This is a genomic window from Micromonospora sp. ZG13, from assembly GCF_059359355.1.
On sequence record NZ_JCADBQ010000001.1, the window covers coordinates 397752 to 452813 of the forward strand.

General features: G+C 71.4%; 62 protein-coding genes, 2 pseudogenes and 1 riboswitch. Of the genes and pseudogenes, 7 read left to right on the top strand and 57 right to left on the bottom strand.

Features of this window, described 5'->3' with window-relative positions:
* Positions 1-182 precede the first annotated feature (182 nt).
* From AC5L34_RS01830 to AC5L34_RS01845, 4 genes are all read left to right on the top strand, one after another.
* Positions 183-968 (top strand): ABC transporter ATP-binding protein, encoded by a 786-nt coding sequence (locus tag AC5L34_RS01830; protein ID WP_441175521.1) that lies wholly within the window; start codon positions 183-185, stop codon positions 966-968.
* 2 nt (positions 969-970) lie between these two features.
* A complete protein-coding gene (locus tag AC5L34_RS01835) occupies positions 971-1921 on the top strand; it encodes an LLM class F420-dependent oxidoreductase (RefSeq protein WP_441175775.1) in 951 nt (316 codons plus the stop codon).
* Entirely contained in the window at positions 1918-2220 is a 303-nt protein-coding gene (locus AC5L34_RS01840) for a cupin domain-containing protein (RefSeq protein WP_088998381.1), read from the top strand. The genes AC5L34_RS01835 and AC5L34_RS01840 overlap by 4 nt, the downstream gene beginning before the upstream one ends.
* A gap of 75 nt (positions 2221-2295) precedes the next feature.
* Entirely contained in the window at positions 2296-4764 is a 2469-nt protein-coding gene (locus AC5L34_RS01845; protein WP_494823677.1) for a hypothetical protein, read from the top strand.
* A gap of 96 nt (positions 4765-4860) precedes the next feature.
* On the opposite strand, the gene thiC is transcribed toward AC5L34_RS01845, so the two are convergent.
* The 7 genes and pseudogenes from thiC to thiE form a co-directional block, all read right to left on the bottom strand.
* Complete coding sequence (gene thiC, locus AC5L34_RS01850; protein ID WP_494823678.1) at positions 4861-6453, bottom strand: phosphomethylpyrimidine synthase ThiC; 1593 nt, start codon at positions 6451-6453, stop codon at positions 4861-4863.
* A 17-nt stretch (positions 6454-6470) separates the two neighbouring features.
* Positions 6471-7259 carry a bifunctional hydroxymethylpyrimidine kinase/phosphomethylpyrimidine kinase gene (gene thiD, locus AC5L34_RS01855; RefSeq protein WP_441175518.1) on the bottom strand — a complete coding sequence of 263 codons (789 nt, stop codon included), beginning with the start codon at positions 7257-7259 and terminating at the stop codon, positions 6471-6473.
* A 272-nt stretch (positions 7260-7531) separates the two neighbouring features.
* Positions 7532-8125, bottom strand: a pseudogene (locus AC5L34_RS01860) (thiamine phosphate synthase); the annotation flags it as partial.
* A gap of 71 nt (positions 8126-8196) precedes the next feature.
* Positions 8197-8967: a thiazole synthase gene (locus tag AC5L34_RS01865; RefSeq protein WP_088998377.1), complete on the bottom strand. Its 771-nt coding sequence runs from the start codon at positions 8965-8967 to the stop codon at positions 8197-8199.
* A 4-nt stretch (positions 8968-8971) separates the two neighbouring features.
* Positions 8972-9172 carry a sulfur carrier protein ThiS gene (thiS, locus tag AC5L34_RS01870; RefSeq protein WP_441175517.1) on the bottom strand — a complete coding sequence of 67 codons (201 nt, stop codon included), beginning with the start codon at positions 9170-9172 and terminating at the stop codon, positions 8972-8974.
* Positions 9163-10398, bottom strand: coding sequence for a glycine oxidase ThiO (gene thiO / locus AC5L34_RS01875; protein ID WP_441175516.1), 1236 nt, complete (start codon positions 10396-10398; stop codon positions 9163-9165). Before thiO ends, thiS begins: the two co-directional genes overlap by 10 nt.
* A complete protein-coding gene (gene thiE / locus AC5L34_RS01880; RefSeq protein WP_441175515.1) occupies positions 10392-11018 on the bottom strand; it encodes a thiamine phosphate synthase in 627 nt (208 codons plus the stop codon). The genes thiO and thiE overlap by 7 nt, the downstream gene beginning before the upstream one ends.
* Positions 11013-11121: riboswitch (TPP riboswitch) on the bottom strand. Its footprint overlaps the gene before it by 6 nt.
* Positions 11122-11243: 122 nt before the next feature.
* Between thiE and AC5L34_RS01885 the strand changes: the two genes are divergently transcribed.
* Complete coding sequence (locus AC5L34_RS01885) at positions 11244-11576, top strand: hypothetical protein (RefSeq protein ID WP_494823815.1); 333 nt, start codon at positions 11244-11246, stop codon at positions 11574-11576.
* Positions 11485-11856, top strand: coding sequence for an endonuclease domain-containing protein (locus AC5L34_RS01890; RefSeq protein ID WP_441175514.1), 372 nt, complete (start codon positions 11485-11487; stop codon positions 11854-11856). Before AC5L34_RS01885 ends, AC5L34_RS01890 begins: the two co-directional genes overlap by 92 nt.
* A gap of 273 nt (positions 11857-12129) precedes the next feature.
* Here AC5L34_RS01890 and AC5L34_RS01895 read toward each other — a convergent pair whose 3' ends face one another.
* The 3 genes from AC5L34_RS01895 to AC5L34_RS01905 form a co-directional block, all read right to left on the bottom strand.
* Positions 12130-13092: an aldo/keto reductase gene (locus tag AC5L34_RS01895; RefSeq protein WP_441175513.1), complete on the bottom strand. Its 963-nt coding sequence runs from the start codon at positions 13090-13092 to the stop codon at positions 12130-12132.
* Positions 13093-13231: 139 nt separating this feature from the next.
* The gene (locus tag AC5L34_RS01900) at positions 13232-14911 is read right to left on the bottom strand and encodes an ABC-F family ATP-binding cassette domain-containing protein (RefSeq protein ID WP_494823679.1); all 1680 of its coding nucleotides are present in this window, start codon (positions 14909-14911) and stop codon (positions 13232-13234) included.
* Positions 14912-14952: 41 nt separating this feature from the next.
* Complete coding sequence (locus AC5L34_RS01905) at positions 14953-15558, bottom strand: class I SAM-dependent methyltransferase (RefSeq protein WP_441175511.1); 606 nt, start codon at positions 15556-15558, stop codon at positions 14953-14955.
* 196 nt (positions 15559-15754) lie between these two features.
* On the opposite strand from AC5L34_RS01905, the gene AC5L34_RS01910 reads away from it, so the two are divergent.
* Entirely contained in the window at positions 15755-16807 is a 1053-nt protein-coding gene (locus tag AC5L34_RS01910; protein ID WP_494823680.1) for a hypothetical protein, read from the top strand.
* Between the two features lie 100 nt (positions 16808-16907).
* Here the strand turns inward: AC5L34_RS01910 and AC5L34_RS01915 are convergent, their stop codons facing one another.
* From AC5L34_RS01915 to rplA, 47 genes and pseudogenes are all read right to left on the bottom strand, one after another.
* Complete coding sequence (locus AC5L34_RS01915; RefSeq protein WP_494823681.1) at positions 16908-17960, bottom strand: P1 family peptidase; 1053 nt, start codon at positions 17958-17960, stop codon at positions 16908-16910.
* A gap of 114 nt (positions 17961-18074) precedes the next feature.
* A complete protein-coding gene (gene truA, locus AC5L34_RS01920) occupies positions 18075-18905 on the bottom strand; it encodes a tRNA pseudouridine(38-40) synthase TruA (RefSeq protein WP_441175508.1) in 831 nt (276 codons plus the stop codon).
* 70 nt (positions 18906-18975) lie between these two features.
* The gene (rplQ, locus tag AC5L34_RS01925) at positions 18976-19536 is read right to left on the bottom strand and encodes a 50S ribosomal protein L17 (RefSeq protein ID WP_441175507.1); all 561 of its coding nucleotides are present in this window, start codon (positions 19534-19536) and stop codon (positions 18976-18978) included.
* Between the two features lie 34 nt (positions 19537-19570).
* Complete coding sequence (locus AC5L34_RS01930; protein WP_013735931.1) at positions 19571-20593, bottom strand: DNA-directed RNA polymerase subunit alpha; 1023 nt, start codon at positions 20591-20593, stop codon at positions 19571-19573.
* A gap of 98 nt (positions 20594-20691) precedes the next feature.
* Positions 20692-21318: a 30S ribosomal protein S4 gene (rpsD, locus tag AC5L34_RS01935; RefSeq protein ID WP_088998366.1), complete on the bottom strand. Its 627-nt coding sequence runs from the start codon at positions 21316-21318 to the stop codon at positions 20692-20694.
* Between the two features lie 13 nt (positions 21319-21331).
* Positions 21332-21739 carry a 30S ribosomal protein S11 gene (gene rpsK / locus AC5L34_RS01940; protein WP_014440747.1) on the bottom strand — a complete coding sequence of 136 codons (408 nt, stop codon included), beginning with the start codon at positions 21737-21739 and terminating at the stop codon, positions 21332-21334.
* Positions 21740-21756: 17 nt separating this feature from the next.
* Positions 21757-22137, bottom strand: a complete 381-nt coding sequence (rpsM, locus tag AC5L34_RS01945) for a 30S ribosomal protein S13 (protein WP_088998365.1) — start codon at positions 22135-22137, stop codon at positions 21757-21759.
* 263 nt (positions 22138-22400) lie between these two features.
* Positions 22401-22514, bottom strand: a complete 114-nt coding sequence (rpmJ, locus tag AC5L34_RS01950; protein ID WP_012184307.1) for a 50S ribosomal protein L36 — start codon at positions 22512-22514, stop codon at positions 22401-22403.
* 93 nt (positions 22515-22607) lie between these two features.
* Positions 22608-22829 (bottom strand): translation initiation factor IF-1, encoded by a 222-nt coding sequence (infA, locus tag AC5L34_RS01955; protein ID WP_007073013.1) that lies wholly within the window; start codon positions 22827-22829, stop codon positions 22608-22610.
* 439 nt (positions 22830-23268) lie between these two features.
* Positions 23269-23838 (bottom strand): annotated as a pseudogene (locus AC5L34_RS01960) (DUF1707 SHOCT-like domain-containing protein); the annotation flags it as partial.
* A 114-nt stretch (positions 23839-23952) separates the two neighbouring features.
* Positions 23953-24804, bottom strand: coding sequence for a type I methionyl aminopeptidase (map, locus tag AC5L34_RS01965; RefSeq protein WP_101412797.1), 852 nt, complete (start codon positions 24802-24804; stop codon positions 23953-23955).
* A 93-nt stretch (positions 24805-24897) separates the two neighbouring features.
* Positions 24898-25551: an adenylate kinase gene (locus AC5L34_RS01970; RefSeq protein ID WP_441175506.1), complete on the bottom strand. Its 654-nt coding sequence runs from the start codon at positions 25549-25551 to the stop codon at positions 24898-24900.
* On the bottom strand, positions 25552-26880 hold the full coding sequence (gene secY, locus AC5L34_RS01975) for a preprotein translocase subunit SecY (protein WP_441175505.1): 1329 nt from the start codon (positions 26878-26880) through the stop codon (positions 25552-25554).
* A 234-nt stretch (positions 26881-27114) separates the two neighbouring features.
* Positions 27115-27558, bottom strand: a complete 444-nt coding sequence (gene rplO / locus AC5L34_RS01980; protein WP_101412798.1) for a 50S ribosomal protein L15 — start codon at positions 27556-27558, stop codon at positions 27115-27117.
* On the bottom strand, positions 27558-27740 hold the full coding sequence (gene rpmD, locus AC5L34_RS01985; protein WP_012015110.1) for a 50S ribosomal protein L30: 183 nt from the start codon (positions 27738-27740) through the stop codon (positions 27558-27560). The genes rplO and rpmD overlap by 1 nt, the downstream gene beginning before the upstream one ends.
* Positions 27740-28354, bottom strand: a complete 615-nt coding sequence (gene rpsE, locus AC5L34_RS01990; protein ID WP_007073019.1) for a 30S ribosomal protein S5 — start codon at positions 28352-28354, stop codon at positions 27740-27742. Before rpsE ends, rpmD begins: the two co-directional genes overlap by 1 nt.
* Before the next feature lie 33 nt (positions 28355-28387).
* A complete protein-coding gene (gene rplR, locus AC5L34_RS01995; protein ID WP_088998360.1) occupies positions 28388-28777 on the bottom strand; it encodes a 50S ribosomal protein L18 in 390 nt (129 codons plus the stop codon).
* Complete coding sequence (rplF, locus tag AC5L34_RS02000; RefSeq protein ID WP_101412799.1) at positions 28774-29316, bottom strand: 50S ribosomal protein L6; 543 nt, start codon at positions 29314-29316, stop codon at positions 28774-28776. Before rplF ends, rplR begins: the two co-directional genes overlap by 4 nt.
* Before the next feature lie 16 nt (positions 29317-29332).
* Positions 29333-29740, bottom strand: coding sequence for a 30S ribosomal protein S8 (rpsH, locus tag AC5L34_RS02005; RefSeq protein WP_013288624.1), 408 nt, complete (start codon positions 29738-29740; stop codon positions 29333-29335).
* A gap of 117 nt (positions 29741-29857) precedes the next feature.
* On the bottom strand, positions 29858-30043 hold the full coding sequence (locus AC5L34_RS02010) for a type Z 30S ribosomal protein S14 (RefSeq protein WP_007465272.1): 186 nt from the start codon (positions 30041-30043) through the stop codon (positions 29858-29860).
* Position 30044: 1 nt separating this feature from the next.
* Entirely contained in the window at positions 30045-30614 is a 570-nt protein-coding gene (rplE, locus tag AC5L34_RS02015; protein ID WP_132230905.1) for a 50S ribosomal protein L5, read from the bottom strand.
* Positions 30614-30934 (bottom strand): 50S ribosomal protein L24, encoded by a 321-nt coding sequence (gene rplX / locus AC5L34_RS02020; RefSeq protein WP_007465276.1) that lies wholly within the window; start codon positions 30932-30934, stop codon positions 30614-30616. Before rplX ends, rplE begins: the two co-directional genes overlap by 1 nt.
* Positions 30931-31299, bottom strand: a complete 369-nt coding sequence (gene rplN, locus AC5L34_RS02025; protein ID WP_007465279.1) for a 50S ribosomal protein L14 — start codon at positions 31297-31299, stop codon at positions 30931-30933. The genes rplX and rplN overlap by 4 nt, the downstream gene beginning before the upstream one ends.
* A gap of 97 nt (positions 31300-31396) precedes the next feature.
* Positions 31397-31675, bottom strand: a complete 279-nt coding sequence (rpsQ, locus tag AC5L34_RS02030; RefSeq protein ID WP_210832540.1) for a 30S ribosomal protein S17 — start codon at positions 31673-31675, stop codon at positions 31397-31399.
* A complete protein-coding gene (gene rpmC / locus AC5L34_RS02035; protein ID WP_007073028.1) occupies positions 31672-31908 on the bottom strand; it encodes a 50S ribosomal protein L29 in 237 nt (78 codons plus the stop codon). The genes rpsQ and rpmC overlap by 4 nt, the downstream gene beginning before the upstream one ends.
* Positions 31908-32333: a 50S ribosomal protein L16 gene (gene rplP / locus AC5L34_RS02040; RefSeq protein ID WP_007465292.1), complete on the bottom strand. Its 426-nt coding sequence runs from the start codon at positions 32331-32333 to the stop codon at positions 31908-31910. Before rplP ends, rpmC begins: the two co-directional genes overlap by 1 nt.
* 3 nt (positions 32334-32336) lie before the next feature.
* Entirely contained in the window at positions 32337-33194 is an 858-nt protein-coding gene (gene rpsC, locus AC5L34_RS02045; RefSeq protein WP_088998355.1) for a 30S ribosomal protein S3, read from the bottom strand.
* The gene (gene rplV, locus AC5L34_RS02050; RefSeq protein WP_088998354.1) at positions 33194-33661 is read right to left on the bottom strand and encodes a 50S ribosomal protein L22; all 468 of its coding nucleotides are present in this window, start codon (positions 33659-33661) and stop codon (positions 33194-33196) included. Before rplV ends, rpsC begins: the two co-directional genes overlap by 1 nt.
* A gap of 40 nt (positions 33662-33701) precedes the next feature.
* Positions 33702-33983 (bottom strand): 30S ribosomal protein S19, encoded by a 282-nt coding sequence (gene rpsS, locus AC5L34_RS02055; RefSeq protein ID WP_013735950.1) that lies wholly within the window; start codon positions 33981-33983, stop codon positions 33702-33704.
* Between the two features lie 12 nt (positions 33984-33995).
* Entirely contained in the window at positions 33996-34835 is an 840-nt protein-coding gene (gene rplB / locus AC5L34_RS02060) for a 50S ribosomal protein L2 (protein ID WP_088998353.1), read from the bottom strand.
* 12 nt (positions 34836-34847) lie between these two features.
* Complete coding sequence (gene rplW / locus AC5L34_RS02065) at positions 34848-35150, bottom strand: 50S ribosomal protein L23 (protein ID WP_357562406.1); 303 nt, start codon at positions 35148-35150, stop codon at positions 34848-34850.
* Complete coding sequence (gene rplD, locus AC5L34_RS02070) at positions 35147-35797, bottom strand: 50S ribosomal protein L4 (RefSeq protein WP_101412800.1); 651 nt, start codon at positions 35795-35797, stop codon at positions 35147-35149. Before rplD ends, rplW begins: the two co-directional genes overlap by 4 nt.
* Positions 35794-36459 carry a 50S ribosomal protein L3 gene (gene rplC / locus AC5L34_RS02075; protein ID WP_441175504.1) on the bottom strand — a complete coding sequence of 222 codons (666 nt, stop codon included), beginning with the start codon at positions 36457-36459 and terminating at the stop codon, positions 35794-35796. The genes rplD and rplC overlap by 4 nt, the downstream gene beginning before the upstream one ends.
* An 11-nt stretch (positions 36460-36470) precedes the next feature.
* Positions 36471-36779, bottom strand: coding sequence for a 30S ribosomal protein S10 (rpsJ, locus tag AC5L34_RS02080; RefSeq protein WP_007073037.1), 309 nt, complete (start codon positions 36777-36779; stop codon positions 36471-36473).
* Positions 36780-37129: 350 nt separating this feature from the next.
* Complete coding sequence (gene tuf / locus AC5L34_RS02085) at positions 37130-38323, bottom strand: elongation factor Tu (RefSeq protein WP_088998349.1); 1194 nt, start codon at positions 38321-38323, stop codon at positions 37130-37132.
* Positions 38324-38542: 219 nt separating this feature from the next.
* Entirely contained in the window at positions 38543-40639 is a 2097-nt protein-coding gene (gene fusA, locus AC5L34_RS02090) for an elongation factor G (RefSeq protein WP_088998348.1), read from the bottom strand.
* 74 nt (positions 40640-40713) lie between these two features.
* Complete coding sequence (gene rpsG, locus AC5L34_RS02095; RefSeq protein ID WP_077938296.1) at positions 40714-41184, bottom strand: 30S ribosomal protein S7; 471 nt, start codon at positions 41182-41184, stop codon at positions 40714-40716.
* 1 nt (position 41185) lies between these two features.
* Positions 41186-41374 (bottom strand): hypothetical protein, encoded by a 189-nt coding sequence (locus AC5L34_RS02100; protein ID WP_441175503.1) that lies wholly within the window; start codon positions 41372-41374, stop codon positions 41186-41188.
* Between the two features lie 492 nt (positions 41375-41866).
* Positions 41867-42214 carry a hypothetical protein gene (locus AC5L34_RS02105; protein WP_441175774.1) on the bottom strand — a complete coding sequence of 116 codons (348 nt, stop codon included), beginning with the start codon at positions 42212-42214 and terminating at the stop codon, positions 41867-41869.
* Between the two features lie 530 nt (positions 42215-42744).
* Positions 42745-43116 (bottom strand): hypothetical protein, encoded by a 372-nt coding sequence (locus AC5L34_RS02110; RefSeq protein ID WP_101412802.1) that lies wholly within the window; start codon positions 43114-43116, stop codon positions 42745-42747.
* Positions 43117-43225: 109 nt separating this feature from the next.
* Positions 43226-47113 (bottom strand): DNA-directed RNA polymerase subunit beta', encoded by a 3888-nt coding sequence (locus AC5L34_RS02115; RefSeq protein ID WP_151453324.1) that lies wholly within the window; start codon positions 47111-47113, stop codon positions 43226-43228.
* 80 nt (positions 47114-47193) lie between these two features.
* Positions 47194-50625, bottom strand: a complete 3432-nt coding sequence (gene rpoB / locus AC5L34_RS02120) for a DNA-directed RNA polymerase subunit beta (protein ID WP_088998345.1) — start codon at positions 50623-50625, stop codon at positions 47194-47196.
* A gap of 571 nt (positions 50626-51196) precedes the next feature.
* On the bottom strand, positions 51197-51580 hold the full coding sequence (gene rplL, locus AC5L34_RS02125; RefSeq protein ID WP_132230897.1) for a 50S ribosomal protein L7/L12: 384 nt from the start codon (positions 51578-51580) through the stop codon (positions 51197-51199).
* A gap of 54 nt (positions 51581-51634) precedes the next feature.
* Positions 51635-52180, bottom strand: a complete 546-nt coding sequence (rplJ, locus tag AC5L34_RS02130) for a 50S ribosomal protein L10 (protein WP_088998343.1) — start codon at positions 52178-52180, stop codon at positions 51635-51637.
* A gap of 509 nt (positions 52181-52689) precedes the next feature.
* Complete coding sequence (locus AC5L34_RS02135) at positions 52690-53379, bottom strand: hypothetical protein (protein WP_441175501.1); 690 nt, start codon at positions 53377-53379, stop codon at positions 52690-52692.
* Complete coding sequence (locus AC5L34_RS02140) at positions 53376-54197, bottom strand: ATP-binding cassette domain-containing protein (RefSeq protein WP_441175500.1); 822 nt, start codon at positions 54195-54197, stop codon at positions 53376-53378. The genes AC5L34_RS02135 and AC5L34_RS02140 overlap by 4 nt, the downstream gene beginning before the upstream one ends.
* Positions 54198-54274: 77 nt before the next feature.
* Complete coding sequence (gene rplA, locus AC5L34_RS02145) at positions 54275-54991, bottom strand: 50S ribosomal protein L1 (RefSeq protein WP_088998340.1); 717 nt, start codon at positions 54989-54991, stop codon at positions 54275-54277.
* Positions 54992-55062: the final 71 nt, after the last annotated feature.

Sequence of the window (55062 nt, forward strand, 5' to 3'; positions counted from 1 at the left end):
CCAACCGTCGTGAGGGGACTCTTAGCGGGGGACAGCGTACGAGAAACCGACCCCGACAATGCCAGGCGTATGGGTTTCGTTACGGAAAAATCCTCGCGTCCACCCCGGACGACGTGCAGTCCACACGGGCCGGTTACCCTGGGCCGCGACTGCTGATCGCCCACTCAGGGAGGCCGCCGGAGATGATCCAGCTTTCCGGGGTGTCCCGCACCTTCGACGGCCGCAGCGGCCGCGTCGAGGCGCTGCGCGGCATCGACCTCGACGTCGCCACTGGCGAGTTCGTCGCCGTACTCGGCCGCTCCGGTTGCGGCAAGTCCACGCTGCTGCGCCTGATCGCCGGCCTGCTCCCGGTCAGCGACGGCAGCATCACCGTGGCCGGTACGCCGATCACCAAGCCGCGTCCGGACATCGCGATGCTCTTCCAGCGGCCGGCCCTGCTCCCCTGGCGCACGGTCCTGGACAACGTCCTGCTCCCCGTGGAGATCTTCGGCTGGAAGCGGGCCAAGCACCGCGACCGGGCCCGGGAGCTGCTGGACCTCGCCGGGCTGGCCGGCTTCGAGAAGCGGCTGCCGCACGAACTCTCCGGTGGCATGCAGCAGCGGGTGTCGCTGTGCCGGTCGCTGATCGGCGAGCCCCGGGTGATGCTGATGGACGAGCCGTTCTCCGCGCTCGACGCGCTGACCCGCGAGGAGCTCTCCGGCGAGCTGCAGCGCGTACACATGACCTCCGGGGCCACCATCGTGTTCGTCACCCACTCGATCGACGAGGCGGTGCTGCTGGCCGACCGGGTGGTCGTCCTCAGCCCCCGCCCCGGCCGGATCCGCAAGGTGGTCGACGTGAACATCCCGCGACCGCGCACCCTGGGCCGCAACGCGCACCTGGCCGACGTCGCCCGAGTCAGCGCCGACCTGCACGAACTCCTCATGGAGCGGGACCTGCCGGCGACCGCCGGCGCGGAAGGACGATGAGCATGCGGGTCACCGTCTTCACCGAGCCGCACCGGGGCGCCAGCTACGACGACCAGCTCCGCTTCGCCCGGCTGGCCGAGGACGGCGGCTTCGAGGGCTTCCTCCGCGCCGACCACTACCAGGCGATGGGCGACGAACCGGCCCTGCCCGGCCCGACCGACGCCTGGCTCACGCTGGCCGCGCTCGCCCGCGAGACCAGCCGGATCCGGCTCGGCACCCTGGTCACCTCCGCCACCTTCCGGCCGCCCGGCCCGCTGGCCGTGATGGTGGCCCAGGTGGACCAGATGAGCGGCGGCCGCGTCGAACTCGGCATCGGCGCCGGCTGGTACGAGCGGGAGCACACCTCCTACGGCATCCCGTTCCCGGCCGTCGGCGAACGCTTCGACCGGCTGGCCGAGCAGCTGGAGATCGTCACCGGGCTGTGGCGGACGCCGCCGGGCGAGACGTACAGCTTCACCGGCGACCACTACCGGCTGGTCCAGGCCCCCGCCCTGCCGAAGCCGGTGCAGGTGCCCGGCCCGCCGATCATCGTCGGCGGTCGCGGCCCGAAGCGCACCCCCGAACTCGCCGCCCGGTACGCCGACGAGTTCAACATGCCGTTCAAGACCGTAACGGAGACCGCCGCCGCGTACGAGCGGGTGCGGGAGGCCTGCGACCGGACCGGCCGGGCCGAGTCGGGACGCGCCCCGCTCACCCTCTCCGCCGGGATCGTGGTGGCGATCGGCCGCACCGACGCCGAGGCACAGCGCCGCGCCGCCCCGCTGCACGTCAAGAGCGCGTTGCCGCCGGAGGACCCGGTGGTCGGCTCGCCCGCGCAGCTCGTCGACCGGATCGGCGAGTTCGCCGCGATCGGCGCCACCCGCGTGCACCTGCGGCTGATCGACCTCGCCGACCTCGACCACCTGGAGCTCATCGCCGCCGAGGTGCTCCCCCGACTGAACGGAAGCCGATGACCGACGCGCACCTCGAACTCGGGCCGGTGGGCCAGGAGATCGTGTACGAGAACGACCGGGTCCGGGTCTGGCACATCCGCCTGGAGCCGGGCGAGCGGCAGCCGCTGCACCGGCACGACCACCCGTACCTCGTGGTGGCGATCCAGGGGGCGAAGAACGTCGTGCAGACGATCGACGGCACCCTCATCGACGCCGACGAGCCGACCGGCGGGGTCGTCTACCGGGACCCGGGCGCGGTGCACATGCTGACCAATGTGGGCGACACGACGTACCTGGCCCGGCTGGTCGAGCTGAAGTAACCGCCGGCCGGCGGGTCACCCCCGCTCGCGGCGCGCCGGTGGCGGCCTGGTCAACAGGTGCGTAACGTGCCGGACATGGCCTTTCGGACCTGGGGCAGACTGCTGCTCACCGCGCTCGGGGTGAGCCTGCTGGCCGGGGCCGGTCAGCTCGGCATCGCCTTCGGCTTCGGCATCGTCCGGCTCACCGGCACCTTCACCGGCACCACCGTCAACCAGTGGCCGGCCCAGCTCGTCTGGGCGGGCTGGTTCGCCGCCAACGCCGCCGTGGTGGGCGCGGTGCTCACCGAGCGCCTGGCCCGCCGGGACGGAGGGCTGGCCGGCACCGGGCGCCTGCTCGCCGTCGCCGGCGCCGCCGCACTGGGCGCCACCGTCGTCGCGCCGCTGTGCATGCAGCCCGCCCGGGCGGCCGAACTCGTTTCGGTGGACCCCGTCTGGGCCGTCGGCATCTGCGCCGTCCTCGGTGCGGTGGTCGGTGCGGGCGCCGCCCTCGCCGTACTGCTCCAGCCGCCGGTGGGATGGAACATGGCGGCCGTCGCGGGCGCCGTCTGGCTGCTGGCCCTGATCTCGGTGACGCCGTCGCTGCTGTCGACCGGGCCACTGGAGACCGTACGCCTCGGGGTGCTGGAGCCGGCGTCGCTCGACGCCGGCACGGCGCAGCGGCTGGCCCTGGTCGTCCTGCCGCTGGTGGCCCTGCTGGCCGGCGCCGCGACCGGCGGGCTGGCCCGGTGGCGCGGCCACCCGCCGCTCGTCAGCGGCGCGACGGGAGTGGCGGGGCCGGTGCTGGTCGCGTTCGCCTACCTGACCGCCGGTCCCGGCGACACCGCCGACCGCTACCAGCTCACGCCGTACTACGCGGCACTGCTCGCGGTGGCCGCCGGCGCCCTCGGGTCGGCCGCCGCCGCGCTGCTGCGCTGGCCGCTGGTCGCCCGCACCGCCCCCACCGGAGCCATCGAGCCGACCGACATCCTGCGTCCGTTGCCGGCCGGTCCGGCCCTGCCGCACGCCCCGGCGTCCGCCGCCGGGGACGAGCCGGAGACGGTCGACCTGGCCGGCGCCACCCTGGCCACCACCGACCGGGCCTGCGGTACGGACTCCGGCGCGGTCACCACCGCCACCGGCGAGGGCCGGGAGCCCCGGACCGTCCCCCCGCACTGGGACTGGCCCGCCGAGGGCGGAATCGCCCCGGCCCCCGCCGCCCGGACGGGCGCGGATCCGCAGTGGACGGTCGGCCCCCCGGCCGAGGCTCCGGCCACAGCCGGGCGCCCGGTCGAACCGGAGCCCGCCCGTACGCCGGACGCCCCGGCGGCCCCGTCCGTCCCGGCCACCGCCGAAGCGACACCCACCGCCGAAGCGTCACCCGCCTTCGAGGCGCCCTCCGTCCTTGCGGCGTCGACGGCCGCCGAGGCGACCCCCGCCGGGCAGCCCCTCGGGGAGGCGACGCTTGCCGAACGCCCGGCCGGGGGGACCACTCCCCCGGCACAGCCGGCCGAGGCCCCGACGCCAGCCGCGCAGCCGGCCGAGGGGTCCACGCCCGTCGCGCAGCCGGCCGAGGGGTCCACGCCCGCCGCGCAGCCGGCCGAGGGGTCCACGCCCGCCGCGCAGCCGGCCGAGGGGTCCACGCCCGCCGCGCAGCCGGCCGAGGGGTCCACGCCCGCCGCGCAGCCGGCCGAGGGGTCCACGCCCGCCGCGCAGCCGGCCGAGGGGTCCACGCCCGCCGGCCAGCCGGCCGGAGCGGTCGCCGGGCAGCTGGCCACGGCGAGCGCGCCCAAGCCCCGCCGTACCCGCAAGCCCCGGTCCACGCGCCAGGTCGCCCCCGCGGCGGCATCCGAAGCTGCGGACCCGACGCCCACCGCCGAGACCCCGACCCCCGGGACCGGGGACCCGACGCCCGCCACTCCGGACCCGACGCCCACCGCTGCGGACCCGACGCCCACCACTCCGGGTCCGACGCCCGCCGCTGCGGACCCGACGCCCGGGGACGCGGACCCGACGACCGCCGCCCGGGACGCCCCCGCGAACGCGGACACCGCCGCCAACAGCACGACGGTCCCCGCTGCCGGCGCCGCGCCGCCGCCCGTCCCCGCGTGGCCGGTACCGCCCCGACTCCAGGCCGACACGGCCGAGGTGGCCCGGCCCGCCATCGAACCCGCCTCCGAGAGCACGCCGCGCCCCCGCCACCGGGCCCCGATGCCCGACCTGGCCCGCGCCGCGAGCTGGGAGGCGCTCGCCACCGCGCGCCGGGGCGGCCCTGCCCCGGCGTCCGCCGACACCACCCCCACGAACGGCGCCGCCGCCACCGGGGCGGAGGCGTCGCCCGGATCCGAGCCCACCGGGCGGGGACGGAGCCGGCTGGGCCTGTTCCGCCGCAACCGGTCCCGGGCCGAGGAGGCCCCGGCCGAACAGGAGCCCGAGCCGCTGCCGGCGCAGGACGAGGAGTACGTGGACTGGGTCACCGGCCTGAGCAGGCCGGTGCCGGACAACGAGCCCGAGCAGGAGAACGGTCGGCGGTCGTTGCGCTCCACCGGCCGCCACCACCGCGACTGACCCGACCGACGACGCCCGCCCCGCCCGGAGGACCGAGCAGGGCGGGCGTCGTCGATCTTCCGGCAGTCCGACAGCTCGGACGGGCGGTCGCGGCGCTCAGGCCAGCGGCAGGTAGACGCGGCCGCCCGAGGAGAGGAACTCCTCCGACTTGTCCTTCATGCCGCGCGCCGCGTACTCCTTCAGCTCCTGGGTGATCTTCATGGAGCAGAACTTCGGGCCGCACATCGAGCAGAAGTGGGCGGTCTTCGCCGGCTCCGCCGGCAGGGTCGCGTCGTGGTACGAGCGCGCGGTCTCCGGGTCCAGCGACAGGTTGAACTGGTCCTCCCAGCGGAACTCGAACCGCGCCTTGGACAGCGCGTCGTCCCACGCCTGCGCCCCGGGGTGCCCCTTGGCCAGGTCGGCCGCGTGCGCCGCGATCTTGTACGCGATCACGCCGGCCTTCACGTCGTCGCGGTCCGGCAGCCCCAGGTGCTCCTTCGGGGTCACGTAGCAGAGCATGGCGGTGCCGAACATGCCGATCATCGCGGCGCCGATCGCCGACGTGATGTGATCGTACGCGGGGGCGATGTCCGTGGTCAGCGGGCCGAGGGTGTAGAACGGCGCCTCGTGGCACCACTCCTGCTGGAGGTCCACGTTCTCCTTGATCTTGTGCATCGGCACGTGGCCGGGCCCCTCGATCATCACCTGGACGTCGTGCTCCCAGGCGACCTTCGTCAGCTCGCCGAGGGTGCGCAGCTCGGCGAACTGGGCGGCGTCGTTGGCGTCGGCGATCGAGCCGGGGCGCAGCCCGTCGCCGAGCGAGAACGTCACGTCGTAGCGCGCGAGGATCTCGCACAGCTCGCGGAAGTTGGTGTAGAGGAAGTTCTCCTCGTGGTGCGCCAGGCACCAGGCCGCCATGATCGAGCCGCCCCGCGAGACGATGCCGGTCACCCGGTCCACCGCCAGCGGCACGTACGGCAGCAGCACCCCGGCGTGCACCGTCATGTAGTCGACGCCCTGCTCGGCCTGCTCGATCACGGTCTCCCGGAACACCTCCCAGCTCAACTTCACCGGGTCGCCGCCGACCTTCTCCAGCGCCTGGTAGATCGGCACGGTGCCGATCGGCACCGGCGAGTTCCGCACGATCGCCTCGCGGGTCTCGTGGATCCGCTTGCCGGTCGACAGGTCCATCACCGTGTCCGCGCCCCACCGGGTCGCCCAGGTCAGCTTCTCCACCTCCTCGGCGACCGACGAGGTGACCGCCGAGGTGCCGATGTTGGCGTTCACCTTCACCAGGAACGCCTTGCCGATGATCGCCGGCTCGCACTCGGGGTGGTTGACGTTGAGCGGCAGCACGGCCCGCCCGGCGGCGATCTCGTCGCGGACGAACTCCGGCGCCATGCCCTCCCGGATCGCCACGAACTCCATCTCCGGCGTCACCACGCCGGCCCGCGCGTACGCGAGCTGGGTGGGGCGCCGGCCGTCGGCGCCGGCGAGCGGGGTGCCCGCACCCCGGACGGGGGCGACGTCGCCGCGTTCGGCGATCCACGGTCCGCGCAGCGGCGGCAGCCCGACCTCCGGGTCGGAGCCGGGTCCGGAGGTGTCGTAGAGCCGGAGCGGCGGGTTGTCGCCGGTCAGTTCCACCTCGGCGAACGGCACCCGCACGTCCGGCCGGGACCCCTCCACGTACACCTTGCGACGTGCCTGCATGACAGCCTCCCTGGTGATCAAGCGGACCAGCCGAAGTGGTCCAGCGGGCCGCGTCCAGCGCCCAGCTCCCAGTCCCGCGCGCCGGTCAGCGCGCGGAAGACGTACTCCTTGGCGGCGGCGACCGCCGTCGGCACCGGGTCGCCGAGGGCCAGCCGCACGGCGATCGCCGCCGAGAAAGAGCACCCGGTGCCGTGGTTGTGCCGGGTGTCGACCCGGGGCCCGCGCAGCAGGGTGGTGACGCCGCCGCCGTGCAGCACGTCGACCGCCTCACCGTCGGCGTCCACGTCGCCGCCGGTCACCACCACGTGCGCCGGGCCGCCGGCCGCGAGCGCCTCGGCGGCGGCGATCATCTCCTCGACCGAGGTCACCGGGCGTCCGGTGATGGCCGCGGCCTCCGCGCAGTTCGGTGTCGCCACCTCGGCGTACGGCAGCAGCCGCTCGACGGCGGCGACCACGCCCAGCCGGTGCCCGCTGGTGGCGACGAGCACCGGGTCGACGACGAGGTGCGGCAGTCGCCCGTCCTTCGCGGCGTCGGCCACCGCGTCGGCGACCGCCGGGGTGCCGAGCATGCCCGTCTTGACGGCGCGGACGGCGAAGTCGGCGAGCACGCTGTCGAGCTGCTCGGTGACCGTGCGCGGCGGCAGCGGCAGCACGGCGTCGACGCCCCGCGTGTTCTGCGCGGTGACGGCGGTGAGCACGCTGGTGCCGTACGCGCCGAGGGCCGCGAAGACCTTCAGGTCGGCCTGGATGCCGGCGCCGGCGCCGGAGTCCGAGCCGGCGATGGTGAGCACGGTCGTCGGGGTCATCGTTCCTCTTCCGTGGTGGCGTACGGGAGCCCGCGCGGGGCCGGCGCGGTGGTGACGGTTGACGGCTGCGCGGGCGCGGCGCTCGGGGGCTGCGGCCGACCGTGCCCACTCCGGGCGGTCAGGCTTGATCCCTCCGTGGGCACGGTCGGCCGCAGCCCCGTCCCGGAGACCTCCGTGCGGTCGTGCCGGCCGCACGTCGCCCCGGCAGGATCTGAGCTGCCGTGCCAGGTCCGCGTCGCCCCGGCGGGATCTGGACCGCCGTGCCGGCTCCGGCTCGCCGTGGCGGCGGCTGCCGTGAGGGTGGCTGCCGCAGTCCCGGGGTCGTCGGCGCGCATGACGGCACCCAGCACCGCCACCCCCACGGCACCCGCCTCGACGCAGGCGGCCACCTGCTCCGGGCTCCGTACTCCGCCGAGCGCCAGGACCGGCACGGGGCTGACCGCGATCAGCGCGCCGAGCCCGTCCGGGCGCAGCGGTGGGCCGTAGCCGGGCTTGGTGCTGGTCGGGTAGACGGGCGAGAGGGTCGCGTAGTCCTCCGTGGTCAGGCGCGCCAGCTCCGCCCGGTCGTGGCAGGAGCGGCCCACCAGGCCGAGGCGCGGCGGCGGGTACGGTCCCGCCGACGGCAGGTGCACAGCGTCCCCGTCGAGCGGGTCGGGGCCGGCGACGATCAGCGTGCCGCCCGCCTCGGCGAGGATCGCGCGCAGGTCGACGGCGAGGGCGGCGCGCTCGGCCCGGGGCAGGTCCTTCTCCCGCAGCACCACCCACCGCACTCCCCCGGCCACCGCCCCCGCCACGACCTCGGCCAGCGGCCGCCGCGCCTGCCACCGGTCGGTCAGCAGCAGGACGCCGGCCGGCCCGCCCGAGATCTTGGTAGGAGACGGCCCCTCCAGGGGCCCCTCCGTACCAAGATCCGCAATAGCGGGACCGGGGCCGGCGGTCACAGGTCCGGCCGTCCCTCGTCGGGGGTGGAGGCGAGCGCGTGGAAGCGCCGGGCGATCCGGCCCGCCCCGTACGCGAGCCGGCCCGCCTCGACCGCGTACCGCATCGCGGTGGCCATCGCCACCGGGTCGGCGGCGCGGGTGACCGCGCTGGCGAGCAGTACGGCGTCGCAGCCCAACTCCATGGCGAGCGCGGCGTCGGAGGCGGTGCCGATGCCGGCGTCCAGGATCACCGGCACGTCGACGCCCTGCCGGATCAGCCGGATGTGATGCGGGTTCGACACGCCCAGGCCGGAGCCGATCGGCGCGCCCGCCGGCATCACCGCGGCACAGCCGACGTCGGCCAGCCGGCGCGCCAGGATCGGATCGTCCGACGTGTACGGCAGCACCACGAACCCGTCGTCGACGAGCTCCTCGGCGGCGCGCAGCAACTCCACCCCGTCGGGCAGCAGCGTGCGTTCGTCGCCGATCACCTCCAGCTTCACCCAGTCCGTGCCGAACGCCTCCCGGGCCAGGTGCGCCACCTTGACGGCCTCGCCCGCCGTGTAGCAGCCGGCGGTGTTCGGCAGCAGCCGCACGCCGCAGCGGTCCAGCAGGTCCAGCAGTCCGCCGGCGGTGCCGGGGGCGGTGTCGACCCGGCGCAGCGCCAGGGTGACCAGTTCGGTGCCGGAGGCGCGGATCGCGTCCTCCAGCACCCGCAGGTTGGCCGCGCCGCCGGTGCCGAGGATCAGCCGGGACGTGAAGCTCACGCCACCCAGGTCGAAGCTCACCCCGTCACCCGCCCTGCGCGGCGCTGAGCACCTCGACGCGGTCGCCGTCGCGCAGCACGGTCGCCGGCCAGCCCGTACGCGGCACCACCTCGCCGTTGACCGCGACGGCGAGGCCGCGCTGCTGGTCGGTGACCGCGCGGACGAGGTCCGCCACCGTCGAGCCGCCGGGCAGGTTGCGCCCGGCACCGTTCACCGTCAGTTCCACGTGTGCTCCTCCTCGGGTACGAAGGGACCGGCCCGCCCGGCCGCCGCGACGTCCGGCCCGGCGGATCCCGTTGGTCCGGCGGCGGACGGCGCAGCGGCGGCACCCGCCCCGACGGGTGCGGACGGTGCGGCGGCACCCCCCGCGACAGCAGCGGACGGCGCGAACCGGGCCGGGGTGAAGGGGGCGAGCAGCGGGTCCACCACGCCCGTGACGACCAGGTCGGCGATCAGGTCGGCGGTGACCGGCGTGAGCACGATGCCGTGCCGGTGATGCCCGGTCGCGGCGAGCACGCCGGGCCGGCCGGGCAGCGGGCCGAGGATCGGGGCGTTGTCGGGGGTGCCGGGGCGCAGGCCGGCGAGGGTCTCCACCAGGTCGTACTCGGCCAGCTCGGGCAGCAGGTCGACAGCGGCGCGGAGCAGGCGCAGCACCGCCCCGGCGGAGACGTCGGTGTCGGAGCGCTCCTCGACGGTCGCGCCCACCACCACCTCCCCGTCGACGCGGGGGACGAGATAGACGTGCTCGCCGTCGGCGTACCCCCGGATGACGTGCCGGAAGCCCGGCGCGCCGCCACCGGGCGCGCGGAGCCGGACCATCTGGCCCTTCACCGGTCGCACCGGCAGTCCCGTCAGGGCCGCCGCGCCGCAGCCGGCCGCGACGACCGTGACCCGGGCGTCCACGTCGGACAGGGCACGCACGGCGGCGGGCACCAGCGCGGCGCCGGCCCGCTCGGCGGCCACGCGCAGCGCCGGCACCAGCCGGCGCGGGTCGACCTGGTGGTCGGTGGCGGCGAACGCCCCGCCGCGCACCCGGGGGGCCAGCGCCGGCTCGCGGTCCCGCAGCGCCGACGGGCGCAGCGGCGTCACCGGCAGCCCGATCCCCTGCTGGTACGCCCACAGCCGGCGCGCCTCGGCCAGGTCGTCGGCGGTCAGCCCGACCATCAGCGTGCCCTCGCTGCGGTAGCCGACGTCCACGCCGGTGGCGGCCGTCAGCTCGGCGGCGAACGCCGGCCAACGGGCGGCGGAGGCGGTCAGCAGCCCGGTCAGCTCGTGCTCGCCGAAGTACGCCTCCGCGACCGGGGCGAGCATCCCGGCGGCGACGTGGGACGCGCCGGAGCCCGGGGCGGGATCGTGCACGACGACCCGCAGTCCGCGCTGCGCGCAGCGCCAGGCGATCGCCAGCCCGACCGGTCCCGCCCCCAGCACGGCGACGTCCGGCCGGTTCAGCACCCCAGGGCTCCCAGCAGTTCCGCCGTCGCCCGGGCCGGATCGGCAGCCCCGGAGAGCGCCCCCACCACCGCCACCCCGTACGCCCCGGCCGTCAGCAGCGCGGGCACGTCGGCGGCGGTCACCCCGCCGATCGCGACGACCGGCACGTCCACGGCGGCGGCGACGGCGCGTACCCCGGCCGGGCCGATCGGTGCCGGCAGCCCATCCTTGGTGCTGGTGGCGTTGCAGGGGCCAACGCCCAGGTAGCTGGCTCCGGCGGCGACCGCCTCGGCCGCCGTACCCGGCTCGCGGGCGGTGGCGCCGAGCACCGCCGTCGCGCCGAGCACCCGGCGGGCCGCCCCGACCGGCAGGTCGTCCGCGCCGACGTGCCCACCGGCGGCGCCCACCGCCAGCGCCACGTGCAGCCGGTCGTTCACCAGGCAGGTGGCGTCGTACCGGGCGCAGAGCGCGACGACCCGGCGGGCCAGGTCGTACGCCTCCCGGTCGGTGGCGTCGTCGGTCACCCGGACCTGCACGACCAGTTCCGCGCGGGCCACCGGAAGGGCGGCCCGCAGCACGGCGAGCGGATCCCGCCCGGGGCGGGTGTCGGTGATGAGATGCAGTCGTCCGAGGGACGGCACGGCAACACTCCTCCCTGCGCCGGCATTACCCGGATCAGGTTCGACGGTCGGGGGCTCACAGCCCCCCTCTCAGCCCGGTGTACCGGGCTCCCGTGGGTCACTTGCGGGTGTCACCGTACGACGGATCGCCGGATCCGCCAAGGTCGAGCTGCGGATTTCACACCGACCGCCCGAACCCGAGGGACGGGGCGGCGCGTGACCGTCCCGTCACGCGATGCTGTCCGGATGCCCTCCGCCGCCCGGGTGCCGCCCCGCCTGGCCTTCCTGCCGTTCCGGGCCAGCACCGCGATCGCCGACGGCCTTCTGACCTGGACGATGCTGCGCGGGCCGTCCTGGCGGCGGTTCCTCCCCGACGTTCACGTGCACCGCGACGGCTACCGCGCCGACGACCACCGCATGTGGTGCGACGCGGTCGCACTGGCGCTGCCGATCGGCGGGCGATCGCCGGCCGCAGCGCCGCGTACCTGTGGGGCGTCGACCTGCTGGCCCGGGACGCGCCGGTCACCGTCCTGCTGCCGCGCGCCGCACGGATGCGCCTCCACCCGCGTCTCCGGGTGACCCGATCCGTGGTGCCGGATTCCGACCGTACGCGCTTCGGCGGCCTGCCCGTCACCACCGGGTCGACCTGGCGTGGCCGACCCTGCGCGTCGCGGTCGAGTACGACGGTGACCACCACCGGGAGCGCGCCCACTTCCGTCAGGACGTCGCCCGGCTGGACGCGCTGCGCGCGGCCGGCTGGATCGTCCTCCGCTTCACCGCCGACGACGTGCTCCGACACCGGGCCCGCACCGCCGCCCTGGTGAGCCAGGCCCTCCGCGAGCGCCACACCTCCGCCTGACCCACCGACGCCACGCCACGGGGCGGCCGGCCGATCGGCCAGCCAGCCGGACCGGTGCTCGGCCGGTAGGCCGGGGTGGTCGGTCGCCCGGCCCGGTGGAACACCATGGGTGCCTCCGCCACTCCTTGACACCCATGACGTTCCACTGACAGGCACGCGGTAGCGGCTGCGCCCCCGCCCCTGGCGCCAGCATCAGCATCATCGGCGGGCGGGCGGGTCTGCGGGTGACTGGTGGCGCACCGCTCCCGGACGAGGCAGGGCCGGCGCGTCCCGTCAGAAGATCGCGCGCAGGGCGTCGAGGTCCTCGTCGGTGGGCTGCCAGGTGCCCGCCTCCGCGTTGGCGCGTACCTGCTCCGGCGTGGTGGCGCCGGCGATCACCGAGGTCACCGCCGGCTGGGCGGCGAGCCCGCCGATGGCCACCTGGAGCATCGAGAGCCCCCGCTCGGCGGCGTACGCCTCGATCGCCTCGATGGTGTCCCAGTCGGCGGCGGCGAGACGCTGCGCGTACCGGCCGCCACCGGCGAGGCGGCTGCCGGCCGGCGGGGCCTCGTTGCGCCTGTACTTGCCGGTGAGCAGCCCGTTGGCCAGCGGGAAGAACGGCAGCAGCCCGAGGCCGAACCGCTCGCACGCCGGTACCACCTCGGCCTCGACGCCGCGTTCCAGCAGGCTGTAGTGGTTCTGCGCGCTGATGAACCGGGACCGGCCGTTCGACGAGGCCACCCAGTCGGCGTCGGCGATCTGCCAGCCGGCGAAGTTGGAGTTGCCCAGGTAGCGGACCTTGCCGGCCCGCACGAGGTCGTCGAGCGCGGCGAGCGTCTCGTCGATCGGGGTGCCGGGGTCGGGCTCGTGCATCTGGTACAGGTCGATGTGGTCGGTGCCGAGCCGGCGCAGCGACGCCTCCACCGCCCGGGCGATGTAGCGGCGCGCGCCCCGGGCGCCGAAGTCGGGGCCGTTCATGCCCTCCATGTCCATGCCGAACTTGGTGGCCACCACCACGTCGTCGCGCCGGCCCTTGAGCGCCTGGCCCAGCTGTTCCTCCGAGCCGCCCTGCGGTTCGCCGTAGATGTCGGCGCTGTCGAAGAAGTTGATCCCGGCGTCGAGCGCGGCGTCGACCACCGCCCGGGTGCCGTCGAGGTCGAGCTTGCGGCCGAAGTTGTTGCAGCCGACGCCGACCACGGACACCACGAGCCCGGAGTCGCCCAACCGGCGGTAGGTCATCTCTGTCACGAGATCCACCCTATGCCGGCCACGAGCCGCACGCCGAGGAGCTGGAAACCGGCCCGCCCTGGTCAGCCGCGCACGACGGCGACGGCAAGGGCGACGGCGACGGGGCGGGCGACGACCCCGCCGACCGCGAAGAGGCGGTCGGCGGGGGTCAGGCCACGTCCCAGACCGGCTCCGGGGTCTCCACCACCTCGTTGTCGCCCCGGAACAGCACGAACCGGTCGAAGGTGCGGGTGAACCAGCGGTCGTGGGTCACCGCCACCACGGTCCCCTCGAACGCGGTCAGCCCGGCCTCCAGCGCCTCCGCCGAGGCCAGGTCGAGATTGTCGGTGGGCTCGTCGAGCAGCAGCAGCGTCGCGCCGGACAGTTCCAGCAGCAGCACCAGGAAGCGGGCCTGCTGCCCGCCCGAGAGGGTGCCGAAGCGCTGGTCGCCCTGCCCGGCCAGCTCGTAGCGGCTCAGCGCCGCCATCGCGGCGTGCCGGTCCATGCCGGCCCGGTGCTCGTCGCCGCGCCAGAGGATCTCGACGAGGGTCTTCGCCGTCAGCTCCGGCCGGTCGTGGGTCTGCGAGAAGTGACCCGGGCGTACCCGCGCGCCGAGCCGGGCCACCCCGTCGTGGGCCACCGGGGCGAGCGCGGCGGCGCCGTCGACGGGGCCGTTGGCGGGGTCGGGGTCGCTGCCGCCGCGGGCCAGCAGCCGCAGGAAGTGCGACTTGCCCGTGCCGTTGGCGCCGAGCACCGCGACCCGGTCGCCGTACCAGATCTCCAGGTCGAACGGGAAGGTCAGGCCGTCGAGCTCGAGCTGCTCGCAGATGACCGCGCGCTTGCCGGTCCGCCCGCCGGTCAGCCGCATCCGGATGTCCTGGTCCTTCGGCGGTACGGGCGGCGGCCCGGCCTCCTCGAACTTGCGCAGCCGGGTCTGCGCGGCCTGGTAGCGCGACGCCATCCCGTCGTTGTACGCGGCCTTCTGCTTGTACATCAGCATCAGCTCGCGCAGCTTCTGGTGTTCCTCGTCCCACCGCTTGCGCAGCTCGTCGAGGCGGGCGTGCCGGGCCACCCGCGCGGAGTGCCAGCTGGCGAAGCCGCCCGGGTGCACCCAGGCGCTGCCGCCCTCCACGGCGACCACCCGGTCGGCGGTCTGGGCGAGCAGTTCCCGGTCGTGCGAGACGTAGAGCACCGACTTGCCGGACTCGCGCAGCCGTGCCTCCAGCCAGCGCTTGCCCGGCACGTCGAGGAAGTTGTCCGGCTCGTCGAGGAGCAGCACCTCGTCAGGGCCGCGCAGCAGCAGTTCGAGGGCGAAGCGCTTCTGCTGGCCGCCGGAGAGCGTCCGGACCCCCCGTTCCCGGGCGCTGTCCCAGGGCAGGCCGAGCACGATGGTGGCGACCGTGTCGAAGAGCACCTCGGCGTCGTACCCGCCGGCCTCGCCCCAGGCCGCGAGCGCGTCCGCGTACGCCAGTTGGGCCTTGCCTGCGGCGGTGCTGTACTTGCCGCGGACCTCGGCCGCGCGCATGGCAGCCTCGGTCTCGACCAGGCGGCGGCCGGCGTCGCGCAGCGCCGGCGGGGCCAGCGACAGCGCCAGGTCGGCCAGCGTGGAGTTGTCACCGATCATCCCGATGAACTGGCGCATCACGCCCAGCCCGCCGGCCCGCGCGATGGCGCCGGTCTTCACCGGCAGGTCGCCGGCGACCATCCGCAGCAGCGTCGTCTTGCCGGCGCCGTTGGGCCCGACCAGGGCCACCTTGGCGCCCTCCCCGACGCGGAACGACACGTCGGAGAAGAGTTCCCGGCCGTCGGGAAGGATGTGCCCGACCGCTGCCACGTCCACGTATCCCACGTCGGCATCCTGCCCGAGCAGGGGCCCGGCGGCCCAACCATTTACCGGGTGACCCGCAGCACCCGGTAGCCCTTCTGGCTGGCGTGCCGCCCCACCTGCCAGCCCTGCTCGACCAGCCAGCGCTGCAACGAGTCACCGCCGAGGTAGCGGGCCACCACCAGCCAGGCGACGCCGTCCGGGGCGAGCCGGGGCAGCCAGCGCAGCAGGATCCCGTGCAGTTCGTCCTTGCCGACGTGGATCGGCGGGTTGGACCAGATCTCGGCCAAGGTCAGGTCGGCCGGTACGTCGTCCGGGGTGGCGACGCGCACCCGGTCGGCCGCGCCGACCCGCGCCGCGTTGGCCGCGGTGAGTTCGCGGGCCCGTTCGTTGACGTCGACGGCCCACACGGTCGCCGACGGCGCGGAGCTGGCGAGCACGCAGGTGATCGGGCCGAAGCCGCAGCCGAGGTCGAGCAGGGCGCCGGTGGTTTCGGCGGACGGCAGTTCGGCCTTGCGCAGCAGCACCGCCGTGCCGGGGTCGAGGCGGGCGGCGGAGAAGACGCCGGCGGAGGAGGCCAGGGTGTAGTCGCGGCCGGCGACGGAGAACTCGACCTCGCGCGGATTGGCGGCGGTCGTGGGTTCAGCGGTGAAGTAGTGTTCGCCGGTCACGCCGGCAATTCTCGCACCGTCGCCCGGCCCGGCGGCGCGGGCCCGGCGGCCTGGGTCCACGCCGGGGAGGCGCGGCCACAGCGGCACGGCGCAAAACGACCCCGTACGCAATTTCCCATTATTCACGCCTAAAGGGACAATGCCTCCTACTCTGGGCGGCATGGTGTATCGGTACGAGTCCGATGAGGACGCATTCATGGAGTACCCGGAGCCCGGGTCCGACCGGTCGGTGCTCGGTGCCGGTCCGCCTCCCCCGGCCGGGCCCTCCCCCTCCCGCTTCCCGACGCCGTCGCTGCCCCGCGCCAACCGGCTCGTGCTGCCCTCCGCACAGGAGCCGGTCCGTGCCGCCGCGCAGGTGTCGCCGCCGCTGACCGCCCACGTGCAGGCGCAGGCGCCGGTCGAGCCGCCCCCGCCGGCCCCGCCGCTCGCACCGGCCGGGCCTGCCGAGCCGCCCGCGTCGGCAGGTCGGCAGCGCGGCGGCGGCGGTCGGCTGTGGCAGGTCGTGGTCGGCGGCGCGGCCGTCCTCGCGCTGCTCGCGCTCTGCGGCCTCGGCGCCGCCGCCCTGCTGGCCGAGCGCGACAAGAACCCGCAGGCCACGCCCACGGCCCAGCCGGAGGTGGCCGAGTCCGCCGGGGTCGAGCCGCAGGCCCTCGACTCCCGGGACACCGACCAGGCGCCGCTGACCGCCAAGGAGCTCTTCCCCGGCAGGCAGCTCGTCGTCGCCGACGGCGAGCCCGCCTACCGGGTGTTGAAGACGCAGTCCAGCGCCAGCTGCGCGGTGGCGGCCACCGGTGAGGTCGCCGACCTGCTGGTCCGCCTCGGCTGCACCCAGGTGGTCCGGGCCACGCTGCGGACGTCCGACGGCGACCACCTCGTCACCACCGGGCTGTTCAACCTGACCGACCGGGCCAACGCCGAACGCGCCCGCGACCGCATCCGCCTGCTGCTCGACGAGCGGGAGGGCCGGTTCCGGGGCATGGCGGCCAACGAGGACGGCGCGGCGATCGCCACCGCGCCGGCCCGCGTCGGCTGGCAGGTGCGCGGCCACTACCTCGCGTACGCGGTGGTGGCCCGCAGCGACGGCGAGACGATCAGGTCCGGCGACACGAAGGCCCGGGAGATCCTCTTCGACATGATCGAGCTGCACCTCAACCGGGGCGTGCTGGAGCGCCGTGCCGCCGGCGGCACGGCCGGCCAGCCGACCGACGGGGGCGCGGGCGACACCGGCAGCCAGGACGGGGAAGACTGACCGGATCACGACGGGAACGGGTGCGTGGCCCACGGCCGCGCACCCGTTCGCGCGTACGGCCGCCGGTTCCCGTCGCCGCGCGCCCCCGCGTCGAGCCCGGTCACGCCCGCAGTTCGACCCGGTGCGCCCGGAGCAGGTCGAGCATCCGGTCGTGCGGCACGGCGTACTTGACCCGCCCCTCGACGCCGACGGTGGTACGCGCCATGAACAGCGAGTTCAGCAACGCCTCCTCGACGGCCTCCAGCACCGCCGCGAAGACCGGTTCCAGGTCGGACTCCGGCGCCGTCGGGGCCTGCGTGTCGGCGGTGGAGAACGCCAGGGCGTAGTCGCCACTGCCGCCGGCGAAGTCCGAGCCGACGCGCGCCATGGCGAAGATGGCCCGGCGGGCGACGCGACCCAGCTGGCGCGCGTCGAGGCGGCCGTCCGTGGCGACCACGATGACGCAGGAGTTGCCCGGGTGCTCGGGCCGGCCGGGGTGCGCCAGGGTCGGCACCCCCACCTGCTCCGGCCGGACCGGCACCCCGGCCACCTGTAGCACGCCGGAGAAGTTGGCCTGCACCAGCACACCCACGGTGACCGTGCCGCGGGAGGTCGCGGCGAGCCGCGAGGACGTGCCGATGCCCGCCTTGAAGCCGAGCGCGGCCGTGCCCGTACCGGCGCCGACGGCGCCCTCCGCGGGCAGCCCGCCGCGGGCCTCCGACAGCGCGGCGAGGACGTGCTCCGCCCGCACCGGCCGCGCCCGGATGTCGGACAGGTACCCGTCGTTGGTCTCCGCCACCACCGGGTTCAGCGACCCGGCCGTCTCCCGGCCCGGCTGCGCGAGCATGTAGGTGAGCAGCGCGTCCGCGGCCCGGAACGTCGACAGCGTCGCCGTCAGCACCACGGGGGTCTCGATCTCGCCCAGCTCGGCCACCTGGGTCGCGCCGACCATCTTGCCGTGCCCGTTGCCCACGAACAGTCCCGCCGGCAGCGACCGGCGGCCGGTCAGCTGGTCCGGGACGATCGCCGTCACCCCGCTGCGGATGCTGTCGCCCTCGACCAGCGTGGTGTGCCCCACCCGGACCCCGGGCACGTCGGTCACGGCGTTCAGCGATCCCGTCGGCATCGCTCCGACGACGACGCCGAGTTCCCGGCAACGGCGGGGTTCCTGCACGGCTTCCACTCCTTCAGGTCGACGATGCACTGCCGGGCCGGCGCGCGGGCCGTGCGGGCGGCCGGCGGGGCCCGGCCCCGACGACCCGGCGGCCGGGAGGCGAGCCCCGGGCGGTCAGCCTTCCACGGGTACGCGCAGCCGGCGGGTCGCCTCGGCGCGGCGGGCGTACTCGGCCGGGTCCTCGGGGTAGCCGACGGCGACCAGCGTCAGCCCGTGCGCCGGCGCCACGGTCACCTCGCTGGAGCGTTCCCGGCGGGCCAGGAGGCTGCCCGGCCACTCGACCGGCCGGCGCCCGTCCCCGGCGACCAGCATGGCGCCGACGAGGCTGCGCACCATCGCCTGGCAGAACGCGTCGGCCTGCACGGTGGCCACGAGGATGCCGTCGGGGTCCCGCCGCCAGTCCAGCCGGGTCACCTCCCGCAGCGTGGTGGCGTGCTCCTTGCGCCGGCAGTACGCGGCGAAGTCGTGCTCCCCCACCAGCCCGGCGGCGGCGGCGTTCAACGCGGTCAGGTCCAGCGGCTTCGGCCAGGCCAGCACCTCGTGCCGGCGCAGCGGCTCGGCGCCCCAGGGGGCGTCGGTGACCCGGTACTCGTAGCGGCGGAAGGTGGCCGAGAACCGGGCGTCGAAGTCCGCCGGCACCTCGGTCATCGCGCGTACCCGCACGTCGGTGGGGAGCAGTCGGGCCAGTCGGCGCAGCAGCCGCCCGTCCTGCTCACGCCACACGGCGCTCGGCAGGTCGACGTGACAGACCTGCCCCGTGGCGTGCACCCCGGCGTCGGTGCGGCCCGCCACGGTCAGCCCGGTCGCCGTGCCCACGCCGAGCACCAGGTCGAGGGTCTCCACGAGCACCCCGGCGACCGTACGCCGCGTCGGCTGGGCGGCCCAGCCGGAGAAGCCCGACCCGTCGTACGCGACGTCCAGCCGCAGCCGGGTGCGCTCGTCCACTCGTACCTCCGCCTCACGGGGTCGGGCCCGGCACCCCACGTGGGGGTGCCGGGCCCGACGGTGGCCTGGATCAGGCCTTGTCGTTCTCGCCGGCCTCGTCGCTGTCCTCGCGGGCGGCGGCGGTGTCGCCGGACGCCGACACGGGCGGCTCGGCGTCCTGGTCGCCCGAGTTCGACTTCGGGGCGTCCTCGGCCGGGGCGAGCGCCTCGACCTTGTCCTGCTGCGCGGCCTTGCGGGCGGCGGTCTTCTTGTTCGCCTTCGGCTCGGCGACCTGAAGCTCCTCGACCAGCTCGATGATCGCCATCGGGGCGGCGTCACCCTTGCGCGGACCGGTCTTCACGATCCGGGTGTAGCCACCGTTGCGGTTGGCGAACCGGGGAGCGATCTGGTCGAACAGGGCGTAGACCACGTCCTTGTCCTTGACGACGCCCAGCACCCGCCGGCGGGACGCCAGGTCGCCGCGCTTGGCCTTGGTGATGAGCTGCTCGGCCAGCGGACGCAGCCGCCGGGCCTTCGTCTCGGTGGTCTGGATCTTGCCGTGCTGGAACAGCGCGGTGGCCAGGTTGGCCAGCATCAGCCGCTCGTGCGCGGGGCTGCCGCCGAGGCGGGGGCCCTTGGTGGGCGTGGGCATGCTTGGTGCTCCTCAGGTGTGGCGGCAGCGCGGACTAGAGCTGCTCGGTCTCGCGATAGTCGTCGGTGTCGTAGTCGGCCTCGCCAAAGGCGTCCACGACGTGCGCCGGGTCGAAGTTCGGGGCCGAGTCCTTCAGCCCCAGACCCATCCCGGCGAGCTTCATCTTGACCTCGTCGATCGACTTCTGACCGAAGTTGCGGATGTCGAGGAGGTCGGCCTCGGTACGCCCGATGAGCTCACCAACGGAGTTGATGCCCTCGCGCTTGAGGCAGTTGTAGGAGCGGACGGTCAGGTCCAGCTCCTCGATCGGCAGCGCCAGATCGGCCGCGAGCTGGGCGTCCTGCGGGGACGGCCCGATGTCGATGCCCTCGGCGGTCTCGTCCAGCTCCCGGGCCAGGCCGAACAGCTCCACCAGCGTCGAGCCGGCGGAGGCCAGCGCGGTACGCGGGCCCATCGACGGCTTGGTCTCGACGTCGATGATCAGCCGGTCGAAGTCGGTCCGCTGCTCGACACGGGTCGCCTCGACGCGGTACGTCACCTTCAGCACCGGCGAGTAGATCGAGTCGACCGGGATCCGGCCGATCTCGGCGCCGGCCTGCTTGTTCTGGGCAGCCGTGACGTAGCCGCGACCCCGCTCGACGGTCAGCTCCATGTCGAGCCGGCCCTTGCCGTTGAGGGTGGCGAGCTTCAGGTCCGGGTTGTGCACCGAGACGCCGGCCGGCGGCTGGATGTCGCCCGCCGTCACGTCGCCCGGGCCCTGCTTACGCAGGTACATGCTGACCGGCTCGTCGTGCTCGGAGCTGACGCAGAGCTCCTTGATGTTCATGACGAGCTCGACCACGTCCTCCTTGACACCGGGGATCGTGGTGAACTCGTGCAGCACGCCGTCGATCTTGATCGAGGTGACCGCCGCACCCGGGATCGACGACAGCAGCGTGCGCCGCAGCGAGTTGCCCAGGGTGTAGCCGAAGCCCGGCTCCAGCGGCTCGATGGTGAACCGGGACCGGGTCTCGTTGATCGACTCCTCGGAGAGAGTCGGTCGCTGGCTGATGAGCATGTCTTCTCTTCTCTTCCGGGGCGCCCGCCATATGACGCCCACGACAAACTGTTCCGGTGGCCCGCCCCGGAAGGGCGGGCCACCGCAACGAGCTCCGACTACTTGGAGTAGAGCTCGACGATCAACTGCTCCTGGACCTGCGTGTCGATGACCTGGCGGGCCGGGAGCGAGTGCACGAGCACCTTCATCTGGCTGGGGATAGCCTCCAGCCACGCCGGAACCGACTTCGAGCCGGCCTCGGCCTGCGCCACGATGAACGGGGTGAGCTCCTTGCTCTTGCCCCGGACCTCGATGATGTCGTGCTCCTTGACGCGGTACGACGGGATGTCGACCTTCTTGCCGTTCACGGTGAAGTGGCCGTGCTTGACCAGCTGGCGGGCCATGTCGCGGGACTTGGCGTAGCCCGCCCGGTAGACCACGTTGTCCAGCCGCGACTCGAGGATCTGGAGGAGAACCTCACCGGTCTTGGCCTTCTTGCCCACGGCCTCTTCGTAGTAGCCGCGGAACTGCTTCTCCAGCACGCCGTACACGCGGCGGGCCTTCTGCTTCTCACGGAGCTGGAGCAGGTACTCCGTCTCCTTCGTGCGGCCGCGGCCGTGCTGCCCGGGCGGGAACGGCCGGGACTCGAACGGGCACTTCGGGCCATCGCACTTGCTGCCCTTGAGGAACAGCTTCATCTTCTCCCGCCGGCAACGGCGGCAGTCAGCACCGGTGTAACGAGCCATCTCTCTCTACCTCTCAGACCCGACGACGCTTGGGCGGACGGCACCCGTTGTGCGGCTGCGGGGTGACGTCGGAGATCTGTCCGACCTCGAGCCCGGCGGCCTGCAGCGAACGGATGGCGGTCTCCCGGCCGGAGCCGGGGCCCTTGACGAACACGTCGACCTTGCGCATGCCGTGCTCCATGGCCCGACGAGCGGCGGCCTCGGCGGCCAGCTGCGCGGCGAACGGAGTCGACTTGCGGGAGCCCTTGAAGCCCACCTGGCCGGACGAGGCCCAGGAGATGACCGCACCGGTCGGGTCCGTGATGGACACGATGGTGTTGTTGAAGGTGCTCTTGATGTGCGCCTGCCCGTGGGCGACGTTCTTGCGTTCCTTGCGCCGGACCTTCTTGACGGCGGCTCCGGCACGAGCCTTCGGTGGCATAAGTCTGTGCGCTCCTATTACTTCTTGCCGGGCTTCTTCTTGCCGGCGACGGTCCGCTTCGGGCCCTTCCGGGTCCGGGCGTTGGTCTTGGTCCGCTGGCCACGCACGGGCAGGCCCCGGCGGTGCCGGATGCCGGCGTAGCAGCCGATCTCGACCTTGCGGCGGATGTCAGCGGCGACCTCGCGGCGCAGGTCGCCTTCAACCTTGTAGTTGCCCTCGATGTGGTTGCGGAGCTGGACCAGCTCCTCGTCCGTGAGGTCCCGGACGCGCTTGTCCGGCGAGATGCCGGTGGCAGAGAGCGTCTCCAGGGCCCGGGTGCGACCCACGCCGAAGATGTAGGTGAGCGCGATCTCCATCCGCTTCTCGCGGGGGAGGTCGACGCCGACTAGACGTGCCATGTGCGGGCGTACTCCTCGTGATGTTCTGGCGGAGGTGTGGACCCGTCCCACCCCGCTACCGACCGTTCCCCCACCGGCGTCGTGCGCCGGCGACCGGGGACGGTCGCTGCCCGAGCGGGCCCCGGCCTCCGACCGGGGGTCAACCACGAAGAGGTACGCGCTGCGCACCGCTCGCGGCTGGAACGAGCATGTGATTCGTTGTCTGGATCTGCGGCCTGGACCGGTGTCGACCGACCCTTGTCACACGGTCGGCCGGAACTGGTTCAGCCCTGGCGCTGCTTGTGGCGCGGGTCGGTGCAGATCACCATGACCCGGCCGTGCCGGCGGATGACCCGGCACTTGTTGCAGATCCTCTTGACGCTCGGCTTGACCTTCACGGTTGCCTTACTTCCCATCTGGCCCGACGACGCGCCGAGGCGCGACACCGGACGTCGAAGACGGACACGGGGACGTCCCGGCCGTCGTCAGGCTTACTTGTAGCGGTAGACGATGCGCCCGCGGGTCAGGTCGTACGGCGAGAGTTCGACGACGACCCGGTCCTCCGGCAGGATACGGATGTAGTGCTGCCGCATCTTGCCGCTGATGTGAGCCAGCACCTTGTGGCCGTTCGCGAGCTCCACCCGGAACATGGCGTTCGGCAGGGGCTCGATGACCCGACCCTCGATCTCGATGGCTCCGTCTTTTTTCGGCATGTACTCCGCTGTCCTGACGTCGGTTACTCCGGACGGCCCACAACGTCTTACACGGACCACCGATCAAGATCGAATGGCCCGCGCCAGCCGCGGCTCCGACTCCCACCGAAGCGCAGGGTGGGCATGCCGGAGTGGACGCTGTGCGCCGATCAGAAAGTGTACGCCCGCCTGCGGGCCGTCGCCAAACCGGCCAGGAATCGGTGCGTCGGATCGGACAGAACGGGCCATTCACCCCTCGGCGCCGGCCGCCGTCGAGGTCCGGCGCATCCAGTCACGGTTCCTGGAACAGGCGCTAGGCGGCCGACACCGGCCCTTGGCGCTCCTCGTCGGCGGCCGGCAGTTCCCGGTCCGCACCCCGGCGATCCTCCTCGGCGGCGGCCGACAGTTCCCCGCCCGAGGCCCGGCGCTCCTCCTCGGCGGCAGCCAGGGCCCGCTCCGGGTCGCGGGTGCTCCCCTCGGCGGCAGCCAGCTCCCGCTTGCGCGCCCGCTTCGCCCGCCGGCGCTCGCGCCGACGAGCCCGCTGTTCGGCCTGCCGCTGCGGCTCCCCGCCGACGAGCCCGGCGACCGTGCGCACCACGAGCACCCCTCCCCACGGCCCGGCCACCCAGGCGGGCCAGAAGTAGAGCAGATCCGTGGCGAGCGCGGACGTCACCGCCCAGACCGTCACCACGATCGCGACCACCCGCAGGTACGGCAGCCAGACCTCGGCCAACCACCGGGCCGGCACCGACGACGACCGGGCACCTTCCGGCCGCGCGGGGACGGCGTCCGACGGCGCGGGGATGGCGTCCGGCCTCGTGGCGAGCTCCGACGCCGCCGGGGCCGCTGGCGCCGGCAGGTCGGTCACCAGCGCGTCCAACTCGCCGTACGTACGCGAGGCGTACGCCCGCTGCAACCGCTCGTCGTACTCGTGCAGGTCCAGCCGGCCCTCGTCGACGGCCACCCGCAGCCGCTCCGCCACGGCCTGGCGGTCGGCGTCGGCGGCCCGCATCCCGTCGCGTCCCTCCATGCCCGCAAGCATGCCACCGCCCCTCCACCCGGGGCCTGCCGCGCCGACCGCTCCGGACGGCCCGGGTGCCGGCCCGGACAGCTCGGGTGCCGGCCCGGACGGCGGGTCGGGGGCTCAGCGCGCGGGCGAGTCGGCCGGCTGGCGGGAGGTGACCAGCTCACCCAGCCGGGCGCGTCCGCCGTCCGGTGCGGTCAGCACCCAGACGCCGTCCGGAAGCAGCGCCATCGTGTGCTCGACGTGCACCGCCATCGACCGGTCCCGGGTGATCACGGTCCAGCCGTCGGAGAGTTCGACCGTCCGGGGCGAGCCCATCGTGATCATCGGCTCGATGGCCAGCGCCATGCCCGGCACCAGGCGGGGGCCCTTGCCAGGCCGCCCGTGGTTGAGCACGTGCGGGTCCTGATGCATCTCGGTGCCGATGCCGTGCCCGCCGTAGCCGTCGACGATGCCGTACCGCCCGCCCTTGCGGACCGCGTCCTCCACGGCGTGCGAGATGTCGGTGAGCCGGCCCTTGCCGCTGGCCGCGCCGCGGGCCGCCGCCGCGATGCCCGCCCACATGGCGTCCTCGGCCACCGACGCCATCTTCAGCAGCGCCGGATCGACCTCGCCCACGCCGGCGGTGATGGCGGCGTCGCCGTGCCAGCCGTCGAGCACGGCACCGCAGTCGATGGAGATCAGGTCGCCGTCGCGGAGCACCTGCTGCGCCGACGGGATCGCGTGCACGACCTGCTCGTTGACGGACGAACAGATCGAGGCGGGGAAGCCGTGGTAGCCCTTGAACGAGGGGACGGCACCCGCCTCGCGGATGGTCGACTCGGCGATGGCGTCCAGGTCGGCGGTGCTGACCCCGGGGGCGACCGCCTCCCGCATCCGACGCAGCGCCTCGGCGACCACCAGCCCGGCGGCGCGCATCTTCTCGATCTGGTCAGGGGTCTTCAGCTGGATGTCCAGCTGGGGACGACGCATGGAGCCGTTACCTTTCGTTGCCGATGCCGAAGAGCGGGGCACGTCGCACGTACCCCGCTCTTCGCACTCTATCCGCCGGGGACCGGCGGGACGTCAGCCGCCGTACGACCGCAGGGCGTCGATGGCGCGGACCGTGACGTCCTCCACCGGGCCGGTGGCGTCGATGCCCACCAGCTTGCCCTGGGCGCCGTAGTAGTCGACCAACGGCGCGGTCTTGTCCGCGTACTCCCGCAGGCGGGTGGCGATGGTCTCCGGCTTGTCGTCGTCGCGCTGGAACAGCTCGGCGCCGCACCGGTCGCAGATGCCCTCACGGGTGGTGGCGTCGAACTCGACGTGCCAGATCTTGCCGCAGCCCCGGCAGGTACGCCGGCCGGAGAGCCGCCGGATCACCTCGTCGTCGTCGACGACCAGCTCCAGCACCAGGTCCAGCGCGGTGCCGAGGTCGGCGAGGAGCTTGTCCAGCGCGGCGGCCTGCGGCGTGGTCCGCGGGAAACCGTCGAGCAGGAAGCCCTCCGAGGCGTCCGGCTCGGCGAGCCGGTCCCGCACCATGTTGATGGTGACCTCGTCGGGCACCAGCTCACCGGCGTCCATGTAGCGCTTCGCCTCGACGCCGAGCGGCGTGCCCTGCGAGACGTTCGACCGGAAGATGTCACCGGTCGAGATCTTCGGGACCGAGAGGTGCGCGGCGATGAACTCGGCCTGCGTGCCCTTGCCCGCACCCGGCGGGCCAACCAGAACGAGTCTCATCTACCGCAGGAACCCTTCGTAGTTCCGCTGCATGAGTTGGCTCTCGATCTGCTTCGTGGTCTCCAGACCGACGCCGACCATGATCAGCACAGCGGTGCCGCCGAACGGGAAGTTCAGGTACTGCTGCTTGTCCAGCCATATGAAGAAGAAGTTCGGCAGGATCGAGATGATGCCCAGGTAGAGGGCGCCGGGCAGCGTGATCCGGCTGAGGATGAAGTCGAGGTAGTCGGCGGTCGGCTTGCCGGGGCGGATGCCCGGCACGAAGCCGCCGTACTTCTTCATGTTGTCCGCGACCTCGGTCGGGTTGAACGTGATCGAGACGTAGAAGTAGGTGAAGAAGATGATCAGCAGGAAGTAGACCGCGATGTAGATCGGGCTGGTCGGGTCGACCAGGTTGTTCTGGATCCACGTCTGGGTCTTGCCCGGGTTGTTCTGGTCGAAGAACTGCAGCGCCAGCTGGGGCAGGTAGAGCAGCGACGAGCCGAAGATGACCGGGATGACACCCGCCTGGTTGACCTTCAGCGGGATGTAGGTCGAGGTGCCGCCGTACATCCGCCGGCCGATCATGCGCTTGGCGTACTGCACCGGGATGCGGCGCTGCGCCTGCTCGATGAAGGTGACCGCGGTGATGACCACCAGGACCAGCGCGATGACGAGCAGGAACTTGCCCCAGCCGCCCGTCTGCTTGATCTGCCAGCCCTCGCTGGGAAGCCGGGCGGCGATCGAGGTGAAGATCAGGACGGACATGCCGTTGCCGACGCCCCGGTCGGTGATCAGCTCGCCGAGCCACATCACCACGCCGGTGCCGGCGGTCATCGTCATGACCAGGAGGCTGAGGGTCAGCCAGTCCGGGATCCCGGTCCCCTCGGGGATGATCGGGAACTGGTCGCACTGGTTGTTGAAGAGCTGCCCGGAGCGGGCCAGCGCCACGAACGCCGACGCCTGGAGGACACCCAGACCCAGGGTCAGGTAGCGGGTGTACTGGGTGATCTTCGCCTGGCCGGACTGGCCCTCCTTGCGGAGCTGCTCCAGCCGGGGGATCACCACGGTCAGCAGCTGCAGGATGATCGACGCGGTGATGTAGGGCATGATGCCCAGCGCGAAGACCGAGAGCTGCAGCAGCGCTCCGCCGGAGAAGAGGTTGAGCAGGTTCATCACGCCGGTGGAGCCGTTCTCCATGGCGTCGATGCACTTCTGGACGTTGCCGTACGAGACACCCGGGCTGGGCAGCGTCGCCCCGAGCCGGTAGACCGCGATGATGCCTACTGTGAACAGCAGCTTCTTGCGCAGGTCAGGCGTACGGAACGCACTGAGAAAGGCGGACAGCAACTTCTTCCTCCTGCGCGAGGCGGGCCGCCGGTGATCCCTGGCGGGGCGGGTGGGTGCCGGGCGAGTGCCCGATATCCATGGCTGGGAAGGGACTCTAACAGCCCGATCCCGGTCCGGGCAGATGTGCCCGGCTACATAAACCGAATCCGATGTTACCCGGCGCACACATGCCAGGCAGACCATGGCGCCCGCCCAGTTGCGACAACTGAGCGGGCGCCACGGGTCGTACAGCCCTTACAGCTCGGTGACCGAGCCACCGGCGGCGGTGATCTTCTCCTTGGCCGACGCGCTGAACGCGTGCGCCGACACCTGGAGAGCGACCCCGCCCAGGTCCCCGGTGCCGAGGACCTTGACCGGGTGGCCCTTGCGGACCGCGCCGGCCTCGACCAGCTCGACGGGGCCGACCTGGCCGCCGTTCGGGAACAGTTCGGCGAGCCGGTCCAGGTTGACCACCTGGAAGACCACCTTGAACTTGTTCTTGAAGCCCTTCATCTTCGGCAGGCGCATGTGGATGGGCATCTGCCCACCCTCGAACGCCGCCGAGATGTTCTTGCGGGCCTTGGAGCCCTTGGTACCGCGACCGGCGGTCTTGCCCTTGGAGCCCTCACCGCGACCCACGCGGGTCTTCGCGGTCTTGGCACCGGGCGCCGGGCGCAGGTGGTGGACCTTGATCGTCATTACTCGACCTCCTCGACCTTCACGAGGTGGTTGACCGTGAAGATCATGCCGCGGATCTCCGGACGGTCCTCCTTGACCACCACGTCGTTGATCCGCTTGAGACCGAGCGAACGCAGCGAGTCACGCTGGTTCTGCTTGGTCCCGATCTCGGACCGGACCTGGGTGACCTTCAGGCGAGCCATCAGGAAGCCACCCCCGCCCGCGACGCCAGCATGGCGGCCGGCGCGACGTCCTCGACCGGCAGACCACGACGGGCGGCGACGGCCTCGGGGGACTCGAGCCCCTTCAGCGCCGCCACGGTGGCGTGCACGATGTTGATCGGGTTCGACGAACCGAGGCTCTTGGAGAGCACGTCGTGGATACCCGCGCACTCCAGCACGGCGCGCACCGGACCACCGGCGATGACACCCGTACCGGCGGAAGCCGGCTTGAGCAGCACCACGCCGGCCGCCGCCTCACCCGTCACCGGGTGCGGGATGGAGGAGGCGATGCGCGGCACCTTGAAGAAGTGCTTCTTGGCCTCCTCGACGCCCTTGGCGATCGCCGCGGGCACCTCCTTGGCCTTTCCGTAGCCCACACCGACGGTGCCGTCGCCGTCGCCCACGATCACCAGGGCGGTGAAGCTGAAGCGACGACCACCCTTCACGACCTTGGCGACGCGGTTGATCGCGACGACCCGCTCGAGGTGCGGGGTCTTCTCGACGGGCGCGTTTCCGCGGCCGCCCTCACGGCGGTTGTCGCGGCGACCACCCTCGTTGCCACCGGACCCGCCGCCACGGCGCTGTTGACCTGGCATCAGCAGCCTTCCTTCTCTCTCGTGACGGGGTTTCTAGAACTCGAGCCCGGCTTCGCGGGCGGCGTCGGCAAGCGCGGCGACCCGCCCCGCGTACCGGTTGCCACCGCGGTCGAAGACGACCTTGGAGACGCCGGCGGCCTTGGCGCGCTCGGCGAGCAGCGCGCCGACCTTGCCGGCCAGGGCGCTCTTGTCGCCCTCCGTGCCGCGCAGCGAGGCGTCCAGGGTCGAGGCCGACGCCAGGGTGTGCCCCTTGGTGTCGTCCACGATCTGGGCGACGATGTGCCGCAGGGAGCGGGTGACCACGAGGCGGGGACGCTCGGCGGTGCCGCTGACGTTCTTGCGGACCCGGAAGTGCCGGCGCGCACGCCCGACGGCACGCTTGGCGGCGACGCCGCGGCGGCGCTTGAGCAGCGTGGCGCTCACTTCTTACCTGCCTTTCCAGCCTTGCGGCGGATGACCTCGCCCTGGTACTTCACGCCCTTGCCCTTGTAGGGCTCCGGCGGGCGGATCTTCCGGATGTTGGCGGCAACCTCACCGACGAGCTGCTTGTCGATGCCGGCCACGTGGAACAGCGTCGGCTTCTCCACCGTGAAGGTGATGCCGTCCGGCGCCGGCACGTGCACCGGGTGCGAGAACCCGAGCGCGAACTCCAGGTCCTTGCCCTTGGCGGTCACGCGGTAACCGGTGCCGGCGATCTCCAGGCTCTTGCGGTAGCCCTCGGTGACGCCGACGATCATGTTGGCGACCAGGGTACGGCTGAGGCCGTGCAGTTCCTTGGCCTTGCGCTCGTCGTTCGGGCGGTTGACGTTCAGCTGCCCGTCCTCGGCCCGGTCGATCGTGATCGGCTCGGCCAGGGTGTGCGAGAGCTCGCCCTTCGGGCCCTTGACCTTGACGGTCTGCCCGTCGATCGTGATGTCGACGCCGGCTGGCACCGGGATCGACTTACGTCCAATACGCGACATTTCTACCTGTCTCCCGTTACCAGACGAAGGCGAGGACTTCCCCGCCAACGCTCCGCTTGCGGGCCTGCCGGTCGGTGAGCAGCCCCTGGGACGTCGAAATGATCGCCACGCCCAGCCCGCCGAGCACCCGCGGGAGCCCGTCCGACTTGGCGTAAACCCGCAGACCGGGCTTGGACACGCGCTTGATGCCGGCCAGGCTCCGCTCCCGGTTCTGGCCGTACTTCAGCTCGACGACCAGTCGCTTGCCGACGGCGCCCTCCTCGGGCTCCTCGACCGACCAGGTGGCGATGTAGCCCTCGGCCTTGAGGACCTCGGCGATGTTCGCCTTGATCTTCGAGTAGGGCATCGTCACCCGGTCGTGGTACGCCTGGTTGGCGTTACGCAGACGCGTGAGCATGTCTGCGATCGGGTCGGTCATCGTCATGGATTTCGTCAGCCTTTCTCGCCGGGGTTCCCGAGGCGATGCGCCCGGGCCTACGGCGAAGAGCAATACGTGATCGGTGCAAGGGGTCCCGGCCCGAAGGCCGGGACGCGGTCGCCCTTACCAGGAAGCCTTGGACACGCCCGGCAGCTCACCGCGGTGGGCCATCTCCCGGATGCAGACCCGGCAGAGACCGAACTTGCGGTAGACCGCCTTGGGGCGCCCGCACCGCTGGCAGCGGGTGTACGCGCGAACCGAGAACTTCGGCTTCGCGGCCGCCTTGATGATCAGCGCCTTCTTGGCCATCTCAGTTCTCCTTGAACGGGAAGCCCAGGAGCTTGAGCAGCGCCCGGCCCTCGTCGTCGGTCGTGGCGGTCGTGACCACCGTGATGTCCATGCCCCGCTGCCGATCGATCTTGTCCTGGTCGATCTCGTGGAACACCGACTGCTCGGTCAGACCGAACGTGTAGTTGCCGTGCCCGTCGAGCTTGCGCCCGTCCAGACCGCGGAAGTCACGGATACGCGGCAGCGCGATCGACAGCAGCCGGTCCAGGAACTCCCACATCCGGTCGCCGCGAAGGGTCACCTTCGCACCGATCGGCATGCCCTCGCGGAGCTTGAACTGCGCGATGGACTTGGTCGCCCGCCGCACCTGCGGCTTCTGGCCGGTGATGGTGGCCAGGTCCCGGACGGCGCCGTCGATCAGCTTGGCGTCCCGGGCAGCCTCGCCGACACCCATGTTGACGACGATCTTGACGAGCCGCGGCACCTGCATCGGGTTGCCGAACTGGTGCTGCTCCTGCAGCTGCGCCACGATCTCGTTGCGGTACCGCTCCTTGAGGCGCGGCATGGTCTTGGTTTCGGTAGCCGTGGTCATCACAGGTCCTTACCGGTGCTACGCGCGATGCGGACCTTCTGGCCGTTGTCGTCGATCCGGTAACCGACGCGGGTCGGCTTGCCGTCGGAGTCCAGGACCTGCACGTTCGAGACGTGGATCGGGGCCTCCTGGGTGACGATGCCACCGGTCTTGGCGCCACGCTGGGTGGTGCTGATGCGGGTGTGCTTCTTGACCCGGTTCACGCCCTCGACCAGGACCTTGTCCTGCCGCGGGTAGGCCGCGATGACCTTGCCCTTGGCACCCTTGTCCTTGCCGGCGATGACGACGACCGTGTCGCCCTTCTTGACCTTCACGGTCACAACACCTCCGGCGCGAGAGAGATGATCTTCATGAACCGCTTGTCCCGCAGTTCCCGGCCCACCGGGCCGAAGATGCGGGTACCGCGCGGGTCTCCGCCGTCCTTGATGATGACGGCGGCGTTCTCGTCGAAGCGGATGTACGAACCGTCCGGCCGCCGCCTCTCCTTGGCGGTGCGAACGACGACGGCCTTGACGACGTCGCCCTTCTTCACACCGGCACCCGGGATCGCGTCCTTGACGGTGGCCACGATGACGTCGCCGATACTCGCGTAGCGCCGACCGGAGCCACCGAGAACCCGGATGCACAGGATCTCCCGGGCACCCGTGTTGTCGGCGACGCGCAGTCGCGACTCCTGCTGAATCACGTCTATCTCCTATGTCTGCCGGTTCTCCGGCCGCGCACGGCGGCCGGAGCCTGGCGGAACCCGCGCCCGACTGACGCCGGGCGAGCTCGAGCCTTCGCTACTTGGCCTTTTCCAGGATCTCCACGAGCCGCCACCGCTTCGTGGCGGACAGCGGCCGGGTTTCCATGATCATGACCCGGTCGCCGATGCCGGCGGTGTTCTGCTCGTCGTGCACCTTCAACTTGCGCGTACGGCGCATGATCTTGCCGTACAGCGCGTGCTTGACCCGGTCCTCGACCTCGACGACGACGGTCTTTTCCATCTTGTCGCTGACCACGAGGCCCTCACGCACCTTGCGGCGGGCCCGCGCGGCGGCGGTGGTGGTGTTCTCGCTCATGATGCAGTCACCTCAGTCGGCGCGGCCGAGAGACCCAGCTCGCGCTCACGCATGATCGTGTAGATCCGGGCGATCTCCCGACGGATGACCTGCAGCCGCCGGTTGTTGTCCAGCTGGCCGGTCGCGGCCTGCACGCGGAGGTTGAACAGCTCCGCCTTGGCCTCGCGCAGCTTCGTGACCAGCTCCTCCTCGGAGAGCTCACGCAGCTCGGAGGCCTTAACGCCCGCTGCCATCAGGATTCACCCACTTCGCGCGTAACAATGCGGCACTTCATCGGGAGCTTGTGGATCGCGCGACGCATCGCCTCTCGCGCGATCTGCTCGTTGGGGAAGGACATCTCGAAGAGAACCCGCCCCGGCTTGACGTTGGCGACCCACCACTCGGGCGAGCCCTTACCGGAACCCATCCGGGTTTCCGCCGGCTTCTTGGTGAGAGCCTGGTCCGGGAAGATCGTGATCCAGACCTTGCCACCACGCTTGATGTGGCGGGTCATCGCGATACGCGCCGACTCGATCTGGCGGTTCGTCACGTACGCCGGCTCGAGAGCCTGGATCCCGAACTCGCCGAACACCACCCGGTTACCACCCTTGGACGCGCCACTGCGGTCCGGGTGGTGCGGCTTGCGGAAGCCCTTCGGGGGCTTGCGCGGCATCAGCATCTGTCAGCCCTCCTGCTGCGTTTCTGCCGCGGCGGCGACGGCGGCGGGATCCACCGCGTCCCCACTCGGCGTCTCGGCCTGCTGCGCGATGGTCGTCGCGGCGGCGGCCCGGCCGGCCTCGGTACCGCCGGCGGTCGTGCCGGACGAGCCGGACCGGCCACGGCGCGGCCGCTCGGGGCGGTCGCCACGGTCACGGCGCGGACGCGACGGCGCCTCGGCCGGAGTCTCCCGACCCGGCACCGCGTCGCCCTTGTAGATCCAGACCTTCACGCCGATCCGGCCGAAGCTCGTACGGGCCTCGAAGAAGCCGTACTCGATGTTGGCCCGCAGCGTGTGCAGCGGGACCCGGCCCTCGCGGTAGAACTCGGTCCGGCTCATCTCGGCGCCGCCGAGCCGGCCCGAGACCTGGACCCGGATGCCCTTGCAGACCGGGTTCTTCATCGCGGACTGCATGGCCTTGCGCATCGCCCGACGGAAGCTGACCCGGCTGGAGAGCTGCTCGGCCACACCCTGTGCGACGAGCTGCGCGTCCGACTCGGGGTTCTTCACCTCGATGATGTTCAGCTGGACCTGCTTGCCGGTCAGCTTCTCGAGCTCGCCGCGGATCCGGTCGGCCTCCGCACCCTTACGGCCGATGACGATGCCCGGCCGGGCGGTGTGGATGTCGACGCGGACCCGGTCCCGGGTGCGCTCGATGTCGACCTTGGAGATGCCGGCGCGCTCGAGGCCCTTGGACATCATGCGGCGGATCTTGACGTCCTCGCCGATGTAGTCCTTGTAGAGCTTGTCCGCGAACCAGCGGGACTTCCAGTCGGTCGAGATGCCGAGCCGGAACCCGTGCGGGTGAACCTTCTGACCCATTACTCGGCGCCCTCCGTCTTGCTCTGCGTCTCGGCCGTCTCGGCCGGCTCCGCCTGCTTCGCCGGGGCCGCCTTCTTCGCGGCCGCCTTCTTCGGCGCGGCCGGCGCCACCGCCTCGACCGCGACGGTGATGTGGCAGGTGCGCTTGCGGATCCGGTACGCCCGGCCCTGCGCCCGCGGCTGGAACCGCTTCATGGTCGGGCCCTCGTCGACGTACGCCTCGCTGACGAGCAGCGCGTCGGGGTCCAGCCGCTCGTTGTTCTCCGCGTTGGCGATCGCGCTAGCGAGCACCTTGTACACCTGCTCGCTCGCAGCCTGCGGCGCGAACTGCAGCACCGTGAGCGCCTCCTTCGCGGGCAGGCCGCGGACGAGGTTGACCACCCGGCGCGCCTTCATCGGCGAGATGCGCACGTGCCGCGCAACCGCCCGCGCGCCCGGAAGCACCGGAGCGTCGCCCTTTCCTGGCATCGCTGTAACCCCTTGTTCCTCTATCCGTATGCCCGCGGCGTCAGCGCCGACGGCTCTTCCGGTCGTCCTTCTCGTGACCCTTGAACGTGCGGGTCAGCGCGAACTCGCCGAGCTTGTGCCCGACCATCGCCTCAGTCACGAACACGGGGACGTGCTTGCGTCCGTCGTGCACGGCGATCGTGTGGCCCAGCATCTCCGGGATGATCGTCGAGCGCCGCGACCAGGTCTTGATGACGTTCTTCGAGCCCTTCTCGTTCTGCGTCTCCACCTTCTTGAGCAGGTGGTCGTCGATGAACGGGCCCTTCTTCAGGCTGCGAGGCATGTCTTATCTCCCTCAGCCGCGCTTACGCGTGGCGTAGCGGCGGCGGACGATCAGCCGGTCACTCGGCTGGCCCTTACGACGGGTGCGGCCCTCGGGCTTACCCTGCGGGTTGACCGGGTGGCGACCACCGGAGGTCTTACCCTCACCACCACCGTGCGGGTGGTCGACCGGGTTCATCGCGACACCACGGACGGTCGGGCGCTTGCCCTTCCACCGCATGCGGCCGGCCTTGCCCCAGTTGATGTTCGACTGGTCGGCGTTGCCGATCTCGCCGATGCTGGCGCGGCAGCGGACGTCGACCCGCCGGATCTCGCCGGACGGCATACGCAGGGTCGCGTACACGCCCTCACGGCCGAGCAGCTGGATGCCGACGCCGGCCGAGCGGGCCAGCTTGGCGCCGCCACCCGGACGCAGCTCCACGTTGTGGATGGTGGTACCGACCGGGATGTTGCGCAGCGGCAGGTTGTTGCCGGGCTTGATGTCGGCGCCCGGGCCGGACTCGACGCGGTCGCCCTGCTTCAGGTCCTTCGGCGCGATGATGTAGCGCTTCTCGCCGTCGGCGTAGTGCAGCAGCGCGATGCGCGCGGTGCGGTTCGGGTCGTACTCGATGTGGGCGACCTTCGCCGGCACGCCGTCCTTGTCGACCCGCTTGAAGTCGATCAGACGGTACTGGCGCTTGTGACCGCCACCGTGGTGCCGCGTGGTGATCCGGCCGTGGGCGTTACGCCCGCCCTTCTTCGGCAGCGGAGCCAGCAGCGACTTCTCGGGCGTCGACCGGGTGATCTCAGCGAAGTCGGCGACGCTGGAGCCACGCCGGCCCGGCGTCGTCGGCTTGTACTTACGGATAGCCATTGTCTACACCCCTCAGCTGACCGGGCCGCCGAAGGCCTCGATACGGTCACCGTCAGCCAGCTTCACGATCGCCCGCTTGGTGGCCTTACGCTGCCCGAAACCGGTCTTGGTCCGCTTGCGCTTGCCCTGGCGGTTGAGCGTGTTGACCGTCAGGACGCGGACGCCGAAGATCTGCTGGATCGCGATCTTGATCTCGGTCTTGTTCGCGTCCGGGTGCACCAGGAAGGTGTACCAGTTGCGGTTCAGCTCGCTGTAGCTCTTCTCCGAGACGACCGGCGCCACGATGATGTCGCGCGGGTCGGCGATCGTGCTCACTTGCCACCCTCCTCGGTGGTCTCGGCGGGAACACCCAGGAACTCGTCCAGGGCGTCCTTGGTGAAGACCACGTCGTCGGCCACCAGCACGTCGTACGTGTTGAGCTGGCCGGCCTCGATCAGGTGCACCCGCGGCTCGTTGCGCAGCGACACCCAGTTCAGCTCGTCGGTGCTGCTCAGCACGACCAGGACCCGACGGGCCTCGGTCAGCTTCGCCAGCGTGGCCAGAGCGGCCTTCGTCGACGGCTTCTCGCCCGAGACGAACGCCTCGACGACGTGCACCTGCCCGGCGCGGGCCCGGTCGGAGAGGGCGCCACGCAGGGCGGCGGCCTTCATCTTCTTCGGGGTCCGCTGGCTGTAGTCGCGCGGCACGGGGCCGTGCACGACGCCACCGCCGGCGAACTGCGGCGCGCGGATCGAGCCCTGCCGGGCGCGACCGGTGCCCTTCTGCTTGTACGGCTTCTTGCCGCCGCCGGCGACCTCGCCGCGGGTCTTGACCTTGTGCGTGCCCTGCCGGGCAGCCGCGAGCTGAGCCACCACGACCTGGTGCATCAGCGCGACGTTCGCCTGGACGTCGAAGATGTCGGCGGGCAGCTCGACGGAGCCGCTCTTGGAGCCTTCGACGGTGAGGACGTCAACGGTGGTCACTTGGCCGCACCGCCCTTCTTCGCCTTGGTCTTGGCCGCGGTACGGACCAGGACCAGCGCGCCCTTGGGGCCGGGAATGGCGCCACGGACGAGCAGGAGGTTGTTCTCGGTGTCGACCGCCTGGACGGTCAGGTTCTGGACGGTGTAGCGCACGCCACCCATCCGGCCGGCCATCCGGGTGCCCTTGAAGACACGACCCGGGGTGGCGCAGGCGCCGATGGAGCCGGGCGAGCGGTGCTTGCGCTCGACACCGTGGCTGGCGCGCAGACCGTGGAAGCCGTGCCGCTTCATCGGGCCGGCGTAGCCCTTGCCCTTGGTCTTGCCGGTCACGTCGATCGACATCCCCGCCGGGAACTCCTCGACCGTGACCTCCTGGCCCAGCGAGTAGTCGGTGGCGTCGCTCGTGCGCAGCTCGACGATGTGGCGCCGCGGCGCGACGTCGGCCTTCGCGTAGTGCCCGCTGATCGGCTTCTTGACCTTGCGCGGGTCGATCGTGCCGTACGCCAGCTGGACCGCGGAGTAACCGTCCTTGTCGGCGCTACGAACCTGGCTGATGACGCACGGGCCGGCCTCGACCACGGTCACCGGGACAACACGGTTGTTGTCCCAGACCTGGGTCATGCCGAGCTTTGCGCCCAGGATCCCCTTGACTTGCCTGTCCATTTGTCCGGTCCCTACAGCTTGATCTCGATGTCGACGCCAGCCGGCAGGTCGAGGCGCATGAGCGAGTCGACCGTCTTCGGGGTCGGGTCGATGATGTCGATCAGCCGCTTGTGCGTGCGCATCTCGAAGTGCTCGCGCGAGTCCTTGTACTTGTGCGGCGAGCGGATAACGCAGAAACGGTTGATCTCCGTGGGCAGCGGCACCGGGCCCGCGACCTGCGCCCCGGTACGCGTCACCGTCTCGACGATCTTCCGAGCCGAGGAGTCGACGACCTCGTGGTCATAGGCCTTGAGCCGGATGCGGATCTTCTGTCCCGCCATGGTGGCTTCTGTTCCTTCTCTCGATGCCGCTGTGTTGCGGGCGCCTGTACCGGCTGGCACAGGCCCACTTCGCCGACCCCCGCGGTCGGGCGTGTCGCGCCCTCGGGCCAGGCTCCGCCCCGGGACTCCGGAGCGACTCTGACCGCGCGGTGGGTCAAGGCGCCGATCGCACTACCGCGACCTGAACGCCGCGCGAGGGTGGTTGGCGGACTGGCCGCCAACCACCCTACGCTCGACTGCTCTGCCACCCGGAGGTTCAGCGAAAGCCGAACACAGGCAGCGAACTGTCGTTACGCAACCTGACTAGTATGCCGCACGACCGGCGGCGGGTCTAATCGGGGTTACCTAGCTCACTTGATGATCTTGGTGACGAACCCGGCGCCGACGGTGCGGCCACCCTCGCGGATCGCGAACTTGAGGTTCTCCTCCATGGCGATGGGCTGGATCAGCTTCACCGTCATGGTGGTGTTGTCACCCGGCATGACCATCTCGGTGCCCTCGGGGAGGGTGACGACACCGGTGACGTCCGTGGTCCGGAAGTAGAACTGCGGACGGTAGTTCTGGAAGAACGGGGTGTGGCGGCCACCCTCCTCCTTGGAGAGGATGTAGACCGTCGCCTCGAACTCCGTGTGCGGGGTCGTGGTGCCCGGCTTGATGACGACCATGCCGCGCTCGACGTCCTCGCGCTTGATGCCACGCAGCAGCAGACCGACGTTCTCGCCCGCGCGGGCCTCGTCGAGCAGCTTGCGGAACATCTCGATGCCGGTGCAGGTGGTCTTCATCGACTTCTCGCGGATGCCGACGATCTCCACCTCCTCGTTCGGCTTGAGCACGCCACGCTCGGCCCGGCCGGTGACGACCGTGCCACGACCGGTGATCGTGAAGACGTCCTCGATGGGCATGAGGAACGGCTTCTCGGTCTCGCGCTCCGGCTGCGGGATCGCGGTGTCGACCGCGGTCATCAGGTCCAGCAGCTTGCCGGTCCACTCGGGGTCACCCTCGAGGGCCTTCAGCGCCGAGACCCGCACGACCGGCAGGTCGTCGCCCGGGTAGTCCTGGTTCGACAGCAGCTCACGGACCTCGAGCTCGACGAGCTCCAGGAGCTCCTCGTCGTCGACCATGTCGCTCTTGTTGAGCGCCACGACGATGTACGGCACGCCGACCTGGCGGGCCAGCAGCACGTGCTCGCGGGTCTGCGGCATCGGGCCGTCGGTCGCCGCAACCACCAGGATCGCGCCGTCCATCTGCGCGGCACCGGTGATCATGTTCTTGATGTAGTCGGCGTGACCGGGGCAGTCGACGTGCGCGTAGTGCCGCGCCTCGGTCTGGTACTCGACGTGCGCGATGGAGATCGTGATGCCGCGGGCCTTCTCCTCCGGCGCCTTGTCGATCTCGTCGAACGGCGTGTACGGGTTCAGGTCCGGGTACTGGTCGTGCAGGACCTTGGTGATGGCCGCCGTCAGCGTCGTCTTACCGTGGTCGATGTGACCAATGGTGCCGATGTTGACGTGCGGCTTAGTCCGCTCGAACTTCGCCTTCGCCACTGGGTCCTCCTGTGGACTTCTTGGTTCGTTCGCCCCGGCGCGCCGGTCGGCGCTTAGGACTCTGTCGACAGCCTTTCCGGCCTGACGGCCGGAGAGCTTTGGTGGGTTCTGCGGCGATGAAGCCTACAGGCCCGGTCTCACGCATCCCGACCGAGGTGGTCGCGGGCGGGGAGCACCCTCCCGCGACCGCCCCGGATCATCGATCACGTCAGGTGAGGGTCACTCACCCGTCGCCTTGGCGATGATCTCCTTCGCGACCGAGGACGGAACCTCGGCGTAGGAGTCGAACTGCATGCTGTAGCTAGCCCGGCCCTGGGTCTTCGACCGCAGGTCGCCGACGTAGCCGAACATCTCCGACAACGGCACCAGAGCCTTGACGACGCGGGCGCCGCTGCGCTCCTCCATCGCCTGGATGATGCCGCGGCGGGAGTTGAGGTCGCCGATGACGTCACCCATGTTCTCCTCAGGAGTGGTGACCTCAACGGCCATCATCGGCTCGAGGAGTGCGGGGTCGGCCTTGCGGGCCGCCTCCTTCATCGCCATCGAGCCGGCGATCTTGAACGCCATTTCCGACGAGTCGACCTCGTGGTACTGGCCGTCCACCAGGGTGAGCTTGACGCCCACCAGGGGGAAGCCGGCGAGGATGCCGTACTGCATGGCGTCCTGGGCGCCCGCGTCCACCGACGGGATGAACTCCCGGGGGATACGGCCACCGGTCACCGCGTTGGCGAACTCGTAGGTCGGTGCGTCGTTGCCCAGCGGCAGCGGCTCCAGGCTGATGATCACCCGGGCGTACTGGCCGGAACCACCGGTCTGCTTCTTGTGGGTGTACTCGACCTTCTCCACCTTGCGGCGGATGGTCTCGCGGTAGGCCACCTGCGGCTTGCCGATGTTGGCCTCGACGTTGAACTCGCGGCGCATCCGGTCGACCAGGATGTCCAGGTGCAGCTCGCCCATGCCGGAGATGACCGTCTGACCGGTCTGGTCGTCCAGCTTGACGCGGAAGGTCGGGTCCTCCTCGGCCAGCCGCTGGATGGCGGTGCTGAGCTTCTCCTGGTCGGCCTTGGTCTTCGGCTCGATGGCGACCTCGATGACCGGCTCCGGGAAGGTCATCGACTCCAGGATGACCGGGTTCGCCGGGTCGCACAGCGTGTCACCGGTGGTGGTCTGCTTCAGACCCTGCACCGCGATGATGTCGCCAGCCTGGGCCGAGCTGCGCTCTTCCCGCTTGTTGGCGTGCATCTGGTAGATCTTGCCGATCCGCTCCTTGCGGTCCTTGGTGGAGTTGACCACCTGGGAGCCGGACTCGAGCGTGCCGGAGTAGATCCGGACGTAGGTGAGCTTGCCGAGGTGCTTGTCCGTCTGGATCTTGAAGGCGAGGCCCGAGAAGGGCTCCGACTTCGACGGCTTGCGCTGCATCGGGGTCTCGCCGTCGGTGGCCGTACCCTCGATCGCCGGGATGTCCAGCGGCGACGGCAGGTACGCGACGACCGCGTCGAGCATCGGCTGGATGCCCTTGTTCTTGAAGGCGGTGCCGGTGAGGACCGGGTTGGCCTTGCCGCCGATGGTGGCCCGGCGGATGGCGGCCTTGATCTCCTCGACGGAGATCTCCTCGCCCTCCAGGTACTTCTCCATCACCGCGTCGTCGACGTCGGCCAGGGTCTCCACCAGCTTCTCGCGCCACTCGGCGGCGGAGTCGGCGAGGTCGGCCGGGATCTCCTCGACCGCGTAGTCCTCACCCTTCTGGGTCTCGCCGCGCCAGGTGAGGGCGCGCATCTCGACCAGGTCGACGACGCCGATGAAGTCGGACTCGGCGCCGATCGGGATCTGGAGCACCAGCGGGGTGGCGTTCAGCCGGTCGATCATCATCTGCACGCAGCGGAAGAAGTCGGCACCGGTCCGGTCGAGCTTGTTGACGAAGCACATCCGGGGGACGTTGTACTTGTCCGCCTGCCGCCAGACGTTCTCCGTCTGCGGCTCCACGCCGGCGACACCGTCGTAGACCGCGACCGCGCCGTCCAGCACCCGCAGCGAACGCTCGACCTCGACCGTGAAGTCGACGTGGCCGGGCGTGTCGATGATCTGGATCGTGTGGCCCTTCCACTCACACTTGGTAGCAGCGGAGGTGATGGTGATACCACGCTCCTGCTCCTGCTCCATCCAGTCCATGACGGCACCGCCCTCGTGGACCTCACCGATCTTGTACGTGATGCCGGTGTAGAACAGGATCCGCTCGGTGGTGGTGGTCTTACCGGCATCGATGTGGGCCATGATGCCGATGTTGCGTACGTTGGCGAGCGCGTCTGCGGCGGCCACTTCAATCCCTACTTATCGTCGTCTCGACACAACTGGTGGCGGTTCCGGCGCCCGAGGGCGCCGGAACCAGGGTGTTACCAGCGGTAGTGCGCGAAGGCCTTGTTGGACTCGGCCATCTTGTGCGTGTCCTCGCGCCGCTTGACGGCGGCACCGAGGCCGTTGCTCGCGTCCAGCAGCTCGTTCATCAGGCGCTCGATCATCGTCTTCTCGCGACGGGCGCGGGAGTAGGTGACCAGCCAGCGCAGGCCCAGGGTGGTCGCCCGGGCGGGGCGCACCTCGACCGGAACCTGGTAGGTGGCGCCACCGACGCGGCGGCTGCGCACCTCGAGGGTCGGCTTGACGTTGTCCATCGCCCGCTTGAGGGTGACGACCGGGTCGGTGCCGGACTTCTCACGGCAGCCCTCGAGGGCGGCGTAGACGATGCGCTCAGCGAGCTGACGCTTACCGCGCAGGAGGATCTTGTTCACCAGCTGGGTGACCAACGGCGAGTTGTACACCGGGTCAGCGACCAGCGGCTTCCGCGGAGCGGGTCCCTTGCGCGGCATGTCAGCTCTTCTCCTTCTTCGCGCCGTAACGGCTGCGCGCCTGCTTACGGTTGCGGACGCCCTGGGTGTCCAGCGAACCGCGGACGATCTTCACGCCGCGCCGCTGAGGGGAACCCTTCAGCGCCGGGGTCTTGGTCTTACTCGTCTTCGCCTGGCGGCCCTTTCGGACCAGCTGCTGGATCGTGGGCACCGGGTTTCTCCGCTCCCTTCGACCGCCTGGTGGCGGCCGCACCGTCTGCCGTAGCCGACCTGATGGCCGACTCTCCTACATTCCGACCAGGGCCACCTCGCGATGGCCCGGCACCCGCGGTCGGGCGTGTCGCCCAGCTCACGGTCCCGGTGCCGACGCTCGCGCGTGTCGACCGGGTCTTGCACTGGCACACGGCAGGCCGCGCGCCGGTTCTGTGGCTTTGTCGTGCTCCCACGCGATCTCCGGCTCACCGGATCCAGCGCACGCACGAGTTGCCCGGGCTTGCCCGGGCACAAGGGGAAAGAGTACCTACCACAACCGCACAGGTCAAAACGGAGCGGCTGGCGGAGCGTCCACCGCCCGCCCGATCCAGTCCGTCGCGCCTACCCGCCCGTGGTGGGCACCTACGGATCCCAGTGTACCGGCTTCCCCGTGGAGCGGCCCGTCGACCCCGTCTCGGCGGTGGTCAGGCCCCCCGGGCGGGCACGGCCGTCACCCGAGCCCCAGCAGCAACGCCAGCCCCAGGCCGAGCAGGCTGAGCACCAGCCCCGCGCCGCCACAGCAGACCCCGGCCACCGCCAGGCCCCGCCCGGTGAACCGGACCGCCGGCGGGGGCGCGGGGCGCCGGATCTGCCGCATCCCCAGCAGGCCGGCCACGACGGCGCCCGCGCCGGCCAGGACGCCCAGCACCGTGAACGCGCCGGCCGCCCACGCGCCGCCCACGCCGCCGACCGCGCCGACGCAGATCACCAGCAGCGAGACCAGGGTCGACACGATGCCGGCAACCAGCGAACCCACGGCCAGGCCGGAGGTGACCGGCGGCACGTCCAGGTGCACCACGCCGAACGGCGTACCCGCGACCGGGTCGACCCGCTTCGGCGGCCGGGCGGCCTCGCGCGGGGGCGGGGGCGGGGCGGCCGGGCCCGGGCCCCAGCCCGGAGCCGGCGACGGAACCGCGGCCGAGGTGCTCCCGGGCGACACGGACGGCGGGCCCGACTCCCCCGCGCCCCAGGGCGACACCGGCGACGGACCCGACTCCCCCGCGGCCGGCGGGGCACTCCAGGGCGACACGGACAGCCGACCCGGCTCCCCCGCAGCCGGCGGAGCACCCCAGGGCGACACCGGCGGCGGGTAGCCCGGCGCGGACGGGCCGCTCTGGGCCGTGTCGGGCCGCGCCCACTGCCCGCCGGGCGGGGCGTCGGGATTCGCGGCGGGGGGCGCCACGGGATCGCCGGGGTGGCGCGCCGGTTCCGTCACGGGTCCTCCTGTCGACGTGTCGGCGTCCACCGCCGCGCGACGGACACCCGGGCCAGGCTACCGCCGCCGGCCGACGGCCCGCGCCCGGCGCGGACACGTCCCCGACGGTCGGGCTAGTCCACGTTCGGTGCGAAGTCCTGCCCGTAGGGCGTGTCGGCGAGCCGGACCACCCCGAGGACCACCGCGGCCACCACGCTGACGGCGGCCAGCACCAGGCCCGCCCAGGCCAGCCGCTCCCCCCGACGCAGCCAGGCCGCGCCGGTCAGGAAACCCCCCGAGGCGTACGCCTCCCGGCGCGCCTGGCGCGCGAGCTGGAGCGCCACCGTGGCCGGCACGATGCCGCCGATGAACAGGCCGGTCAACGCGCCGATCAGGCCCAGTGCGAAGACCGCGCGCGCCTTCGTGGCCCGGACCGGGTCCGGATCGAGCGGATGGCGGGGCGGCCCCGGCTGGGCGACGGGCGCCTGCCCGGGTGCGGTCGTCATGCCCCCATCATGCCCCGGTCCGCCGCGCCGCGACGCCCGCACGGGCCACCCCGGGCCCGGACACGACGAGGCCCCCGGCGCGTGCCGGGGGCCTCGTCGATCATGCTGCCTAGCGGTACGACCCGAAGTCGAAGTCGTCCAGCGGAACGGCCTGGCCGCTGGCCGGGCCGAAGCCGTAGTCGGTCTCGGGGTAGCCGGTCATCGAGTAGACCTTGGCCTTCGCCTCCTCGGTCGGCTCGACCCGGACGTTGCGGTACTTGCTGATGCCCGTACCGGCCGGGATGAGCTTACCGATGATCACGTTCTCCTTGAGGCCGACGAGCGAGTCGCTACGCGAGTTGATCGCCGCGTCGGTCAGCACCCGGGTGGTCTCCTGGAAGGAGGCCGCCGAGAGCCAGGAGTCGGTGGCCAGCGAGGCCTTGGTGATACCCATCAGCACCGGACGGCCGGCGGCGGGCTCGCCGCCCTCGGAGACGAGTCGGCGGTTCTCCGACTCGAACAGCGCCCGGTCGACCAGCACGCCCGGCAGGAACTCGGTCGAGCCGGAGTCGATGACCGTCACCCGCTTGAGCATCTGGCGGATGATGATCTCGATGTGCTTGTCGTGGATGAGCACACCCTGCGAGCGGTAGACCTCCTGGACCTCACTGGTCAGGTGGACCTGGACCGCCCGCGGACCCATGATCCGCAGAAGCTCGTGCGGGTCGATGGTGCCCTCGGTCAGCTTCTCGCCGACCGCGACGTGACCGCCGTCGTGGGTACGCAGGCGGACCCGCTTGGAGATCTTGTCGTAGACGATCTCGTCGCTGCCGTCGTCCGGCACCACGATGATCTTCCGCGAACGCTCGCCGTCCTCGATCCGGATCCGACCCGGGGTGTCGGCGATGGGCGCCTTACCCTTCGGGACCCGGGCCTCGAAGATCTCCTGCACACGGGGCAGACCCTGGGTGATGTCCTCACCCGCGACACCACCGGTGTGGAAGGTACGCATCGTCAGCTGCGTACCCGGCTCACCGATCGACTGGGCGGCGATGATGCCGACCGCCTCGCCGACGTCCACGGTCTTGCCGGTCGGCAGCGAGCGGCCGTAGCACGCACCGCAGACGCCCAGCTTCGACTCGCAGGTGAGCACGCTGCGCACCCGGACCGTCTCCGTCCCGGCGGCGACGATCTTGTCGACCAGGATCGAGTTGATGTCCTGACCCCGCTCGGCGACGACGACGCCGTCCGGCCCCTTGATGTCGTCGGCCAGCGTCCGGGCGTGCACGCTGGTCTCGGCGTGCTCGTGCACGACCAGCTTGCCGTCGATCCGCTCGCCGATCTGCATCGGGATGGCGCGGTCGGTGCCGCAGTCCTCCTCGCGGATGATGACGTCCTGCGAGACGTCCACCAGACGACGGGTCAGGTAACCCGAGTCGGCGGTACGCAGGGCGGTGTCCGCGAGACCCTTGCGGGCACCGTGCGTGGAGATGAAGTACTCCAGCACGGACAGACCCTCCCGGTAGCTGGCCTTGATCGGCCGCGGGATGATCTCGCCCTTCGGGTTGGCCACCAGACCACGGATCGCCGCGATCTGCCGGAGCTGGAGGAGGTTACCGCGGGCGCCCGAGTTGATCATCTTCCACAGCGGGTTCTCCTGCGGCAGGGCGGTGTCCATCTCCTTGGCGACCTCGTTGGTCGCCTTGGTCCAGATCTGGATGAGCTCGCCGCGACGCTCCTCCGGGGTCATCAGACCGCGCTGGTACTGCTTGTCGATCTGGTCGGCTTCCTTCTCGTACCGCTCCAGGATCTCCCGCTTGCGCGGCGGGGCGATGACATCCTCCATGCCGATCGTCACGCCGGACCAGGTGGCCCAGTGGAAGCCGGCCTCCTTGAGCCCGTCCAGGGTGGCGGCCAGCGCCACCTTGGGGAAGCGCTCGGCGAGGTCGTTGACGATCGCGGAGAGCTGACCCTTGCGGATCTCGTAGTTCACGAAGCGGTAGCCCTGCGGCAGCGTCTCGTTGAACAGCACCCGACCGAGGGTCGTCTCCACGGTCAGCGGCTCGCCCTCGACCCAGCCCTCCGGGGCGGTCCACGCCTCGGCGCCGGCACCGTTGTCGACCCCGACCACGCCCCGCAGGCGGATCTTCACCGGGGCCTGGAGGTGCAGCTCGCCGTTGTCGTACGCCATCCGCGCCTCGGCGTCCGAGCTGAACGCCCGGCCCTCGCCCTTCTCGCCCGCGGTGAGGTGGGTGAGGTGGTAGAGGCCGATGACCATGTCCTGGGTGGGCATGGTGACGGGCTTGCCGTCGGCCGGCTTGAGGATGTTGTTCGACGACAGCATCAGGATCCGCGCCTCGGCCTGGGCCTCGGCGGACAGCGGCACGTGCACCGCCATCTGGTCACCGTCGAAGTCGGCGTTGAACGCGGTGCAGACCAGCGGGTGGATCTGGATGGCCTTGCCCTCGACGAGCTGCGGCTCGAAGGCCTGGATGCCCAGGCGGTGCAGGGTCGGCGCCCGGTTCAGCAGCACCGGGTGCTCGCCGATGACCTCTTCCAGCACGTCCCACACGACCGGACGCTGCCGCTCGACCATCCGCTTGGCGGACTTGATGTTCTGCGCGTGGTTGAGGTCGACCAGCCGCTTCATCACGAACGGCTTGAACAGCTCCAGCGCCATCTGCTTGGGCAGGCCGCACTGGTGCAGCTTGAGCTTCGGGCCGACGACGATGACGGAACGGCCGGAGTAGTCGACGCGCTTGCCGAGCAGGTTCTGCCGGAACCGGCCCTGCTTGCCCTTGAGCATGTCGGAGAGCGACTTCAGCGGGCGGTTGCCCGGCCCGGTGACCGGCCGGCCGCGGCGGCCGTTGTCGAACAGCGCGTCGACGGCCTCCTGGAGCATCCGCTTCTCGTTGTTGACGATGATCTCGGGCGCGCCGAGGTCGATCAGCCGCTTGAGGCGGTTGTTCCGGTTGATCACTCGGCGGTACAGGTCGTTCAGGTCGGAGGTCGCGAAGCGGCCACCGTCGAGCTGCACCATCGGGCGCAGGTCCGGCGGGATGACCGGCACGCAGTCGAGCACCATGCCGAGCGGCGAGTTGCGGGTGTTCAGGAACGCCGCGACGACCTTGAGCCGCTTGAGCGCCCGGATCTTCCGCTGCCCCTTGCCGGAGCGGATGGTCTCGCGCAGGTTCTCGGCCTCGGCGTCGAGGTCCATGTTCTGGACCAGCGCCTTGATGGCCTCGGCGCCCATGCCGCCGGTGAAGTACTCGCCGAAGCGGTCGCGCAGCTCGCGGTAGAGCAGCTCGTCGGTGACGAGCTGCTTCGGCTCCAGCTTGCGGAAGGTGTCCAGCACCTCGTCGAGGCGGTCGATCTCGCGCTGGGCCCGGTCGCGGATCTGGCGCATCTCGCGCTCTCCGCCCTCCTTGACCTTGCGCCGGACGTCCGCCTTGGCACCCTCGGCCTCCAGCTCGGCCAGGTCGGCCTCGAGCTTGGTGGCCCGCTTCTCGATCTCCGAGTCGCGGCTGTTCTCGGCCTGCCGCTTCTCGGCCAGGATCTCGTTCTCGATCGTCGAGAGGTCACGGTGACGCGACTCGGCGTCCACGCTCGTCACGACGTACGAGGCGAAGTAGATGATCTTTTCGAGGTCCTTGGGGGCGAGGTCCAGCAGGTAGCCCAGCCGGCTCGGCACGCCCTTGAAGTACCAGATGTGGGTCACCGGAGCGGCGAGCTCGATGTGCCCCATCCGCTCACGGCGGACCTTCGACCGGGTCACCTCGACGCCGCAGCGCTCGCAGATGATGCCCTTGAACCGGACCCGCTTGTACTTACCGCAGTAGCACTCCCAGTCCCGCTGCGGACCGAAGATCTTCTCGCAGAAGAGCCCGTCCTTTTCCGGCTTCAGGGTGCGGTAGTTGATCGTCTCAGGCTTCTTGACCTCACCGTGCGACCACTGACGGATGTCGTCAGCGGTGGCGAGGCCGATGCGCAGCTCGTCGAAGAAGTTGACGTCGAGCACTATGTCCCCTATGTCGTCGTCTGTACTGCTAGCTAACCGGCGGGGTCCGGGGCAGGGTGACCCTGCCCCGAACCACCACCTCAGACCTCTTCGACCGAGCTCGGCTCGCGCCGGGACAGGTCGATGCCCAGCTCCTCCGCAGCGCGGAACACCTCGTCGTCGGTCTCGCGCATCTCCAGGGCCACACCGTCGCTGGAGAGCACCTCGACGTTGAGGCACAGCGACTGGAGCTCCTTGAGCAGCACCTTGAACGACTCCGGGATGCCCGGCTCCGGGATGTTCTCGCCCTTGACGATGGCCTCGTAGACCTTCACCCGGCCGAGGACGTCGTCGGACTTGATCGTCAACAGCTCCTGCAGGGCGTAGGCGGCGCCGTACGCCTGCATCGCCCAGCACTCCATCTCGCCGAAGCGCTGGCCACCGAACTGCGCCTTACCACCCAGCGGCTGCTGCGTGATCATCGAGTACGGACCGGTCGACCGGGCGTGGATCTTGTCGTCGACCAGGTGGTTGAGCTTCAGGATGTAGATGTAGCCGACCGCGATCGGGTCCGGCAGCGGCTCGCCGGAGCGGCCGTCGAACAGCTGCGCCTTGCCGGTGGAACCGATCAGCTGCTTGCCGTCCCGGTTGGGCAGGGTCGACGACAGCAGGCCGGAGATCTCCTCCTCGCGGGCACCGTCGAAGACCGGCGTGGCCACGTTGGTGTCCGGCTCGGACTCGTGCGCCTCGATGGAGCGCAGCTGGCGCTTCCACTCGGCGTCGTCGCCGTCGACGCTCCAGCCCGTCTTCGCCACCCAGCCGAGGTGCGTCTCCAGCACCTGGCCGATGTTCATCCGGGACGGCACACCCAGCGGGTTGAGCACGATGTCGACGGGGGTGCCGTCCTCCAGGAACGGCATGTCCTCGATCGGCAGGATCTTGGAGATGACGCCCTTGTTGCCGTGCCGGCCGGCGAGCTTGTCGCCGTCCTGGATCTTCCGCTTCTGGGCGACGTAGACCCGGACCAGCTCGTTGACGCCCGGGGGCAGCTCGTCGCCGTCCTCGCGGGAGAAGGTACGCACACCGATGACCGTGCCGGTCTCGCCGTGCGGCACCTTCAGCGAGGTGTCCCGGACCTCGCGCGCCTTCTCACCGAAGATCGCGCGGAGCAGCCGCTCCTCCGGGGTCAGCTCGGTCTCACCCTTGGGCGTGACCTTGCCGACCAGGATGTCGCCGGGGACGACCTCGGCGCCGATCCGGATGATGCCTCGCTCGTCGAGGTCGGCGAGCATCTCCTCGCTGACGTTCGGGATGTCGCGGGTGATCTCCTCCGGGCCGAGCTTGGTGTCCCGCGCGTCGACCTCGTGCTCCTCGATGTGGATCGAGGTGAGGACGTCCTGCTGCACGAGGCGCTGCGACAGGATGATCGCGTCCTCGTAGTTGTGGCCCTCCCAGCACATGAACGCCACGAGCAGGTTGCGCCCGAGCGCCATCTCGCCCTCGTCGGTGCAGGGACCGTCGGCGATGACCTGGCCGGCCTCGACGCGGTCGCCCTCGAAGACGACCGGCTTCTGGTTGACGCAGGAGCCGGCGTTGGAGCGGCGGAACTTGTGCAGCAGGTACGTGCGGCGGTGGCCGTCGTCCTGGTGGATCGTGATGTAGTCGGCGCAGAGGTCCTCGATGACGCCACCGACCTCGGCGACGACCACGTCACCGGCGTCGACCGCGGCACGGTATTCCATGCCGGTGCCGACGAGCGGGGACTCGGCCTTGACCAGCGGCACCGCCTGGCGCTGCATGTTCGCGCCCATCAGCGCGCGGTTGGCGTCGTCGTGCTCGAGGAACGGGATCATCGCGGTCGCGACCGAGGTCATCTGCCGCGGCGAGACGTCCATGTAGTCCACGGCCGACGGCGCGACGTCCTCGGTCTCGCCGCCCTTACGACGCACCAGGACGCGGTCCTCGGCGAACGTGCCGTCCGCCTTCAGCGGCGCGTTCGCCTGCGCCTTGACGAACCGGTCCTCCTCGTCCGCGGTCAGGTAGTCGATCTGGTCGGTGACCCGACCGTCGACGACCTTCCGGTACGGCGTCTCGATGAAGCCGAACGGGTTGACCCGGGCGAAGGTGGACAGCGCGCCGATCAGACCGATGTTCGGGCCTTCGGGCGTCTCGATCGGGCACATCCGGCCGTAGTGGGACGGGTGTACGTCGCGGACCTCGAAGCCGGCCCGCTCCCGGGACAGACCACCCGGGCCGAGCGCGCTCAGCCGGCGCCGGTGGGTCAGACCCGCCAGCGGGTTGGTCTGGTCCATGAACTGGGACAGCTGCGACGTGCCGAAGAACTCCTTGATCGCCGCCACCACGGGACGGATGTTGATCAGGGTCTGCGGCGTGATCGCCTCGACGTCCTGGGTCGTCATCCGCTCGCGGACGACGCGCTCCATCCGGGACAGACCGACCCGGACCTGGTTCTGGATCAGCTCGCCCACGGTACGCAGGCGCCGGTTGCCGAAGTGGTCGATGTCGTCGGCCTCGTAGCCGTCCTCACCGGCGTGCAGCCGGCAGAGGTACTCCACGGTGGCGACGATGTCGTCCTCGGTCAGGGTGCCGGTCGTGATCGGCACCTCCAGCTCGAGCTTCTTGTTGAACTTGTAACGACCGACCTTGGCGACGTCGTACCGCTTCGGGTTGAAGAAGAGGTTGTCGAGCAGGGTCTGGGCGTTCTCGCGCGTCGGCGGCTCGCCAGGGCGGAGCTTCCGGTAGATGTCGAGCAACGCCTCGTCCGCGCCGGCGATGTGGTCCTTCTCGAGCGTGGTCATCATCAGCTCGGACCAGCCGAACCGCTCGCGGATCCGCTCGGCCGACCAACCGACGGCCTTGAGCAGGACCGTGACGGCCTGCCGGCGCTTGCGGTCGATGCGGACGCCGACCGTGTCGCGCTTGTCGATGTCGAACTCGAGCCAGGCACCCCGGCTGGGGATGACCTTGACGCTGGTGAGGTCGCGGTCGGAGGTCTTGTCCGGCTGCTTGTCGAAGTAGACGCCCGGCGAACGGACGAGCTGGCTGACCACGACGCGCTCGGTGCCGTTGATGATGAAGGTGCCCTTCGGCGTCATCATCGGGAAGTCACCCATGAACACCGTCTGGCTCTTGATCTCGCCGGTGGTGTTGTTGGTGAACTCCGCGGTCACGAACAGCGGGGCGCAGTAGGTCAGGTCCTTCTCCTTGCACTCCTCGATCGAGGCCTTGACCTCGTCGAAGCGCGGAGCCGAGAAGGAGAGCGACATGGTGCCGGAGAAGTCCTCAATGGGACTGATCTCGTCGAGGATCTCCGCGAGACCCGAGCGTGCGTGCGGGTCGTCCGCCGACCGGCCCTGCCAAGCCTCGTTGCCGACGAGCCAGTCGAAGGACTCGTTCTGAATGGCGAGGAGGTTGGGGACCTCGAGGTGTTCGGTGATCCTGCCGAATGAAACTCGGCGGGGAGCGAATGCGCTCGACGTACGACTGGTCTTCGCAGGGCGGGAAGCTGCCAAGATGCGTCCTTCCGAGGACCGGTGCTGCATAACGGCTGGTACGCGTGCACTCCAATGACCCCACCAGAAATATCCGTAAACGGACATTTCCGAGCAGGGGTCAAGTCGGAAGGCAGCGCAAACTAGCAGTGTAGCCGAGAGGCTAACCGCTGTCCAGCCCACCCCGCAGGTCGTCGCGGAACGTGCCTCGGGACCCCTCGAACAGGGTCTCACCGGGCCGCTCGGAACGCGACGTTCCTGCCGGGCCGCTCAGGTGTCGCAGCCGACGGTGTCGCCGCTGCCATTACCCAAGTGGTGGCCGTTGCAAGCGCGGAAGGTCTTGCTGTGTCAGCGTGCCTGTCAGCCCGGGGCCGCGTCAAGGCCCGGCATCCGGGTCGCTGCTTCTTTCCCACCCACGGGCTACCGCCGGGGCGCGGCAACCGACCGCTTCGGAGTGCCCACGCCCTGCTCACCGCGCCTGCCGCCGGATCCACCAAGACGGCGGGCGGCGATCCAGTGTCGGATCACCGCCCGCCGTGACGCGTGTGCCCCGGCTCACCCGAGCCGGACGCGCGCCTGGTGGTGCGTCAGGTCACTTGAGGGTGACCTTGGCGCCCTCGCCCTCGAGCTTGGTCTTCGCCTTCTCGGCGGTCTCCTTGTTGGCCTTCTCCAGGACGGCCTTCGGAGCGGCCTCGACCAGGTCCTTGGCCTCCTTGAGGCCCAGGCCGGTCAGCTCGCGCACGACCTTGATGACCTGGATCTTCTTGCCACCGTCGGCCTCGAGGATGACGTCGAACTCGTCCTTCTCCTCCTCGACCGGGGCGGCGGCGGCCGGGCCGGCCGGGCCGGCGACGGCGACCGGAGCCGCGGCGGTGACCTCGAAGGTCTCCTCGAACTGCTTCACGAACTCGGAGAGCTCGATCAGCGTCATCTCCTTGAACGCGTCGAGCAGCTCGTCGGTGCTGAGCTTCGCCATGTCTGGCGTCCTTTCCTGAATCTGTTAGGTAAGAACTGGGTGCGCCGCGGGGCCTCAGGCCGCCTCGGCGCCCTCCTTCTCGCGCTTGTCCTGCAGGGCGGCCGCCAGGCGGGCGGTCTTCGACAGCGGGGCCTGGAACAGGGCCGCGGCCTTGCTCAGGTTGCCCTTCATCGCGCCGGCCAGCTTGGCCAGCAGCACCTCGCGGGACTCCAGGTCGGCGAGCTTCGTGACCTCGGCCGCGGTGATGGCCCTGCCCTCGAAGACACCGCCCTTGATGACGAGCTTCGGGTTGGCCTTCGCGAAGTCGCGAAGCCCCTTCGCCGCCTCGACGACGTCGCCCGAAACGAAAGTCAGCGCGGTAGGACCGGTGAACATCTCGTCGAGGCCGGAAATGCCAGCGTCAGTCGCGGCACGCTTCGCGAGCGTGTTCTTCGCGACCGTGTAGCTGGTCTCCTGACCCAACGAGCGCCGCAGCTGCGTGAGCTGGGAAACCGTCAGACCGCGGTACTCGGTCAGCACCGTGGCACCCGCGTTGCGGAAGCTCTCGGTCAGCTCAGCGACGGCCGTGGCCTTGTCGGCCCGGATCGGCTTGTCCGCCATGTCCCTCCTCTCTCGTTACTCGAGGCCGGTCACCGTCGTCGGCCGGAGCTTTCGACGGGGGCGCAGGCGCCACGACAACGAGAAAAGCCCCGGCGCAGGGCGCACGGGGCGAGGGCCGGCACAAGGACACGGTCGGCGGACCATGCTCAGCACCGATTTTCGCTTACCGCCCTGCGCGGGTCGCCCGTAGTCGCGGGACCTTCGACCGTGCCGGGGCACGGTGACCAGCGGTCTCTGGGTGGAACTTCGCGGCCCAGGTTACGCGAGGACCCCCACGACCACCAAATCGCCCCCGACGTGGCCCTGGTCACCCGACCCGCCCCGGAGCGGCCACCCCGGCTTCCCCGAGCGGCGGCGGGCCCACGCCGGTCACGCCCACGAACCGGACGCGCCGGCCTCGGTCAGGGCCGGCATCGGTGTCAGGGCCGGCACGGTCAGGGCCGGCACCGTCAGGGCCGGCACCGTCAGGGCCGGCACCGTCAGGGCCGGCACCGTCAGGGCCGGCACCGTCAGGGCCGGAAGCGCCGCCGCCACAGGTAGGCGGCGCCGGCCGCCGCGCTCCAGGCCGCCGCCCAGGCGGTGTGCAGCACCACGGTCGACGCGGCCAGCCCGTCGGCGGCGGCCCGCGCGGTCGCCATCACCGGCGGCGCCAGCCACGGCGCCACGGACCCGCCCAGGCCGAGCACGACCGCGCCGACCCCGCCGAGCGCGAGCACCGCGACGCCGTAGCCGGCGCTGCCCGTCGACGCGCGGCTGGCCAGCGCCCCGAGCGCCACCGCCGCGGGTACGGCCAGCAGGTGCGCCCACAGCCCGACGGCGACGCCCACCGGCACCGACCGGTCGCCCGGCTCGACCGGGCCGGCGACCCCGCCGACGAGCCACGGGAAGACCAGCGCGACGGCCACCGTGCCGAGCCCGGCCACGCCGGCCGCCAGCAGCCCCGCCAGCCGCTCCCGGCGTACCCCGACGAGTGCCTGGGCCAGCCGGCGCTGCACGTCCGGCTCGACGTCCAGCAGCACCTTGGTCTGCCACGCGAGCACCGGGAAGAGCACCACCGCCGAGACGCCGTACGCCTCCCCCGGCTGTGCCCGCCCGCCGCCGTAGAGGACGCCGAGCGCCACCAGGCCGGCCAGCACCGGGGCCAACGCGCGTCCCGTACGCAGGAAGCCCGCCAGCCGCAGCCGGAGCAGCGCGGTCACGACGACCCTCCGGTGGTCCCGCCCGTGGCCTCCGGGGCCCCCACGGCGTCCACGGCCCCCGGCAACGGCCCGTCGGGGGCGGGCGCGGCGGGCCGGCGTACGCCGACGATCCGGTGGCCCTCGGCGCGCAACCGGGCGACGGTGCCCTCGACCCGCGCGGCCGGGACCGCGACCTCGACCACAGCGAGCGGCGCGTCCGCCGACGGCGCGGCCTCGGTGACCGTGCCGTCCGCCACCGTCCAGCGGCGGGCGCCGGGCAGCCGGGCGATCTCGCCACGGTGGTCGCTGACCAGCACCGAACCGCCCGCCGTGGCCACCTCGTCGATCAGCGCGGGGACCAGGTCCCGGGTCGCGGCGTCGAGGCCCTCCCACGGTTCGTCGAGCACCAGCAGGCCGGGCGTACGCAGCATCGCCTGGGCCAGGCCGACCTTCTGGGCGGTGCCCTTGGACAGCTCCGGCAGCCGGACGCGGTGGAACCCGGCCAGGCCCAGCCGGGACGTCCAGTGGTCGACCGCGTGGGCGGTGGCGGCCGGGTCGAGGCCGGCGACCCGGCCCATGGCGGTCAGGTAGTGCGCGACGGTGAACGGCTGGTCGGCCGGGAAGCGCTCCGGCACCCACCCGACCTGCCGGGGTCGACCGGTCACCCGCCCCCGGCTCGGCCGCAGCACCCCGGCCGCCACCTGGAGCAGGGTCGACTTGCCCACGCCGTTGCGACCGAGCACGACCACGACCTCACCGGGGCCGACCCGCACCGCGGCTTCCCGCAGCACCCACGGTCCCCGCCGCCGGTAGCGCAGCCAGACGTTCTCCAGGCGCACCGGCCGAGCATGCCACAACGGACACGGAACGGGGCGCCGCCACGATGTGGCGACGCCCCGTCACGGGTGCTTGAGGATCAGCCCTCGGCCGAGGCCTCCTGCAGGTTCTTCACCACGTTGGGGTCGACCGGGACGCCCGGGCCCATGGTGGTGGTGAGGGTGACCTTCTTGAGGTACTTGCCCTTCGCGGCGGACGGCTTGGCCCGCAGGACCTCGTCGAGGACCGCCGCGTAGTTGTCGATCAGCTGGGACTCGGAGAACGAGGCCTTGCCGATGATCAGGTGCAGGTTGGAGTGCTTGTCCACCCGGAAGGTGATCTTACCGCCCTTGATGTCCGAGACGGCCTTGGTGACGTCCATGGTCACCGTGCCGGTCTTCGGGTTCGGCATGAGACCGCGCGGGCCCAGGATCCGCGCGATCCGACCGATCTTGGCCATCTGGTCCGGCGTGGCGATCGCCGCGTCGAAGTCGAGCCAACCGCCCTGGATGCGGGCGACCAACTCGTCGGTGCCCACCTCGTCCGCACCGGCGGCGACGGCCTCCTCGGCCTTCGCGCCGGCGGCGAAGACGATCACGCGGGCGGTCTTACCGGTGCCGTGCGGCAGGTTGACCACGCCACGGACCATCTGGTCCGCCTTGCGGGGGTCGACGCCGAGGCGCATGGCGACCTCGACCGTGGCGTCGAACTTGGCGGTGGTGGTGTCCTTGGCCAGCTTCACGGCCTCGGCGGGGGTGTAGAGCTTCGACCGGTCGATGACCTCGGCGGCCTTGCGGTAGCTCTTGCTGCGCTGCATTTTCTGCGTACTCCTGTGGTCTATGGCGGGCCGCGGGGTCCGCGCGCCCTCCCACGAACTGGATCTGGTGG

Excerpts from the sequence above, each read along its gene's own strand:
- AC5L34_RS01830 (WP_441175521.1), top strand. The coding sequence starts at position 183 with ATGATCCAGCTTTCCGGGGTGTCCCGCACCTTCGACGGCCGCAGCGGC.
- AC5L34_RS01835 (WP_441175775.1), top strand. The coding sequence starts at position 971 with ATGCGGGTCACCGTCTTCACCGAGCCGCACCGGGGCGCCAGCTACGAC.
- AC5L34_RS01840 (WP_088998381.1), top strand. The coding sequence starts at position 1,918 with ATGACCGACGCGCACCTCGAACTCGGGCCGGTGGGCCAGGAGATCGTG.
- AC5L34_RS01845 (WP_494823677.1), top strand. The coding sequence starts at position 2,296 with ATGGCCTTTCGGACCTGGGGCAGACTGCTGCTCACCGCGCTCGGGGTG.
- thiC (WP_494823678.1), bottom strand. The coding sequence starts at position 6,453 with ATGCAGGCACGTCGCAAGGTGTACGTGGAGGGGTCCCGGCCGGACGTG.
- thiD (WP_441175518.1), bottom strand. The coding sequence starts at position 7,259 with ATGACCCCGACGACCGTGCTCACCATCGCCGGCTCGGACTCCGGCGCC.
- AC5L34_RS01885 (WP_494823815.1), top strand. The coding sequence starts at position 11,244 with ATGCCCTCCGCCGCCCGGGTGCCGCCCCGCCTGGCCTTCCTGCCGTTC.
- AC5L34_RS01910 (WP_494823680.1), top strand. The coding sequence starts at position 15,755 with ATGGAGTACCCGGAGCCCGGGTCCGACCGGTCGGTGCTCGGTGCCGGT.
- rplQ (WP_441175507.1), bottom strand. The coding sequence starts at position 19,536 with ATGCCCACGCCCACCAAGGGCCCCCGCCTCGGCGGCAGCCCCGCGCAC.
- AC5L34_RS01930 (WP_013735931.1), bottom strand. The coding sequence starts at position 20,593 with ATGCTCATCAGCCAGCGACCGACTCTCTCCGAGGAGTCGATCAACGAG.
- rpsD (WP_088998366.1), bottom strand. The coding sequence starts at position 21,318 with ATGGCTCGTTACACCGGTGCTGACTGCCGCCGTTGCCGGCGGGAGAAG.
- rpsK (WP_014440747.1), bottom strand. The coding sequence starts at position 21,739 with ATGCCACCGAAGGCTCGTGCCGGAGCCGCCGTCAAGAAGGTCCGGCGC.
- rpsM (WP_088998365.1), bottom strand. The coding sequence starts at position 22,137 with ATGGCACGTCTAGTCGGCGTCGACCTCCCCCGCGAGAAGCGGATGGAG.
- infA (WP_007073013.1), bottom strand. The coding sequence starts at position 22,829 with ATGCCGAAAAAAGACGGAGCCATCGAGATCGAGGGTCGGGTCATCGAG.
- map (WP_101412797.1), bottom strand. The coding sequence starts at position 24,804 with ATGCGTCGTCCCCAGCTGGACATCCAGCTGAAGACCCCTGACCAGATC.
- AC5L34_RS01970 (WP_441175506.1), bottom strand. The coding sequence starts at position 25,551 with ATGAGACTCGTTCTGGTTGGCCCGCCGGGTGCGGGCAAGGGCACGCAG.
- rplO (WP_101412798.1), bottom strand. The coding sequence starts at position 27,558 with ATGACGATCAAGGTCCACCACCTGCGCCCGGCGCCCGGTGCCAAGACC.
- rpmD (WP_012015110.1), bottom strand. The coding sequence starts at position 27,740 with ATGGCTCGCCTGAAGGTCACCCAGGTCCGGTCCGAGATCGGGACCAAG.
- rpsE (WP_007073019.1), bottom strand. The coding sequence starts at position 28,354 with ATGCCAGGTCAACAGCGCCGTGGCGGCGGGTCCGGTGGCAACGAGGGT.
- rplF (WP_101412799.1), bottom strand. The coding sequence starts at position 29,316 with ATGTCGCGTATTGGACGTAAGTCGATCCCGGTGCCAGCCGGCGTCGAC.
- rpsH (WP_013288624.1), bottom strand. The coding sequence starts at position 29,740 with ATGACGATGACCGACCCGATCGCAGACATGCTCACGCGTCTGCGTAAC.
- AC5L34_RS02010 (WP_007465272.1), bottom strand. The coding sequence starts at position 30,043 with ATGGCCAAGAAGGCGCTGATCATCAAGGCGGCCGCGAAGCCGAAGTTC.
- rplE (WP_132230905.1), bottom strand. The coding sequence starts at position 30,614 with ATGACCACGGCTACCGAAACCAAGACCATGCCGCGCCTCAAGGAGCGG.
- rpsQ (WP_210832540.1), bottom strand. The coding sequence starts at position 31,675 with ATGAGCGAGAACACCACCACCGCCGCCGCGCGGGCCCGCCGCAAGGTG.
- rpmC (WP_007073028.1), bottom strand. The coding sequence starts at position 31,908 with ATGGCAGCGGGCGTTAAGGCCTCCGAGCTGCGTGAGCTCTCCGAGGAG.
- rplP (WP_007465292.1), bottom strand. The coding sequence starts at position 32,333 with ATGCTGATGCCGCGCAAGCCCCCGAAGGGCTTCCGCAAGCCGCACCAC.
- rpsC (WP_088998355.1), bottom strand. The coding sequence starts at position 33,194 with ATGGGTCAGAAGGTTCACCCGCACGGGTTCCGGCTCGGCATCTCGACC.
- rplV (WP_088998354.1), bottom strand. The coding sequence starts at position 33,661 with ATGCCAGGAAAGGGCGACGCTCCGGTGCTTCCGGGCGCGCGGGCGGTT.
- rpsS (WP_013735950.1), bottom strand. The coding sequence starts at position 33,983 with ATGCCTCGCAGCCTGAAGAAGGGCCCGTTCATCGACGACCACCTGCTC.
- rplB (WP_088998353.1), bottom strand. The coding sequence starts at position 34,835 with ATGGCTATCCGTAAGTACAAGCCGACGACGCCGGGCCGGCGTGGCTCC.
- rplC (WP_441175504.1), bottom strand. The coding sequence starts at position 36,459 with ATGGACAGGCAAGTCAAGGGGATCCTGGGCGCAAAGCTCGGCATGACC.
- rpsJ (WP_007073037.1), bottom strand. The coding sequence starts at position 36,779 with ATGGCGGGACAGAAGATCCGCATCCGGCTCAAGGCCTATGACCACGAG.
- rpsG (WP_077938296.1), bottom strand. The coding sequence starts at position 41,184 with ATGCCGCGCAAGGGACCCGCTCCGCGGAAGCCGCTGGTCGCTGACCCG.
- AC5L34_RS02110 (WP_101412802.1), bottom strand. The coding sequence starts at position 43,116 with ATGACGACCGCACCCGGGCAGGCGCCCGTCGCCCAGCCGGGGCCGCCC.
- rplL (WP_132230897.1), bottom strand. The coding sequence starts at position 51,580 with ATGGCGAAGCTCAGCACCGACGAGCTGCTCGACGCGTTCAAGGAGATG.
- rplJ (WP_088998343.1), bottom strand. The coding sequence starts at position 52,180 with ATGGCGGACAAGCCGATCCGGGCCGACAAGGCCACGGCCGTCGCTGAG.
- rplA (WP_088998340.1), bottom strand. The coding sequence starts at position 54,991 with ATGCAGCGCAGCAAGAGCTACCGCAAGGCCGCCGAGGTCATCGACCGG.